The organism is Bradyrhizobium sp. B117 (assembly GCF_038969555.1).
In the GTDB taxonomy this organism is placed as follows: domain Bacteria; phylum Pseudomonadota; class Alphaproteobacteria; order Rhizobiales; family Xanthobacteraceae; genus Bradyrhizobium.
In genome coordinates, this window is sequence record NZ_CP152414.1 from 2,042,486 (window position 1) to 2,096,298 (window position 53,813).

Genomic DNA, 53,813 nt, shown 5'->3' on the forward strand with positions numbered 1-53,813 from the left:
GTGCGCCGACCGATGGTCGGGAACTCGGCCGTCACCTCGTATCCAACGACGGCCGTAGACCGGGGGATGATCTCGCGCACAAGGCGCTTGAGCTCGGGGATATCCCATTGACCGTTGCCAAGGTGAAAAAGGCTCCGCCCGACGGTGTCATCGCGAGCGACCCTGAAGGTTTCGTAGAACCCACGATTGGCTGTAAGCACGCAACCCGACTGGTCAAGAACCAGGAGGGGTTCCTCCAGGGTGTCAACGATCCCTTGCGCCTGGACGTGCTCGCTGCGCAGAAGCCGGTACAAGTCTTCAAGATCCATCTGACGGATAACCTCAGCACTTTTGTGCTTAGGTTAGGACGGGTGCGGTCGTTCACAAAGGAAATTGGGTAGCAGCCTCCGTTGTTCCTTCTTGCAGTTCCAAGCTTTGCTGATTGGTGAGGGAAGATCTATCGGCTCGAGCGCTGGCAAAGCGTCGTAACTGTCTTAGGAACGAAAGTAACAGGGGTTAATTGACGGGTTAAAGATCGGTTGCCGATGGGAAGGTACTATTTCGATGTAAGGGACAAATACGGGCGCGCCGTCGACGAGGAGGGCCTAGAGTTCTCCACTCTTGAGCAGGTAGAGCGAGAAGCCGCTCGCGCTATGGCAGATGCTGCAGCCGATAGCTTTGAGCGCCCCGTCAAACCGAGCGAGTCCTCGATCGAGGTCCGTGACGAATCCGGGCTTGTGATGCGGCTACGCTTCACGGTGCAGATCGAGCGCCTGAGGAAGCAGTAAGGTCGTCTCAGTCGGCAGGCTCTCCCGGCAGCGGCGGGCTAAAGGCATTGCCCCCGACTGACGGCGACAACTGAATGATGGGCAGCAGTGGGCCACCCGTTTGAAGCGGAATGTTCGAGCAGCAGCGTATAGGGCAGGTGTGGGGTGTCAGCAACGCCGACCCTTCTCCGCGTGTTCACGCTCCTCGGCAGCGTGAAGAGCGGCCTGTTGTTCCAAAACGCGGCTTTCGACGTAATTGCGCTCGACATCTGATAGCCGCGTGTTGAGCAAACGATAATATCGATCAATGTTCCTGCTTTGGGCTTTTGCAATCGCGTAGCTGATGGCAGTCATTTTCGACCTCCTTGCCGTGCTAGGCGGGCGAGAATTGGCGACAGGGTACCAAGATGCCGAGCATGGATGCGACGAACATTGATGCGCTCACGCGGCGGTGGCATGATAGTGCGATCGTCGCATCTCCCGGTGCCCCCATGCGATCGCAGGCCCGGCTTCCTGATTCGGTCGCCGCCGTCATCATTAGCGACCAGCTCGCCAACCGGCGGTCGGCCGCCCCCGATTTCCTGCGCGAGAAACTCGCGATCCAGGATCTCGCTGAAGTGATGTCCGACCATCCGGAAGAGATATTGCCCCGGCTGGTCAGGACCGGCATGGAAATCTGCGGCGCCCATTCCGCGGGCATCAGCATCTTCGAGCCCGAGGCCAACCAATTCCGCTGGTACGCCCTCGCAGGCAAGCTCTCGACTTTCGAGGGCGCCACGACGCCGCGCAATTTCAGTCCTTGCGGCGTGTGCCTGGACCTCGCAGCGCCGATACTGATGGAACACCCCGAGCGGGCCTACGACTGGATTGGCGACGCCCGCATCACGATCCCCGAGGTGCTGCTCGTGCCCTTAGGCGTGAAAAGCGCCGCAGCGATCGGGACGCTGTGGCTGATTTCCGATGCGGGACATTTCAACAAAGAGCACGCGCGCGTCACGGCCGAATTGGCTGCCTTCGGTGGCATGGCGCTGCGGATGATCCAAAGTGAGCAGAAGCTCGCTCTGGCCATGCAGCGGCAGGAAACGTTGATGCGCGAGATGAGCCATCGCATCAAGAATCTCTTCAGCGTCGCCGATAGCATGGTCCGGATGACGGCTCGCAACGCTGAGACCAAGGAAGAATTGGCTGAAACCCTATCGGGCCGGCTACACGCATTGTCGGAGGCCAACGGACTGATCCGACGCTCTTTCGGCGACGACGTCGCAGCCGTCGCCAACCTGGGCGATCTCGTCGCCTGCATCCTTCGTCCGCACGGGGTGGCGACCTCCAATTTCAATGGGCCGCCGGTCGCGATCGGCGAACAAGCTGCCGATCATCTGGCGCTAGTCTTCCACGAATTGGCCACCAATGCCGCCAAATACGGCTCCCTGAGCCGTGACAAGGGGGGCATCGATGTTACGTGGTCGGTCGACGCCGACCGTCTGGAGATCGATTGGACAGAGACCGGCGCGGATGCCGTGGCGGCCCCCACGTCGACGGGCTCGGCACGAAGCTGGTCGAGACAACGATCGAGCGGATCGGCGGCAGAATCCACCGCACCTGGACTCTGGGTGGCCTCTCGGTAGCCATCTCTTTGCCGCTGGGCTCTCTAGGTCGCTAAAGCGTGCCTGCCACCGGTCCGGCGCCGCTCCAATAGACTCGCCACCTGATCGGTAGGTTCGCGGACCATAGCCGTCACCCGGTCGTGCTGAGACGACCAGCCTTTCGGCCGCTGCATCGATTGAGCCGATGCGGTTGCCGGATCCCGCGCAGCGGACAGCCTCGACTGCCTCGAAATCGGCCGACATCGAAGCCCCCATAGGCCGAATCGGTGGTACACGGCGCGGGTCACAAATTTGACCAGGCTCTTTGGGAATCCTTTTTTCCCGCGGGTTTTGGCGCTCCAATCTCGCGACTATCGGGATTCGGCGCGCGGCAGCTTGTAATTCACGGTTAGCAACGTATCGTTCGCGTAGTCGAAAATCAGATTGTCGAGTTCTGCCATTTCAGCTCGCATGGCATTACAGCAGAAGATCATCCATCTATTGGAGACCGGACCCTTGCAGATGGCGTGATAGAGTTCTTTGGCATCGATGATGAGACTGCAGCGTCCCCCAGCTGCGGCTGCCTCCAATCGAGACCGAATCTCCTGCCTGAACCGATTGGTTGAGATCATCACCTAGTGTTCGACCTGTTCAAAGGCAACTGCACCCGCGGCATCTACGACAACATGAAGACCGCGGTTGAGACGATCTTCGTGGGCAAGCGCGTCTCTACAATCGCCGGTTCCCAAGCAGCATACGAGGGTCGATTCCCTTCGGCCCGCTCCATCTCATTTTCGTGCGTTATCAACCTATTGTAGCCTGGATGCTGCTCTTCTGGTGGGTTTCCTTCCTGCTATTCTACAACACTTCTACAACAAGCGCCCTCCGTCCATTTCAGTGGTTTTGGAATGAATTGGCTCTATACGGGGGCCGATTAAGCGATGCCCCCGAACTTGAATGAGCGATCCAGGGTCAGCACAGCTGCCACGTGGCGTGCAGATTAGTGAGTCGCCCTAACGAGCGCTATGGCCGCCAGTCGGGGGGAAGAAGTTTCAAGTCGCCCCCTGTGCGACAAACGTCTATCATAGGTCCCAGAAATGATTTGGGCAGCCAATGTCTGGATAGCCCGGGACCAACCGTCGGTGCGAGGATCTGGCAATGACCAAACTGAAGCGCTCCGCCGAGCAACAGGTCGCGGATGAAGCAGACCGAAAGGCGCAAAACCCCGTTGGGGCGCGGCAAACGATAGCGGACAGCCACGCCGATCCGGCTTTCCAGCAAAACCATAAACGTCTCAGGGCCGAGCGCCTGGCGCGAGAGGCCCGGCTCAAAAGCAAGAATTGACCCAACCCATACAAGCGAAGCATCAGATCGAAAAAGATGACAAAAATATTTGGTGAATACGAACCGCCCAAACCAATCAGTAAAGCGGAGCGTGAAGCACGCAATGCCTTCCGCCAAGTCGACGCGGAGAAGGCCATGTCCGAGCACGCGCTCGCCGAGAAGGCCTTTGCTCAGAATCGAGAGCGATTGAAGGCCGAGCGGCTGGCACGGGAAGCCGTAGCGAGCCCGGTGCCAAAGAAGCAACCCAAGGCGAAGAAGAAATGAATCCGCACGGACGGCTGCAGAAGTTGTCCTTGCTGGGCTCACGCTGAAGCAGGCGACTTGGTGCCGATGGCAACGAAATAACTCCAGGGAATAGTGAAACGTTGACCGATAGATGCAGGAAAGGCCCGGAACATTGCTGCCGGGCCTTTGTGCGAGTGCCTGAGCGGCGAACTTAGAAGTCCATGCCTCCCATGCCGCCACCGCCAGGCGGCATGCCGCCAGCCGCGTTCTTCTTCGGGACTTCGGCGACCATCGCTTCGGTGGTGATCAGGAGCGCCGCAACGGACGCGGCGTTCTGGATCGCCACACGCACCACCTTGGTCGGATCGATAATGCCCTTCGAGATAAGGTTCACGTACTCGCCTGTCTGAGAGTCGAACCCATAGGCGTAGGTTTTGCTCTCGAGGATCTTGCCGACGATCACCGAGCCGTCTTCGCCGGCATTGATCGCGATCTGGCGAGCGGGGTAGGACAATGCCTTGCGCACAATCTCGACCCCGGTCTTCTGGTCGTCGTTCTTCGCACGCAAGCCCTTGAGCTGCTCGGAAGCACGGAGCAGGGCGACGCCGCCGCCCGGGACGATGCCTTCCTCGACCGCAGCGCGGGTCGCATGCATCGCGTCATCAACGCGATCCTTGCGCTCCTTGACCTCAACCTCGGTCGCGCCGCCGACGCGGATCACCGCGACGCCGCCCGCGAGCTTGGCGAGACGCTCCTGCAGCTTCTCGCGGTCGTAGTCCGACGTGGTTTCGTCAATCTGCGCCTTAATTTGATTGACGCGCGCCTCGATGTCAGCCTTCTTGCCGGCGCCACTGACGATCGTTGTGTTCTCCTTGTCGATCATCACCTTCTTGGCGCGACCGAGCATCGCAAGCGTCACATTCTCCATCTTGATGCCGAGATCTTCCGAGATGGCCTGGCCACCGGTCAGGATCGCAATGTCCTGCAGCATGGCCTTGCGGCGATCGCCGAAACCCGGAGCCTTGACGGCCGCGACCTTCAGGCCGCCACGGAGACGATTGACGACCAGAGTGGCGAGCGCCTCGCCTTCCACATCCTCAGCGATGATAACCAATGGCTTGCCGCTCTGAACAACCGCTTCGAGCAGCGGGAGCAGCTCGTTGAGCTGAGACAGCTTCTTTTCGTTAATGAGGACGTAGGCATCATCCATTTCCACGCGCATCTTGTCGGCGTTGGTGATGAAGTAGGGCGAGATGTAGCCCCGGTCGAACTGCATGCCCTCGACCACCTCAAGTTCGGTCTCGAGCGACTTGGCTTCCTCGACGGTGATGACGCCCTCGTTGCCGACCTTCTTCATGGCATCGGCCAGGAACTTGCCGATCTCGGAGTCCCCATTCGAGGAGATGGTGCCGACTTGAGCGATTTCCTCGTTCGAGGTCACCTTCTTGGAGTTCTTGACGAGGTCGGCGACCACGGCTTCGATCGCGAGGTCGATGCCGCGCTTGAGGTCCATCGGGTTCATGCCGGCAGCCACCGACTTGGCACCTTCGCGGACGATCGCAGCGGCCAGGACGGTGGCGGTGGTAGTGCCGTCGCCGGCCGCGTCAGCGGACTTGGAGGCGACTTCGCGCACCATCTGCGCGCCCATGTTCTCGAACTTGTCCTCGAGCTCGATCTCCTTGGCAACGGTGACGCCGTCCTTGGTGATGCGGGGGGCGCCGAATGATTTGTCGAGCACGACGTTCCGGCCCTTGGGGCCAAGGGTCACCCTGACGGCGTTTGCGAGAATATCGACACCGCGAAGCATGCGATCGCGGGCGTCGACGCCGAATTTCACTTCTTTGGCGGACATTATGATCCCCTTGGGAACGGATGCTCATGCCCAGGCCCGAAGGTCGTCTGGGCAATGAGATCATCAGGTAGGCTTGGACCCGTCCTGCGAGAGACCGACTGCGCCGGCTGCTCAGGACGGATCGGACAACGGCAGATTACGCCGCCTTCTTCTTGGACTCGCTGACCTCGAGCACGCCCATGATGTCGCTCTCCTTCATGATCAGAAGGTCTTGGCCGTCAATCTTCACTTCGGTGCCGGACCATTTGCCGAACAGCACGCGGTCGCCGACCTTTAGGTCGATCGCGATCAGCTTGCCGGCTTCGTCGCGGCCGCCGGGGCCAACGGCGACGATTTCGCCCTGCGAGGGCTTCTCCTTTGCATTATCCGGAATGATGATGCCGCCCTTGCTCTTTGCTTCGGCGTCGATGCGCTTGACCACCACTCGGTCGTGGAGCGGACGGAATTTCATGAGTGCCCTCTGTTCTGTTTTCGGCCCCAGCAGTCTAACCTCGAGACTGCCAACCTTCTGCAACTATGTCCGCGCGAGCGACATACAAGACACTGCCGGAGCGATATTCGGCGGCGAGTGGTCTGCGTGAGAAACCGATAGCTATTTGCTGGGAAAGCGCGCACGGTGCCTTCGAAGCCGAACAACGGCTTACCTTTGTGCGTCCGCGCTATCGCTCGCGGATGCGCAACGCGATGATGCGAGCGGGTCTCATGCGTGATTTTCTGGTCGATCTCGCGGTTGTTATCATGAAGGCCCGGGCTCGTGGCAAAGGCGCGCTACGTGCCCGACCTTGCGCGAATCCTGGCGCTGACCGCGGTATGTACGATCGGAATCTGGTCGCCTCGGCACTTGTGAACCTCACGCCGCTCGTCGGGAAGAACTGAGCTGGCGCGAGCTGGTGGCCAAGCAACAGGAGCCCCTTTTTCGGGGCTCGCAACAGAAAGCAGTTTATATGCAGAATCTCTCACCGCGGCACGTCAAGTTGGAAGAATCCCTTCGGCTCGGCGTGGCTTCCGGATGGTATTCGACCAAAGTCAGTGGAACGTTTGTGTCCGGTCCTCACGAGTCGGAGGCTGATTGCCTGCGCAGGATCGCGGAAATTAATCCTCCGCCCGCGAAGCGGAAATGATCCGATCTCTGGAGCTGCCAGTAAGAGCACACAGTTGACAAATAGCCGACAATGCAGAGCAAGAGTTCGTCGCGCAACAAGCCCGTCAGGAGGGTGATCGCAAGGGCTAACAAAGCAACGATCAGGAACGCATATGGAGTGCCGGCCATGTTCGCGGATCAAGAACAAGCAGTGATGACGCGGCTTTCGTCTTTGTCAGGTGCCGCTGGTACACATTCGACGCACGACAACAACACTCCGCGAATTGGCCGCGTCCTGATCGCTCAAGGCCGCGATGCGGCAGATGTTCCGATTGTCAAAACTTTCGGACCTAACACGCTCGTCAGCTTCAAGGTCTGGACTGACGAGCTTGTGCAAGCACCGATTGAATACCAAACGGGCTGAGATTGATCTCGCTAATTGTTTAGAAGGCTGCTACACGGTTCGCATCACCGCACGCTACTTGGCTGTTATCGGTGACTGAGAGCGTTGCGCTCCCGCCTCAACCCAAGAGAAGGCGGTCAGATGTCAAATTCCGACAAATTCGACATTCGAGAGTGGCTCGTACCGCCTTTGTTGGTACCGGCCTTCCTCACTGCTGATTGCGATGACGGCCATTTTATAGCGGTATCCGTTCAATTACCTACGTCAGAACTGCAATCGGGGCGTTGAGCCTGTTCAAGCCAAACGGGAGCCCAAGATGGCAAACACGGCAATCATCAGGGACGCGTATGGGGTTCCGGCAATCTTCGTTGGTTCGAAGACTGGCCGGGACGATGCGCCCTTTGTTTTCGTGAGGGTCGGAGGTGAGGAGCGCCGGATGCGTTGGTCCGAATGGGATGCGCTTCCGGCCTGGACCGGCGAGACTCCGACTTGGGCGAGTAAAACCAAATAGCGGTGGAGTGTCTAGCATGAGGATGGTTCGAACAGGCACATGGACCGCCGCGCTTTTGCTGGCATCGGTACTGGGCATATACACGCCAGCAGCTTTTGCCGCGGAGCCGAATTGCCGTGCGATCGAAAGCACCAGCGCGCGCCTCTCCTGTTACGATGCGGCATTTCCCCCAAAAGCCAGCAAGCCCACGGAAGCCGGCATCGACTCATCGTCGGGCTACAAGGATCCATTTCTTGCGGAAGAAGCCCGAACCGCCGCGAAGCTCAAGAATATTTGCCGCGGTTGCTGAGTTTCGCTTCCGGACACGAGCGCCAATTAAGAGATCCTGTAACATGACGAACGATGCTAAAGATCGCCGAGTGGGTCGCCAACGAAAGCGAGCCCTTCACCTGGCTGGCACGGCTTTGGATGGCAAGGCAGATCGTTCCGCGAGTTCAAGAGACCAATCGGCCAGAAAGCAGCGCCTGCTTGACGGGCCAGCGGAATTCAAGGAGGTCCGAGTAGATCGTTCGAAGAAGACCCCAGACAATGCTGAATGACCGAGGTTTGTCGCCGCCGACGGTTGCTCAGCCCGAAAAGTCATGAATGGCGCATGGAACATCAGGGCATCAAATACACTGTGGTCCAGACGATAAATCCGCCCGGTTGGAAGTGGTCGTTTGAGCGAGAAGGTCGCTCACCCCGAACCGGAATTGCCTTCAATCGGGCGGAAGCTATCAGCGCGGCCGAACGATCAATCAGCCAAACGATCAGAGATCAGCAACGCCAATAGAGACGCTCGGTTTGCAGCTCTGGCTTCAAAACAAATCGGGTTGTTGCCTCTCGAGGCCGGCGTCGCAGGGCGCAAGTGCGGGTCGCAAAAGCTCGCAACCAGGCGGCGGAGAATTGCAAGAGAGTTGCTCCCGGGTTGTACCGTTACAGACCATCGATCAGCTACAGCAATCGCAAAAGTTACCGCCCAGGATACGAACAAAGCGCTCGCTATTCGGCGCATAGCGGCGCACTGTCTCATTACCATCGAGCGGCCCTCAGCATCTATCGGTGATGTGGACGCAAGCTGCGCTCCCGCTCAACCCCGCAGCGGAGCATTAGACATGCCGGCTAGACGGTCTCCAGTACAATCCCTGACATTCGAATACCGCCTCGCGCAAGAGGCGATCAATCTCCGCCTACAGGCCAACGGGATGCCTGCTGGTGTCCGCCGCACGGAGCTTCTGCGAAAAGCCCGGCAGATCGATGTTGCCGGGGAGATTAACAACTGGTTGTCCTCACCGGGACTACAGCCGCCCACCTGAATTTTAGTCTTGTTCTTGACCGACGTATTGAACTTCAGCATGCCAAGTGGAGACAAACCTTTATCGGGATTTTACTCTCACCCTCCCGGGGCTGGTAAGCCGCCGCCTGCGCTTGATTTAAGCGGGCGGCGTTTTTGCTTTGAGGTCGTAAGCCATTGGATGCGTCATCTCGCGGCCGATGGTGACATATGGCCTTTTTAGGAACGCCGCTCGAAGATCGGCTTTAAGCTTAATCACCTTTCCGAATCCCTGGGCACTATCGGTGACCGAGAGCTTGTTGCTCCCGCCCGAAGTGGTGGGATGCACATGTGCAATAAGTGCGACCAGCTAGACAACCAGATTGAACATCTTCGCGTGTTGATATCAACTGGGATGGACACCCTCAGCCTGGCAATGATCCGATGCGCCATCGAATTGCTGGAAGCCGACAAGGCTACCCTTAGGCGTCAAGGCAGCTCGCATACATAAGTGTGCCTTGTTGCAGCCCTGCCGAGGCGGATGAACTGGGCTTCCCGCTGCTCGGGCCGGACTTGCGGGCCGCGCTCAAGATAGTCCATCGCAGAGGTCGTTATCGCGCAAGGAATCTCCTTGTCACCGTCGTGCATCGAGAACCGTACGATCATCCGGTCATACTCGTGACCGATAAAGCAGCCGCTGGTCAATGTCATAGCCTGCTCCAATATGCTTTAGTCGCCTCAGCACTCCTCGCCGAGCCGGCGGAAATCGTCGAACAGCGCCGATACCAGGGCGCGGTGGCGCGTGTCCTCGGCGGGGAGGCTCGCAACGTAAAGGTTGAGCAGATAGCGCGCCTTCACCGCCGCCTCAGGCCATGAGGTCGCCGGCACGTCATCAGGCGGTTTTCGAGATCGGCCTCGCGTTCGCGCAGCTCCCTGACATTGTTCTCGACCTCGGCCAGCGCGCGGCGCAGGTCGGTGGCCTTCTGCGCGGCCATGCCGCGGTGCTTGTCGAGCTCGACCGGGATGTCGGTCATCGGCGCTTCACATCGGCGCGTTGGGCGTCCGCGAGGTCGACCGAACCAATCGAGCGCACCTCTGTCGCACCCCGCACCGCTTCGGACGGCACCGTAATCAGGGTGGCGACACGGCGCCAGACCGCAAACGACAACCCATCGATCATCTCTTCGTCGGTGACGACCTCATAGGGGCCCGCCGGCAATTCCCGCGCGATGCCGCGGATGTGGAACGGATGCCTGAATGTGACGGTTTCCCGCCGCGAACGGATGGTCATGCGCGCCTGCCTTCCTGCGATAGCCGCCCTAACCGACACCGGCGATCACGACCATGCGCTCTGAACACGGCAATAGCCAGCACTATCGAGGCCATCGGGCGCGCGGCGTTTTAGTCCTCGCTATCTCCTTGATGCAGGCGTAGGCTCATCCGCATCACCGCATGTTCCGCCACGGCATCGACCGGTGACTGAGGGTCACGTGCGCTCCCGCCGAGAAGCCAGTCATTGAAGCACGACTTCGTCGTGCTCGTGCAGGAGCATGCGATGCCGCGTTTTCGTGCCTCGGAATGGATCGTTCCGCCCGTCATCGTTCCCTTGTTCCTTCTGCTGCTCGTCGCGGCGGCTGCGCTGTTCCATGGCTAGGCCGATCCGCGTGCCCTACCTCGTCACCGGAACGAACGAATATGGCTGCGCCAATCACGGCCGGGGCAGCCCGACCCTCGCGCTGAGGCTGGCGCGAAAACTGCTGCGCGACGGTTACATGGACGTGCGCGTCTGCACGCCGCGCGGCCGCGTGCTACAATCTGACGAACTGGACGAACTCAAACCCCAAGACAAACCTCAAGAGGAGACCTACATGGCCAAGGGAGAGCAACGCGGCAATCGCGAAGCCAAGAAACCGAAGAAGGAGAAGACCAAGGTGATCGCTGCGGCGCCAAGCCGCAAGGAGGCCGCTTGGCAGCCGGATTTCGGGCCGGCAAAGAAGAAATAACGGAGGTCTCCTCGTACGGGCGGCTGCGAACCGGCAATCTCAGCCGGGGCTTCTAACATCTTCTTGCCCGAAACCGTCTGCGAGGGCAGAGCAGAGCGCGTCCGTCTACCTTTCAGTCGGATGCCTACCTGTTCTGCTACCCGCCAAGGCATCGTCGACCTCGATGCTGAGATAGCGAACGGTACACTCGATTTTTGTGTGCCCCAGAAGACGCTGTAATGCTCACAGGTTGCCGGTTCGGCGATAGATCAAGGTCGCCTTGGTCCGGCGGAGGGAATCCGTCCCGAACAGGTGGGAGTCGTGCACCTTAGCCATCGCAGTCTCGACGCAAGAGGCAACTTGGACACCTAGCGCGGCTTAGAACACAGAGCCCTTTACACGACCAGGTTAGCGGTATAGCGTTTCGCCTACAGGTTAGCAGATGCTCACCTTGAAGCTGCCCATTAAGCAGCGACCTCCGAAGTCGCCGCCAGACCTCGTAGCAGCAGCTCCCGTGCCATCGGAAGGCGCAATCATAAGAATTATTCCCCTACGGTGCGCCAGCGGCGCAAGCGCGCATTTGTGTGCGCTCAAGAAAGGCGACCTTCATGAAACTTCCTGCAATCTTGCTTGGCGAGGCACGGACGCGCGTGCTTCAAGGTATCGCTCTCGGGGCGGTGGCGACGATGGCCATTGGATTTATCTGGGGAGGTTGGGTCACTGGGGAAACCGCCAGGATCATGCGCGCCACGGCGGAGAGCGATGGCAGAATGTCCGTTCTGGTACCGCTTTGTGTCGCGCAGTTCACAGCCGCCGACGGCGCTCTGGCCAAGTTCAAGGCGGCCAGCCCCTATTCAAGGGGAAACATCGTCAGCGAATTCGTGAAAGATGTGGCGTCCACCAGCATGGATTACTCGTTCGCCAAGGCATGTGCCACAGGGATCGAAACAGAGATTGCCAAGACAGCGACAAAGACTTGACGGGCGCACCCGCAGGCTTGGTCGTGGATCGCCTCACTCGGGATCAGAGTGCGCGCTTGACGAATAGGAGTGACACCGGCTCGATTCATTTCGTCGTGGAGCAGACCAATAGGCTCTAGCTGGGCCGCGCGGCTCGCGCGGAAAGCCGGCCCGCGCACAATCTGGCAAACGGATAGGGAAGCCGGACCGGATGCAACTCGAAGACGCCAGCAAATGGCCAGTCGTGCTTGTCGTTGAGGATGACGAGCTGTTGCGCTGGAGCACGATGATAGTGCTCCAAGATTCTGGCTACAGTGTTCTTGAGGCCTCGGACGCTGGGGAGGCGCTCACGACTTTGGAACAGCGGGCAGATGTCCGCATCATATTCACTGACGTACAGATGCCGGGGGCAATCGACGGAGTTCGGCTTGCCCACTTGGTGAGCCAGCGGTGGCCTCTGCTAAAGATCATCGTCACGTCCGGCAGAATGAGGCTCCACCAGGACGACCTCCCGAAGGGAGGGGTTTATTTGATGAAGCCATATTCGGCCACGGAGCTGACGACCGCGGTATACGAAGTGAGAGCGGGAGGTTGATCCTCCCTGGACCAATTCCATTGAAGGGTTGCTTCCAGTACTGCTCTGTCTCTCCTGCGCAGCAGGGCATGCTTTGCCGGAACCCAACAGTCTCGCGGAGCAACGCTTCACCGTCTCGTAGCATTCGCACGCGCCGTCTTGCAGCCATTCCATATCGAGGATGTGGCATGCGCCCTACTTCGGCGGATGCAAATCGCCTTGAAGGCACCGGCCCGCCTTGGAATGCATAGTGTCTTCGGAAGCGGCAAGGATCGTTAGTAAGTGATTGCACAGGGCACACTGAAAGCGATGTAAGTCGACGCCGGGACGTTCTGACTCAATGCTGATAAGCATCATCGAAGATTTGCAGATCGGACAGCCGGGGCGCTGCAATGCGATGGGCGCAACGTCGGATAAACGGTCTTGAGATTTGGGCATAGGGCTCCCCCTCCGAAACAGGCGGGAGCACGATGCTCTCGGTCACCAGTAATGCCTGGGCGCGGACCGGTGATAATGAAAGTGTGCGCCTGATTGGTCTCAATCGCGAGTCAATTCGCTGCCGTGCTACCGTTTGTTTTCTCCGCGAGTGGGTGGGCGTGAACTTCGATGTCGCGGGCCTAATTGAGGCCCACCGGCGCTGACGAGCGAAAATTGCTTGCGAAGCGACAGTGTCCCGTTCAAGTCCTCTAGACTTCCTCCCGAAACAGGTGTCGAATGTCGCATCACCGTCCGACAGGTGGCTTCTATTGGTGACTGAGAGACCGATTGCGCTCTCGCCCAGCACCGGGTGTCATTCGGCTTGCAATATTGGCTCTGACGCAATTTTGGTGCAGCTCCGATTATTCTGCGCCGATCAATCTGGCTTGAAGCAGATCGATTTTCCCGCGACCGTACATCTGACGTCTGACGAGCTTGAGGCGCGTGATCTGACCTTCAGTTTGTCCGTTGGACCAAGGCGAAGTGATTGCTGCTCGAACCGCTGCTTCATCTTTCGCGACGCCGCTGGCGAACGAGGCGACGAGACTGGCGCGGGCGCGCTCGATCCATGGGATGAGGCCCGCCTCGGTCTTGCGTCGGATCATCAGATGGAATTCGGCGATGATCTCGCGTGCCTCGACAAGGGTTGGCACGCCAGCTTCGATCGCCGCGACCGTGACGGTCTCCGCTTTCGTGAGCAGGTCCCGACCGATGGTCATGAGGCGCGCGATTGTTCTGGCCGACGGAATCCGCTGAAGGTTTTTTGCGTCGGCCTTTTCGGCCCGTCGTCTGCGGGGCGCCCACTCGCTGACGACGCGGAGCGAGCCGCGGAAGCCACGCGCCGTTAAGCGGCGCCAAAGTTCGGCCCCATTGCGACAGCCAGCGGCCCACTGATCGTCCAGCCATGGCAAATGCAGATCCAAAGAGCTTTGTCGGGTCCGGAAGACATCGGTGCGTTCGCCGCGGATCACCTGCCGTACCAGCTTCCTGCTATGGCCAGTCTGGCGCACGATCTGCTTGATGGGTATGCCGCTCTTCGACAGAGCCAGGATGGCTTCATTGGCCTCCTCGCGGCGCAGATAGCCCTCATACTGGAGGCGCTCGGCGGCTGTTAGCAGCTTGGGATCAATTGTGGTCGCGCCGATGACGATGCGAATCTGGCGCATCGATTTGCGGACGGCGTCAAGGAAGGCCCGACTGGCGTTCTCCATCAGATGCCAGCGGTCGGCGACCTGCACCGCGTGGGGCAAGGCTTTGGCCGCCGCTTCGCCATATCCGCCGCCACGATCGCGGGCGACGATCGCGATCGTGGGATGCGCAGCGAGCCAGGCTTGGGCGGTCGCGGGCTCACGATCCGGCAGCAGGGTGACTACCCGGCGCCTTTCCAGGTTGCAGACGATGCTGGCGTATCGGTGATTGCGACGCCAGGCCCAATCATCGATGCCGATAACCTTGAGCTGGTCAGCCGGCGGACGGTGACGGCGTCGGACCACGCGCAGAAGTGTGTCCTTGCTCACCGGCAACATCAGCCGTTTTGCGAAGCCTGCTGCCGGCCGGCCGCCAAGCGCCAGACCAAGGTGATGGACGATAGAGTCCAGCCTCGCCGTGCGTCGCGCTGATGGAGCCAATATCCCGTCGGAGAAACGCTCAGTGAAGATCTGGCGTCCGCACAGGACGGCCTCGCAGCGGAAGCGGCGGGCGATCACCAGGAGCTCAACGACCCGCCCGGAAAGCGGCAGATCGGTCACGCGGCGCCGATACCGGCTATGGATCCGCCGCGAAACTGTCCCACATGATGGACACAAGCCAAAACTTCCGGATGGCCGGACAGTGATGACGGCCTTATCACCCTCGTAGCACGCACTCTCTACAACAAACCCACGCGGTACCAGACTGGAGCGGTGGAGTGCTTGCTGCATGGCGCTGATTCTCCCAATCAAAGCGCCAGACATCCTCCGAACTGCATCAAAAGTGAGTCAGAGCCAAATTTGAACGCCGATTGACACCAATCGACTGCTTTCTGCGCAAAGGCAGCGGCGGTGAAGATCGCCCGCTTGTCGGATTTGAGCACAGCTAACCAGCTGGCGAGATAGCAGGCATGGTCTAGTCTCGGCTCCAGCGCAATGCCAAGATCAGAGCAGAGGAACGCAGCCCCGATTTCAGCGACGAGTTCTTCGCGCGCGTACGCGTGATCTCCAAAGCGCTTACCCAAATCACGGTCGCAGCGATGCTTTGGTGACGTCCAATGCACGTTGCACATCTCGTCAGGTCTCCGCAGCGGCCTGGCGAGGGCGCTGCGCCAACTGTGGCAGCGTCGCTGGCGGGCGGCGATTCGCCTTGGCGCACTTGCAGCAGCGGAGGCGACGTCCCGCCTGGTCTTGCAGCGCGAACATTCGATCTCGAGCCACGCGTACCGTCCCCTCGGATACCGGTGTCGCGAGCGCAACCACGCTCGTTCTCGGGAGGAGCATCAACGCGTGCCCCTCGACAACGCTACTTCTTGCTGCCGGGAACGGCGGATTCGCCCACGGTATCATCCGACGACGGCTCTTCGTTCAGATCGTAATCGGAAGGATTCTCTCCTAATTCGATTACGCCCTTCGCAAGCTCCTTGCGCAATAGAGCCTTGAATTCGTCGTCGTAGCTCTCAATGCTCTTCCGGATCGCATCTTTCCAGGCGTCGCCGCGTCCCCACGCTTCCGTGTAGGCGAACGCTAGGTCGGCATTCTGGCGGTTGGCGATCATGGCTTCGAAGATTGACCGGGCCTGCAACCGATCCTTGGCGCTCTTCGCCGTCACTTCGCGGTCTGCGATTCGCCGGGATCCAACTATGAGCTTGTGGACCGCATAACGTTCCGGCGAGGGAATCAGCACGGGCACGCCGGCTCCGTGCAGAAGAACGGCGCGGATCGGTTGTCGGATCAGAAAGTCGAGGAAGCGAAGCGGAAAGGCCCCCGCTCCTCCAAGGGCCGGCATCTGAACTGGTTTGCCGGCGAGATCGTCCGACCCCCGGTTGGGCGTCAGAAACTCCACCTTGTATTGCTCTCGGGAAATGAATTGACTGGAGACCCGTCCGTCCGCCTGGCTGGGAATCTCACGGAACGTCGGATCGATGCGCCTTAGAACGTCCATGATGGGCGGTAAGGAATCGCCGACGGCCACCGAGATCTCGTGGAATTGTGCGAAGTCTGCGTCGGCCGTCTGCATGGCGACTGCGTCTAGGTGTCTTCCCAGGACGGCGGAGTAGCATTGGTAGGCGACCGTTCCGACAAGGACTCCCCTCAACCGGAAGAAACCGGCCCTCGCGAGTTCTTCCACCACTCGGCCCGTGGTGTTCGGAGGACGAGGCAACCGCGCTTCTCGCGTCAAGGTCGAGACGATCCGGCGTCGTCCCCGCATATCCGCTTTTAGGTCCTTGAAGGCCTCGACCCTCTTGGTGATTTCCAGATCATCCACGGGACCGACATAACGTCGATCTTGTCCGCCGCCGTCCGGCTTGGGCGTGTCGAAGTACCAGTACTTTTTGCCTTTCACCTCCACGGCGACGAAACGCCCATCGGAGGAGAATTCTGATGTGAAGCTCTCGTCCAAGCTTCGCTGGACCAACTCTGAGTAGAGCGTCTGAAAGACGATATCGAGCCCGTCGGCTCCCATGAGGAACTCCGTTATACTATTTTTTCGAAAGTAGTATAACTATAAAAATCATAGGGTTCCACCTCATTATACTAACTTTGCAAAAATAGTATAATTCTTATGATTCCAAACGCCTGGTAGGTGGCCGCCTCAAGATCCGTCAGGGCTCGACGCGGCCTGCTCGGAAGTGGCGTTCACGCGACTATGTTCCCGTTTCGTTCCAAAGAGTCAAGCGTCCCTCTCCCGAATTCGCATGGCGCGGCAGCCGGCGCGGGACGAATCTCCGGGATCGGCGGCTGGACTGTCGGAACTGCCGCCTGCCGTTCGTCTTGAATCCAGCACCGTCCCTCCGGAGTTCTGCGTACCATGGCCCCGCGCGCCAACCGGAAGGGCTTTCTCCGCCTCTCGCTGGTCACCTGTCCGGTCGCGCTCTATCCGGCCACCTCGGAGAGCGAGAAGATCTCGTTCAACCAGCTCAACCGGCAGACCGGTCACCGGATCAAGTACCTCAAGGTCGACGCCGACACCGGCGACGAGGTGCCGAACGAGGACATCGTCAAGGGCTACCAGCTCGAGAAGAACCAGTTCATCGAGGTGACCAAGGAGGAGCTCGAGGAGATCGCGCTGGAGTCGATGCGGACTATCGAGATCGACGAGTTCGTGGACAAGGCCGACATCGACCCGCGCTACCTGATCCGCCCCTACTACATCCGCCCGGACGGCAAGGTCGGGCACGACGCCTTCGCCGTGATCCGCGAGACCATCCGCGAGATGAACAAGGTCGCCATCGGGCGCGTGGTGCTGACGAACCGCGAGCACATCATCGCTCTCGAGCCGATGGACAAGGGCTTGGTCGGCACGCTGTTGCGCTATCCTTATGAGGTGCGCAGCGAGCGGGAATATTTCGACGAGATCCAGGACGTGAAGGTCACGAAAGACATGCTGGATCTCGCCAAGCACATCGTGAGTCAAAAGGCGGGGCGGTTCGATCCGAACAAGTTCGAGGACCACTACGAAACCGCGCTGATCGACCTCATCAACCAGAAGCGCGCCGGCAAGCCGATCACGCCGAAGGAGCGCCCAGCGGCGACCAACGTCGTCGATCTGATGGAGGCGCTGCGCCGATCGGTCGGCAAGGAAGCTGCGCCGGCAAAGGCTGGCAAGTCCGCCAAGAAGGCGAAGAAGGCCTCGCCTGGTCAGAAGGAGATGCTGATGCCGATCGAGGGCAAGAAGCCCCAGGAGGCGGCAGCGAAGAAGCCGGCGGCCAAGCCCCAGCGGAAGTCGGCTTAGCGGGCGTTCGGCGCGTCAAGGTATGATGGTGTAGGACATCCGGGCGAATCCGAGGCGATTCAGCGCAACCGTTGTTCCGAAAATCACCAAGCTCTCACTTCCCTGGCAGGGCAGTGCCACCCTTACGTGTCGTTCGACACGCCGCCCCCTAGCTTGTTGATCCGGCTGGGGGCTTTTCGATGAGCTTACTCTCGCGAATGCGTGGTGCCTTCTCGATCGGCGGCACGACCGACCCGCTCGGTCGCTCGCTGCTCGCCGATTAACCTTTAGGTGAGGCCGACACCGCGGTCATCTGCAGTACGAGCCTGACGAGATCGACCTGTCGATGCGTGCCGGTTTGCTCGAATATCGTGCGCAGATGCCAGCGAGCTGTCTCAAAGCCTATGCCGAGGGCTGTTGCAGCCTGAATGAGTGTAGCACCTTCCGCAAGCAATGCCGTCAAGGCCGCCTGCCGAGGCGAAAGGCCAAAAATATTCGTTAGCATCGTCGGATCAAGGCGCGGTTTCTCGTCGGGCTTCTTAACGAACATGATCGCACGGGAGAGCGGCGAAAGCAGCCGCTCGGAATTCTCCACCCCAAGCGGCATCACGGTCGCAATCATCGCCGGTCGACCCGAGGGCCTGGATATCTTGACTTCGAGCGTGGCATCGCAAAACCTATCCACGTCGGCCTGACTGCCACTCATTTGCAGTTCAATAGCGCTCTCGAGCAGCCGTCTTCGTGTGAACGGAGCCGCTCTTTGATCGCGCGCCCGTTTGCGAAGCCGCTGTAGAACTCTCCCATGGCCACCCCAAACATCACCGAAGCAGGATTTGATTGGGTGGCGCGGTTCGCTTAAGAGCTCGCTTGTGTCCGCGCCGCGTTCGGGAATAGGCTAAGCGCGGCGGGGGAAGCCAGATGTCGCTGCAGCACCAAATCCGGAAGCCGTGTCCTCACTGCGGGCGGACGATGAAGCGCGACGAGGCCATCAGAGGCGGGGAGCGCTACGTCTGCCCCCATTGCGACGACGATCCGCTAGGCGGCGAAAGGCGAAACTGAACAGGAAGTCCCGCTAACTGAATCAGCTTTATCTGGATCGTCCCGGCCTAGGCGCCGGGCGCTGGTTTGCTTTGGAGATTTGCGTTCGAGTCTCTTGTGCTTCCTTGGCCAATCTCAGTTTCTTGAGGCGCGCCATGTTTTCGCGAATATCAACGGCATTTTTTGCCTCTTCTTGCAAGACCACCTCGCGATGCGCGACCGCAAGGCGCTCTCGGTTCGCTTTGGCAGCGCGATGAAGTTCCCGATCGTCACTCATCCTATGGTCTCCGGCCTCGACATACGGCTTGGAACGGTTAGCGGACCTCATTAGGCGCTCGGTTGAGGGCAGGAAGGCGCCCGCTTAGGGCTTTGCAAACCCGTCCGATGGTTTCACGGGCGTATCTCAATGTCGCGCCCATTGGTGCCTCAGTCCCAGCAGCGTTCTCTAGGGCCACCGGCATCATCCGCCTTCTGTTCGGCGCGGGCGGCCTAATTCGCGCAAGGAAGGCTCCTCTTCCGGAGCAGTCGACGGGTTGATCGTCTGGGCTGTGGTGGCGACCCTGCAACGATCAGCGCCACGAACAATCTCTTCATGGCTCATAGCACGTGCCGGCTGAGAAGTCTGACTTTGTTTCGTCGTCGCCTCATGGGAGTGAACGATTCAATTCAACTCTGCGGGTACGGCGAGGGCGACGACCGCCAACGGAGGCAGCCTCAATGCTGTGGGGTCCCTATTTCGATAGATCAGGGAGGCGCAGAACAGTTGCTTGGTTGTGGAGCGAACCTCAATCGCCATTCGGGACGTTCGTGGAAGCTGCTCCGGACTTCGAATTCGAGCCAACGACTCGCATCACTCGATGACCTCGTCGCTTTGTGCAAGAAGCATCGCCCGGCACTCCGAGGCGGAGAGCCCTGCAAATTCGATCTTGCTGCTGTTCCTCGACGTTTTAGCGCTCGCTATTCCCAGGACGTAAGCGTAGAGTTGCTCATCACCGCCCATCCTGCGGCTTTCACCGGTGACTGAGGGTAACGAACGCTCCCGCCGAAAGAAAGGAAGAGGAGCGTGGATGTCTCGATCTCGTTTGGCAGCCGACTGGATCGTGTCGCCGGTGATCTTCCTGCTGTTCCTGTGCTCCTGGTATTTGCAGCGGTTGTCCCGCGTGGATAGCGCAACACGAATGCAATACCTGGTTGGCGGCCACAATGGAGCCGGCCGCGTCAATCTGAGTCGCGACACGGTGGCTGCCGCCTTGAAGAAGGCGCGGGAGCTCTTGCAGGAAGGCTATATGGACGTGCGGATCTGCACGCCGCGAGGCCAGATCCTGCTGCCTGACGAGTTCGACAAGCTCGAAGCCTGAGGGAACAGCTGTGCTGCCGCGCCAGAGCAAACGGCGGGCAGACGGTTTTCGCCTCGGCAGAAAGAAAACGTTGCGGGATGATCGGCGTGAATGTTGTGCGGAAAGGCAGCTGGACAAAGAGACGGCGACCTTAGTCGAGGAGCGCGCTGTCGACGCGTCGCTGCCGCTTTGCAACAGCAACTCGGATTTTGCGGCAACGCCGCCGTGTCTGTTCTGGTCGACTATCGAGTTTGATCGTAATGGATGGCTGCGCCTATGAAAGGCCGGACATGTTCAAGTCTAAACAATATCGTGCAGAAGCGGCCAAATACGGCGAACGGGTCAAGGGTTCGACCGATCTGGATGAAGGCCGCAAACTTCAGGAACTGCAGGACCGCCTCGTCTCGCTTGCTGATAACGAGCAGAGACTGGCGGACGACTACCACGACGCAGTTCATGTCATAGGCCCGGACCAATCTCGCGGCGCGGCCCTTGCAAGCGAAGAGGAACGCGTTCTGCGGTGTCTTGGCGCGGCTGTCATCATGCAATGGAACGCTCTGCCGACGACGTTGCAGCGGGAGATCTTCGACACTGCTTGATCGGTCGGCAAGTTGCTGGAGACGGCGGAGCTTCGTGGGCAGATCGCGCGATTTCTGCACAAGCACAAGAATGACGCGAACGGCAACGAACATTGATGAAGGCACGCCCGTCTTTATGAACGCGCAAAGGTTGTTATCGGATGCCGGAGTAGCCACCTGATGGAGGACACGATCCGATCGCGGTGACAGCGCGCGTCGCGAGCGCGACGTTTTTTTTAGCCACGCCAGATCTTACCGACCGCACCGACCAACAGCAGTCGCTTCGAGATGCGCGTCAAGGGTAAGGACAATCTATGACCATCGAACATGCCTCGGTGCAGGTTGCGCGCAAACCATGGGGGGGCGCAGACATCCGACCATGGAGCTGCATCGACGTTTCGGGCGACCCCGTCGGGGAGTTGTGGTTCGAGCGCATCGATAAAGATGCACCAGGCTCCGCCCTGCTGCTCAAGCTCCTGTTTACCAGCCAACCTCTGTCGATCCAGGTCCACCCCAACGATGAGTTCGCGCACGCCATCGATCTGCCGAACGGGAAGACCGAGGCATGGTACATCCTGTCAGCAGCGCCGGGCGCGCGGGTAGCGCTGGGACTGACGCGGCGCCTCACGCCGCAGGCGTTGCGCGCAGCGATCAGGGACGGCTCGATCGCCGGTCTCGTGCAATGGCGCCCTGTTGCGAAGGGCGACTTCATCTGCGTCCCCGGCGGCACAATCCACGCCATCGGCGCCGGTATCGTGCTCGCCGAGATTCAGCAACGCAGCGATACGACATTCCGCCTGTTCGACTTTGGCAGGCACCGCGAGCTGCACGAAGACGACGCGGTGGCCGCTTCCGACGCCGGGCCATCCCAGGCTCAATCCGCTCCGCGGCGTCTCACGGACGCACGAAGAATTCTCGTCGCGAGCCCACAATTCGTGCTCGAGCGGGTCGATTTCCAGGCCAATTCGCAGTGGGCGCTCGATGCCGACCGGGAAACCTGGATGCTTGTGATCGAGGGGAAGGCGCGCATCGGGCATACGGATGCGACCGTCGGTGACGCGATCTTCATTGAGGCCGACAGCGCCGGCATCGCGATTGGCCTGGACGGAATGAGCGGCTTGGTCGCCTATCCGGGACCGGATCCCATGGTTTCGCTGCTGCAGGACTGCACCGGACGAGCGACCAAGTCTCCCGATGCATCCACCGGTACGGGCTCCAGGAAATCGGGCAAGATCATCGAGGCACAGACATGACGTCGCTCCGCCGCATCGCCCTTATCGGCAACTCGCTGCCTCGCCGTTGCGGAATCGCAACCTTCACGACGGACCTGCAGAGAGCGATATCGGCGTCACGCCCTGATCTGGAAACCTGCATCGTGGCGATGACCGATCGCGGCCAGGCCTACGACTATCCGCCGGCGGTCGCTTTCCAGATCAAGGACGACAATGTCGAAGACTACCTGCGTGCAGCGGATTTCCTGAATGCCGGCCGATTCGATACCGTGTGCCTGCAGCACGAATTCGGCATTTTCGGCGGCGAAGCCGGCGCCCATATCCTCCCGCTGCTGGCGCGCCTGACCATGCCGGTCGTGACGACGCTTCATACCGTATTGGCCAACCCGTCAGCCAAGCAACGCGCGGTCATGGAGCGCATCGTCGATGCGTCGTCGAAGGTGGTGGTGATGGCTAACAAGGCCCGCGAGCTACTGCGCAGCGTCTACCTCGTGCCGGACGACAAGATCGAGGTGATCGCTCACGGCATTCCCGATGTCGCCTTTGCCGGGCCCGATGCGGCGAAGGCCAGGCTCGGATTTGACGGCAAGTCGGTCATTCTGACGTTCGGGCTGCTGTCCCCCAACAAAGGCGTCGAAGTCATGATCGATGCAATGCCCTCGATTTTGAAACACCGCGCGAATGCGGTGTATGTCGTGCTCGGCGCAACGCACCCCAATCTGGTTCGAGACCAGGGCGAAGCCTATCGCGAAAGTCTGATGGCGCGGGTCCGCGAGCTGGGCGTCGAGGACCACGTGGTGTTCCTCGACCGGTTCGTGGACCAGGCCACGCTGCTCGAATTCATCTCTATGTGCGACGTCTATGTCACGCCCTATCTCAATGAGGCCCAGATGACCTCTGGAACCTTGGCTTACAGTTTTGGGCTCGGGAAGGCGGTGGTGTCGACGCCCTACTGGCACGCACGCGAGCTGCTTACTGACGGATGCGGAGTTCTGGTACCATTCGGCGATGCGGCGGCGATCGGCGGTGAGATCGCCAAGCTGCTCACCGACGACGCGCGCCGGCAAGAGATGGGCCAACGCGCATACGCCATGAGCCGGATGATGACGTGGGAACGCACGGCCGAGCGTTACATGTCCGCCTTCGAGGCCGCGCGGCAGGGTCATCGGCTCAAGGTCTTTGCGCGTCCCGATTCCGGCGCGCCGGAACCACGCGGCCCCGCTGCGCCCGTCATGCAGATCGGCCATTTCATGACGATGTGCGACGACATCGGCTTGTTCCAGCACGCGGTTCAGTCGGTGCCGGATCGCTCGCACGGCTATTGCGTCGATGACAATGCCCGGGCGTTACTCTTGGCCTGCGCCCTCAACAATCCCGGCGAACAGGCGTTGCCGGAAATCCTGACGACCCGCTTTGCAGCATTCGTGCAGCATGCGTGGAATCCCGACATCAGGCGATTTCGCAACTTCATGGGCTTCAATCGAACCTGGCTCGAGGACAGAGGCTCGGAAGACAGTCACGGGCGGACGCTATGGGCATTGGGCGAGGCGGCGCGCGGAGACGCAAGCCCGTCGCGGCGCAGGTGGGCCACGGATTTGTTCGCCCAGGCTTTGTCGACGGCCGAGAGCTTCAGCTCGCCCCGCGCGTGGGCGTTCATGCTGCTAGGTCTGGACGCTTATTGCACTGTTGCTCCGGATGATCTCCATGCAAGGGAAGTCCGGCACGCGCTTGCTGACAGGTTGATGTCCTGTCTGGCGTCGGTAGAGACGCCGGACTGGGTGTGGTTCGAGGAAGGGCTCGCTTACGACAACGCGCGATTGCCGCAAGCCTTGATGCTGACAGGGATGACGACTCAAACGCCGCAATACCGCGATGCGGGATTGCGCTCATTGCGCTGGCTGATGACGCAGCAGACGAGCGTGGCAGGTCATTTCCGGCCGGTGGGCACCGGCAGCTTCGGCGAACAGCGGCAACATCCCCGCGCCTTCGATCAGCAACCCGTGGAAGCCACGGCAACGATCGCTGCCTGCCTGACGGCGTGGCGTGCGGACGGCGATGCCGAGTGGAAAACCATGGCCATGCGCGCCTTCGGCTGGTTTCTGGGCAGCAATGATCTGTCCGTGGCACTGGTCGATCCGCACACCGGGAGCTGCCGCGATGGATTGCATCCCGATCGCGCCAACGAAAACCGTGGAGGCGAGTCGGTCGTCTGCTATTTGCTTGGACTTGCGGAGATTCGTCAGCTCGCGCGCGTCAACACCAGCCTGAACAAGCCCACGGCCTTACGCGCCGTGGGTGTTTGAATTTCCCTTTCATCCAGCGACCTGAGGATACCGTGTCACAAGCTACCTTCCTGAACCGGCAGGCGCTTCATCTGCGTCCCGATCCCGCGCGAGTTATCGTGCGGCCATTCAAGCCGGCGACTGAACCGCGCGATCTCAACCCCACCGACAAGATGCGCGCAAATCATATCGTCGAGCGAGTTCTTGCACTCGATCAGGAAGCCGTTGCCGCTCAGCTCGCGGACGTGCTGGACAATTTCAAGGGGCGACATCGCAACCTGTTGGAAAGATTCGAGGCCCGCGCGGACGAAATGGAGGACGCTTTCGCGACGCATGGCGTCTTCTCAAAGAAGCAGCGCCAGCTGGTCGGCGCCTATTTCCTCAATGAGTATTCATTCGAAGCCTCTGCCTTGTTCAACCCCAGCATCGTGGCGCATCCCGATCAATCGGGGGCGCCGAAGGGCGGCGTGCGCTTTATCCTCAGTCTCCGTGCCATAGGCGAAGGGCATGTATCGTCACTGACGTTTCGAACCGGGACCATCGCGGCTGACGGCAGTCTGGCCGTTGATCCGACGGCTCGGCTCGCGTCGATTCCGAGGATTTGCCATCGCATATCGGGGCCGGACGGCGAGCGTGTCGAGCTGATTTTCAAGCCCGAAGAAGACCTGACCGAGCGCGTCATCTTTCCCGTCACAGAATCCCAATCGAACGGCATAGAGGACGCGCGCTTTGTCGAATTCAGCGACGGCGATCGAAAGACGTATTACGCGACCTATACCGCTTACAGCGGTCGAGCCATCCGCTCCGAATTAATCGAGACCAGTGATTTCACGTCGTTTCGACTGGCGCCCCTGCGAGGGGCTGCGGCTCGGAACAAGGGAATGGCACTGTTCCCGCGCAAGATCGGCGGCCAGTATGCCATGATCGCGAGGCAGGACAATGAGAACCTCTATCTAATCTATTCAGACGACCTCCACACGTGGGATGGCGGTCAAGCCATTTTGAAACCGCAGTTTCCCTGGGAGTTCGTCCAGATCGGCAATTGCGGGTCGCCGATCGAACTCGATGAGGGTTGGCTGCTGCTGACGCACGGTGTCGGCCCGGTCCGCAAGTACTCGATCGGTGCGGCGCTGCTCGACAAGCACGACCCATCCAAGGTGCTGGCACGTTCGCGCGAGCCGCTATTGCGGCCTGAACCATCCGAGCGTGAAGGATACGTCCCTAACGTCGTTTATACGTGCGGCGGGATGCGGCACAATAACCAGATCATCCTGCCATATGCCGTGTCCGACACATTCTCGAATTTCGCAATGATCGAGATTTCCGAGCTCATAAACGCGATGAAATGCTAGGGCGCGGCCAGCTGATCTCAGGAGCATACATCCAGTTCAATAGCTGCTTTTGTTCCCGAGCTACTCCTGCGCCTTGACGCCAGGCCGCACGCTTATCCTTGCGAGCTCGCGACGCTCGTCCTCTGTCAGCTGCCAATCCTCGCACTGGCTGCAAAGCTGCGCGAAAACGTCGTGTAATTGGCTTCGGGCTACCCTGACGATCTCGGTATCGTCGAATTCGCAAGACTTCAGGAAAATTGGCAAGGTAAAACTGGTCTGACGGCTTTCGAACTGAAACGTCAGGCGAATGTCCTCGCCACGTTCATTCGGCAGAATCACCTCGATGCGTGCGATCGTAATCTCGAACATATTCATGCGCATCTCCTTGTCGCCCACCTTTCCAAGTTGGTCTCGCCCGGGAGCGAAGCGTTCTGGCTGCTCTCCGGCATGCGCGAGCCGGTGCGGTCAATTGGAATTGCGGCTTGAAACTGTTGTGCTTCGTGTTGCGGTTGCTGTGGCATGGTGGGCGACGCCTTGGCGTCGTCCACGGGAAGCGGCATATCCGCAGCGTCCCGGGCTGGCCTTTCGGGCGGATTGCCGGGTTAGGCGCAGGCGCTGGCCGCAGAGGTCGAGCGGATGGGCATTGTGCGAGGCCGCCCCATGCAGTCTCCCGGAAGTGTCAGCCACTCCGGAACGCGGACCTGATCTCTGTCTTCCAGGCTCCGCGTTGCGCCGGACGCTACTGTGCGAAGGTCTCAAGGTTCCTCACCTTGCCAGGCGATCTTTGCTCATGATCAGCGTAACGACCAGCCCCTCTTCCGACCAGTCGAATGCGATGGAGCCACCGAGTTGGGCCGCCATGCTCCGCTGCACCAATTTGCTTCCAAAGCCATCGAGCCTTGCGGGAGCCTTAAGAGGCGGGCCGCCCCGCTCGGTCCAGGTCACGACGACTTCGTCGCCATGGGCATTGCACGACACGTCCAAGGTGCCGCTTGCCAGCGATAGCGAACCGTATTTCGCCGAGTTCGTTGCCAGTTCGTGCAGCACAAGAGCGAGCGTTGTACTCGACATCTCGCCGACATTCATCTTCGGCACCGAAACGCGAATGCGGACGCTCGCCTCTCTTTCGTCGTAAGGCGCGAGCAAGATGGAGACGAGGTCACCAAGAAGCGCTCCTTCGCTCTTCCTTCCCGGTATGGGGCGAATGAGATCCTGTGCACGTCCCAAGGCCATCAGCCGATTTGTTAGCTCGTGGGCCATGTCTTCTTTGGTTGCGGCCGAACGCGATGTAAATTGAGTAAGCGCGGTCGCGATAGTCAGAAGGTTCTTCACGCGATGGCTCATCTCACCGGCAAGCAACTCGTTCGCTTCTTCGGCTTGCTTGCGTTGGGTAACATCGAGGAAGATGCCAAACATGGTTCGATCGGCGATGTCCGCATCGTCGCCTTGCCCGCGCGCGGAGATCCAACGGATGTCGCCGTCGAACAAGATGCGAAAGTCAATCTCGTAAGCGCCTACTATTGCGCGAGTAGCGGCAAACGCAGACCTGACTCGTTCCAGATCAGCAGGATGGATGTTCCTGGACAAGATCTCGAATGTGATGTGTTTTTCACTCTTCGGAACGTCCCACAGGTCGTAGGCGCGTTCGTCCATCGTAATAGCGTCCGTATCCACGTTCCAGGCCCACAAGGCCACGCCGGCGGCGTCGGTCGCAGCACGCAAGTGCTTTTCATTCCAAACCGGCATCGATATCTTATCGGACGACATCCGCTTTGCTTCCATCTTGTACACCGATAACGGCTGAGGGGCGCGGTGGTGCCAGGCAGCGCATGTGAGCGGAAGAACGAGGCTTGGCGGAATCAATTTCCGTGATCGGCCCGCGCCGGCCGGCCTGCGCACTCCGACATACGCGCCGCGAGCGGATAGGAATGAGCCTTGCCTTAGTCGGCGTCCGTGATCCTGCCCTTGCCTTTGCATGACTGGCATTTCGCTGGGTAGATCTTTCGGCCCGGTTCCACCGGCTGCATCACCGGAGCGAAGCCCGTTCCGCTGCATCCAGGGCAGGTATGCTCTTTGATCTTTAGCGTCATATCGACCTTTCAGGTTCCGCGGATCTGCGGCCAACAATTTCATTACAGATCGCGCGCTTCCATGATCGATCACGCTTCAGCGGTCCGTCCTGCTTCTCGCGCTCCTGCGCCAAGCCAAACAAGAGCGGCCCGAGTTCGGCACTGGTCGAGATCTCGGGCCGCCCGAACGGCGCGGGGGCGGCCCGCGACGCCCGGCGTCATCCGATCACATCCAGCTCGCGGTCGCTGTGCAATTTTGCTCACTCTTGGACGCGCCACTTGTTGGTCCCCACCTGCTCACGCGCCCTGATGCCGGGCACGCGAGGTAAGACCGGTCTGAGGTGCCTTCGAATTGAAACGTCGGCCGACCGTCCTCGCCGTGTTCGTTCGGCGGAATCGTCTCGATGCGTGATCTGTATGCTGAATGCATTCAGCGCATCACCTTGCTTGATCGACCTTGAAGCGACTTCCCTCGGCTTGATCTCGATCTCGATCGCGCTCGGCAGCGATGCTGCCGCGATCATACCAAATGACAACCATACTGGATCGCGATCAGCATCGCAGCGATCCAGCGAGAGGGCGAATGCCAAAGACCGGCGAGGGGGCCGACGTGCCCGACCTCCAAATGGCGATGCCACGCATCTGCAGTCGATCAATCGACCGGTCGCGCGCCGGTCAGTCCTTCCGGCCCAGCTCCGACTTCTCAATCAGAACGGCGTTCAGGAGCGAGCTATGGACCTCGATTTTTCCATTGTAGCTGATGAAGCCAAGCCTGCGGAATTTATTCATGAAGAAACTAACCCGCGATCGGGTCGCGCCGATCATTTCGGCAAGTGTTTCCTGACTGATCTTGACCCCAATAGGCTGCGGGCTGGTTTCCTTGCCGAAATTCGCGAGCAGAAGCAACAGCCGCGCCAGACGTTTTTCGCTGGAGTTGAATAGTTGGTCGATCAGATCTTCTTCGATTCGGCTATTGCGCGTGAGCAGGTACGCCATGAACAATTGGGAGAACTTGGGCCTGCCTTCGAGCGCTGAAATCATTGCCAGTTTCGATATTCTAGTGATGATGCTGTCTTCCATTGCCGTAGTCGTCGCGATACGCAATGGCTGGCCGTTGAGACAACCTTCACCAAAGAATTGTCCCGGCTCCAACATCCCGACGACGGCTTCCTTGCCCTGGTCGGAAACGACCGTGAGCTTGATCTTTCCTTTTTGAATGTAGAAAACCGCGTCCGCGACATCTCCCTGCACGAACACGTTCTGACCCTTGCCAAGCTTTGAGAACGATTTTCCTGCCCCAACCTTGGCGAGGAAGGTCTTGGGATCAAACTTGTCCTTCGCAGGCTTTGCCAAGTCGGCGCTCTCGTTCCCTGAGTGTAATACTCCGTAATATTAGCAGAATGTCCACTTCGTGGAAGGCGCAGCGCGCGAAATCGGGAACGGAAATCACATCAGGGAATTCCGGCCCGAAGGGGGGGACTTCCAAGGTATGGACACCCCGAGAAATTGCACAGATCGCCCTGCGCAGGTTGGTCGGCTATCCGCGTTGCTCAACCGCTTTTTCGCGGCCGAGCGATTCGGCACAAGCCCTTGCAACGGCCGAATTTGCCTCGGTGCTTCCCGGCATCGTGGCCCAACCTCCCTTTTCAACGAACTTGCCCTGGTCCGATATATAGGTCGTCTTCTTCATTTCGGTCAGGTTCGCCGAGGCATCGGCAGCCTGTCGAAATTTTTCAACGCAGATGGGTGTGAGAGCTGCGACGACGGCCGTCGCAGCGCGGCTTGCAGCGAGGGTCCCTGCGGACCCACCGGTCACCCAGCCGCCCCAATTGAATCCAACGATCGCCAGGGCGATTGCCCCAGCCACAGCACCCCACAGAACGGAGCGCGCGGTCGCCTTTGTCTCCCGGGAGATGTCCATGATGTCGCCTTTGACTGAGAGGATCGAGATAGCTTGAGGAAGCCAAGCATGTCGATCGCTGGGCGGCTGTACCAAATTGCTCATTCGGCGTGTGGAGGCCCAACTCGGATGGGCACAGATGTGCCGCATGCCCCCGCCCGCGTTGTGTGCCTATTTGAACAGACAGCGCAGTCTACCCGCGCTCTATTCTTGAATTGCCTGACTTGAAATCATACTTCCGATCAGCCCGGCCCTCGCGGCCGGGCTTTTCGTTCCGGCTCCATCGATCTGAGATCCATTCCAGGGGTTTTGCTTCGAAAGAGTTTCTCCACGTAGGTCGAAAGAAAAGGCCCGCCGGAGCGGGCCTTTGAATGTTGCCTAGCGAAGCGCGCCACCGTATTGCTGCCGCTCCTTGCGAATCTCCTCGGCGCCGTAGGGCTTGCTGGCCGGATCGAATGATTTCCACCCGGCCTTTTGCCAGGCAGCGCTGCGGTCACGCAGGTTGATGGCCGACTCGTTCAATATTGCATCGAAGCGAGACTGGTCTGCATCGGCCACGCGTGCGGACACCAGCGTGCCGCCACGACGGACGCCCTCGGCATAGGAGTGCGCTTCCTCTTCCGAAACGCCAGCCTGCGTCAGCGCTCCGACAATTCCGCCGGTAGCTGCACCTGCGGCTGCGCCGACCGCCGTCGCGGCCAGCCAGCCGGCTGCGACAACGGGCCCGAGGCCGGGGATCGCCAGCAGGCCGAGCCCGGCAAGAAGGCCGGCCGTGCCACCCACGCCCGCACCAATGCCGGCGCCTGTCCCGGCACCCTCGGCGCGATCGTCGACCCCATCGCCGTCGCGGTCCACCTTCTTGTCGGTGTTGAACCAGCTGTCTGAATTGTTGGCGACGATGCTGATGTCCGAGTGCGGCACGCCTGCGGCTTCCAGGCGTCGAACAGCCTGCTGGGCATCATTGTGGTTGTCGTAAAGACGAGAAATTGTAACGGTCATGCTGAGCCTTCCTTACTTCGCGCTATTACTTGGCGCTATTGACGTTGCCCTGAAAATCGACGCTGACCGCAGCGACTGAGCCGCTCTTGCTCGCCTTGCCGCGCCAGACACCATTGTCGTCCTTCTTCAACTCGGTGACGTTGGTGTAGCCGGCATCCTCGATCTTCGACTTGGCTTGTCCTTCGGTGAAACTGTTACGACCGGCGACGGGAGCGTTGGAGTTGTTTTGACCGGGGCTATTGACGGCGCTGTTGTTCGGCCCCGACTGCGCGGGCGGATTTTGCGCCGAAGCCGTGGTGGCCGCCAATAATCCAATGCAAATGAGCAGAAGTGAACGTTTCATAGTTTTCTCCAGTGTTCAGGTGGGAGCCCAATCTCTCGTCGCCGTGTTAGTTCCTCGCGCCGCAGCGTAAGTGGAGTTCCGCGGCGGCTAGGTAGCGCTTCAGTTGCCGGGAACGCGGTCGCGTATCGCGCCGGAGGTTGCGACGACTCGTCAACTGACGCTTGAGGAACTTAGCCGGATGCGCGGGATTGCCTCCCACAATCCCCCCCACATCGCGGAGATGGACCATGGCGAAAATGAAGAAGCTCGAAGACCTGTTTCACGACACTCTCAAGGACGTCTATTTCGCCGAGAAGAAGATTCTCGCGACCCTGCCGAAAATGATGAAGGCTGCGCAGCATGCCGACCTCAAGGCCGCTTTCGAGAAACACCTTGGCGAGACCGAAGGTCAGATCGAGCGCCTGGAGCAGGTGTTCGCCGAAATCGACAAGAAGCCCCAGGGCAAGACCTGTGATGCCATCGTGGGTATCGCGAAGGAAGGGCAGGAGATCATGGACGAGTACGAGGGCATGCCCGCCCACGATGCCGGGTTGCTCGCCGCTGCGCAGGCCGTCGAACACTACGAGATGAGCCGCTACGGCACGCTTCGTACCTGGGCCGAGGAACTCGGTTACACCAAGTCGGTCAAGTTGCTCCAGCAGACCCTCGACCAGGAACGTGCGACTGACGCCGCGCTGACCAAGCTTGCGAAAGCCGTCATCAACCTGGACGCTGAGCAAGACGAAGCAGCGTGACTGAGCGGGGCGCGGCCCGACCGAATGCGGCGGCGTCCGTTATCTCAACATGTCGGCTGCAGGCTCGCTCCACTTCGTTCGGCACGCTTTCACTGCTGCCGAACGAAGACGTCCCTCATTTTAGGGGCGTATGACGATTCGCGCATTAGTGCGCCATCGCGATCTCACCTGACAAATGCTCGCGCCTTGCATCAATCCGCAACATCACGACAACGATCGCGCCCGCCAGCGCGCACCCCGCCAGCAGGAGAAGGCCGGCGGTAAAGTTGCCGGTCAGATCCTTCAGATAGCCCATCGCGTAGGGACCGGCGAAACCCGAAAGATTTCCGAGCGAGTTGATCGCGGCAATGCCGGCGGCGGCCGATGCGCCCGTCAGGAAACTCGCCGGCAGCGGCCAGAACATCGGGGGTACCGCGGAGACGCCGATCTGTGCAAAACAAAGCAGCGCCATGACGACGACGGCGTTTGAGACGAACCCTGCCAATCCGATTCCAATCGCGGCCATGAGCAGTGCCACCGCGACGTGACCCTTTCGTTCCATGGTCCGATCCGAATGACGACCGAGCAGCACCATGCCCACGGCGCCGAAGACAAAGGGCAGCGCCGCAAGCAATCCGGTCTGGGTATCGCTGACGCCAAACCCCTTGATGATGGTCGGCAGGAAGAACGCCACTCCGTAGCTTGCGGCATTCAGGCAGAAATACACCAACGCGCACATGAGAATGCGCGGATCCGTGAGCGCCTGCTCCAGGGACAGGTGCTCGACCTTTTCCTTGTTCAGCTTCTCGGTCGCCTGCACGTTCTCCAGCCACGCAATTTCATCCCGTTGCAGCCAACGCGCCTGGCGCGGCAAATCGGTCAGGTAGATCAGGACGCCGATGCCCACCAGAACCGATGGCAGCGCCTCGAGAATGAACAGCCACTGCCAGCCGTCCAGTCCCCAGCCGGTCAGGCCTAGCAGCATCCCGGAGATTGGCGATCCGATGATGGATGATATCGGGATCGCCAGCATGAACAGGCTGATGACCCTGGCGCGGTAAACCGCCGGGAACCACAGGGTCAAATAGAAGATGATGCCCGGAAAGAAGCCTGCCTCGCAGGCGCCGAGCAGCAGACGGAGCGAGTAGAAGACGCCCGTCGTCGGAATTCCGGTCGCCGCCGATATCGATGGGATGAACGCGAAGGCCGCCGAGACGATCCCCCACGTGATCATGATGCGGGCGATCCACACGCGCGCGCCGACCTTCTCCAGAAAGATGTTGGACGGTACTTCAAACAGAAAATAACCGACGAAGAACAGGCCTGCGCCCAATCCAAAGGCTGCTTCACTCAAGCCGAGCGCCTCGTTCATGTGCAGCTTGGCAAAGCTGACATTGACCCGGTCGAGATAAGCCACGAAGTAACACAGGATCAGGAACGGAATGAGCCGCCACATCACCTTGCCGATGACACGTTTCTCGACGTCTTGCATGGCGCAGCCTCTCGCTTGGTAGTTTGAGCTCCATGTCCCATTAAGCGGTAGCGTCGCCAGCCGACAGGACTGGCACGCCTCGTGGCGTCGATCTGGCGAACAAACGCTTCGATCATTCGCGCCGCCTCACTCCGCACGGCAAAGATAGTGTGAAACGATCGTCAGTCTGAGTCTGAGCAAAATTGCTCACAGCATCTGTTCCTGTCGGCGCAGCAACGCAGCCAGCTGGCGGTCTCATCGACCACTGCTAACCGGCTGGCTTTTCCTTCTCATGCGGCGTGCCGCGATTTTTGTCGGTCTGCTCCGCATCCTCCGGCGTTTTCCCTGCCATATTTCCGGGATTGAAGTGGTACTTGCCATCGGGGTTCTCGCCGGGCTGCTTCTCATTCGAGTTCTTCTTGTTAGTCATTGGACCAGTCACTCCTTGGGAAGAGTAACAATGTTGAACGGGACCGAGGTCTCTATGTTCCCAAAGCTGCGATTGACCGCGTGGAACGAAAGCTCGCTCGTCCCCGTTGAGCATCACCTGCAACATTTCTCATTGGCGTGAGGCGTCGTGCAGACCACTTGAGGTGTTGCACATGGCTTTTTCGCAAACACGTTCTTCCGCATTCCTGTCCGACTGTCTGGCCGCCTTCAGGCGATATCCCGCCATCGCCGCGTTTGCTGGGGCCGCTACCCTTGTGGCGGCGACGGCGATCGCGAACCGGCATCTTGCCGATAAAGCGCAGCGTGATAACCCGCCACGGGGTCGGTTCATCGACGTCGACGGGGTTCGGCTGCACTATGTGGAGCGCGGCAATGGCCGGCCGCTGGTTCTCTTCCACGGCAATGGCAGCATGATCCAGGATTTCGAGTCGAGCGGCCTGATCGATCTGGCAGCCGAGAATTACAGGGTCATCGTCTTCGACCGACCGGGATTCGGGCATAGCCTGCGGCCGCGAAACGTGGTTTGGACGCCGGAGGCACAGGCGGACCTGTTCAGGAAGGCATTTGATGGGCTGGGCGTTCAGCGAGCCATCGTGCTCGGGCATTCGTGGGGGGCGTCGGTCGCGATTGCGCTGGCGATAAGGCATCCTTCCTTCGTCGAAGCGCTGGTGCTGGCATCGGGATACTATTTTCCGAGCGCGCGAGCCGACGCAGTGGCCTCATCTCTACCCGCCACACCCGCGCTTGGCGATATCATCAGCTACACCGTCTCACCGATCCTGGGTCGATTGATGTGGCCGGCAATGTTGCGCAAGGTGTTTGGCCCGCAACCAGTCCCCGGCAAATTCGCCGGCTTTCCGAAGGAAATGGCCGTCCGGCCATCACAGCTCCGCGCCAGTGCGGCGGAATCGACGTTGATGGTTCCCGCTGCATTTGCTTCTTCGAAGACCTACGGCGAACTCGACATGCCGACGATCATACTCGCGGGCGAGGATGATCGTTTGATCGATATCGATGAGCAATCGGCCAGGCTGCATGACGAGGTCAAGCAGAGCAAGCTGCACCGCATTGCCGGAGCCGGACATATGATCCAGCAATCTGCCACGCGAGATCTGATGGCGGCTATCGACGAAGCCGCTGCCGAGACCCTGCACTAGTCCGTCGGATGCGGCGATGCGGTGGCGAGTACCGCTCGCCATGACCGCGCAGGGATACCTGGCTGCCGGCAGGACAGATTTGCGTGGAGGATGGAGGAGACCCCTTGGTTTCGCTTTCGATGTTGCCGCAGGAGCTCCCCACGTCGCCAGGGCAGGACGCCGGCGCGTCGGAATCGGGGGCCTTGCCAACGCAGGCGGTCGACAATGTCGAGATGCCGCTGCCGTCCAGTCCGCAGACGTTCTTTCTCGGTAGCCTGTTGACATTGGCCGTCCTGGCAGCCGTATACGTGGCAAGCTCGATCATATTGCCCGTGGTGCTCGCGTTCGTGTTGCAACTCATTCTGCAACCTGCCGTGGATCTTCTCGAGCGTATCGGCCTACCCCGAGCCGTCGGCGCGCTCTTGGCGATCCTGCTGGTCGTGGGAGCGCTCGTGGGCTTCGTGGCAGCCTTGTCAGTACCCGCCGCGTCGTGGGCGGAGAAGTTGCCGGACGGCTTACCGCGCCTGGAAACTCATCTGGTCGTCCTGAAGCGCCCGATCGAAGCGCTGCAAAAGGTTGTCCAGCAGGCGGAGCACGTCGCGGACTCTCCCGGGAAAAAGGAGCCCACCGTTTCGGTTCGCCGCGATCTCGGTCTGACCGGCGTGCTCTTTGCCGGAACGCGCGCCGTTCTCGACGGCCTGTTCACGACGGTTCTGGTGCTCTATTTCCTTCTGGTCGCAGGCGACATTTTTCTGCGACGCATCGTCGAGGTGCTGCCGAATTTTGCCGACAAGAGGCAGGCCGTGGACATCTTCCAGCAGATCGAAGCGGACATATCGGCCTATCTGCTCACGATCACGGCCATGAATGCTGCGGTGGGAATTGCGACGGCGGCTGCGATGTACCTCTGCGGGCTTGGAGATCCCTTGTTGTGGGGAGCCGCTGCCTTCCTGCTCAACTACGTTCCAATTCTCGGGCCGTTGTTGGGAACCATCATCTTCCTGCTCGCCGGAATGTTGAGTTTCGACAGCTTGTGGTGGGCCTTGCTGCCGGCGATTCTTTACTTCTGCATCCACCTCGCCGAGGGCGAGACCCTGACTCCCATGCTGCTTGCGCGACGCTTCACCCTGAATCCCGTGCTGATCATCCTGTCGCTGGTGTTCTGGTTCTGGATGTGGGGGGTGCCTGGCGCGATCCTGGCCGTTCCAATGTTGGCCATCCTGAAGATCGTCAGCGATCGCGTCCGTCCGCTAAAGGCTTTGGGGCACGTCCTCGAAGGATAATCGCAGCGTCTTGGTGATGGATTGAGGACGTACCGCCGGCGGGGCACGGCCAGTGCTGGCAGGCTACGAAAGAGGCATAGAGAAGGTGAAGCGGGTTCCAGCGGAGTTCGATGCGACGGTCAAAGCGCCCCCATGGGCCTTTGCGATCTGAGAGGCGATGTAGAGCCCCAATCCAAGCCCCTGCTTGCTCGCACGAGCTTTGCCGCGGAAGAACGGTTCGAACAACTTCTCCATCACCGTTTCCGGAATCGCCTCACCCGCATTGGCTACCCAGAGTTCGAACGATCCCTTTCGCGTCTCGGCGTGAACGACGATGGGTTTGTCGGTTGCCCCGTGCGTCACCGCGTTGCCGAGAAGGTTGGAGAGGAGCTGGCCGATGCGGATGCGATCGCAGTTCACCGGCTCGTGGATGGCAAATTCGGTCTCGATGACCCGGCCGGGTGAGGCCAGTCTCAGTTCGTCGACCACCTGGGCAAGGGCAGGTTCGAGCGGCGCTCTTGCATCGCGTTCCAGGGTAATGCCGCCGCCCAGCCGACCGCGCGCGAAGTCGAGAACGTTGTCGATCATCGAGGCCATTCGCATGACCGTGGTCTGCATCATGGCGATGATCTGGTGTTCCTTTTCGCTATGGACGGTTCGGTCGAGAATTCTCGCGCCGGCGCTAATGGAGGCGAGAGGATTGCGAAGATCGTGACCGAGCACGGCGATGAACTGTTCGCGCAACTCGGAGGTTTCGTGCTCGAGCCGCAGCAGTTCTTGCGTCGCCTTCTCGGCGCCAATCGCCAATTCTCGGGCGGCCAGAAGCTCGTGCTCGTAGCGCCGCCGATCCGTCGCCTTGATCAGGGCTAGACGGATGAGCAGCAGCCTTCCTTCCGGATCGCGGCGCTCGTTCGCGTTGGCGATCATCTGCAGCGGCGTACCGGCGGCGGTCAACACGTCGATGGCGAATTCGTCGAAGGATCCCTGCATTCGGAGCAGCGGCGCGATATGGGTTTCGTAATAGATGCGGCCCGGCATGGTCAGGAAATCGCTGAAGCGCTTCCCGATCATCTGTGGCGCCGTATGTCCGCTCCATTCCAGGAAGGTGAGGTTGACGTACTCGATCCGGCCGTTCGGCTGCAGGGTGACGTAACCGCAGGGCGCATTGTCGATCATGTCCTTGAACTGGGGATCGGAGGCGCGCACTAGACAAAAGGTCGCATCGCCGCGATGACCTCTTCCGGCGCGCTCAGATTTGGGCAATGCCCGGTCGCGTCCAGGACGATCATCCGGCTGTTGGGAATATTGCGGGCGACAAACTCGCCGACCTCCGGAGGGGCGATAATATCCTCGCTGCACTGGAGAACGAGGGTCGGAAGGGAGACCTCCGCGAGGTCTTCGCGGTTGTCGGAGGTGAAGGTCACCCGGGCGAACGCTTTGGCGATTTCGGGATCCGCGCTGCAGAAGCTATTGGTTAGCTCCTGACCCAGTTCCGGTCGATCGGGATTGCCCATGATCATCGGCGCCATCTGCATCGACCAACCCATGTGGTTCGAGTCGAGAAACCTGAGCAATTCCTCGATCTGCTGGGCGCTGAACCCACCAACGTATCCGTCGTCGTCGATGTAACGGGGTGACGGACCGATAAGCACGAGCTTGCCGAACATCCCGGGGGCTTGTCGGGCGGCCAGCACGCCGATCATGCTGCTGACGGAATGTCCCACGAAGACGGAATCCTTCAATCCGAGCTCCGTGCCGATTTCGACCACGTCTTTGGCGTAGCCGGACAGGGTCGAATATTTGGCGCTGTCGTAGGCCGAAAGGTCGGAGCCGCCGGCGCCGACGTGGTCGAACACAACGGTCATGAAATCCTTTTCGAACGCGGGAGCCACAAAGCGCCACATGTTCTGGTCGCACCCGAAGCCGTGTGCGAAGATCATCGTCCGGTGGCCGGCGCCGCGAACGCGAACGTTATTTCGTTTGATTGTGCCTGCCATCAGGACTCCCTGAATCGCCCTTTATCGTGCAGTTCCTCCAACGTCGCCGGGCCGCGGTCCGGTTTGCGAGGCCTGAATGCAGTGGAGATGTCCGGTCCTGCGAGCCGATCCGGATCAGCCGGCGCGCTCGAGCATCTCGACTTTCGCTTGCTTGATTTCTTCATCCGACGCCTCCTCGATGCCCGCAATGCGGTTGCTTGCGGCCTTGGTCGCCAGGATCAATTCGTCGAGTTTCAACTGCAAGGCCAGCGTGTCGCGGTTCTGCGTTGCCTGGATCAGAAAGACCATCAGGAACGTCACGATTGTCGTCCCCGTGTTGATGACGAGCTGCCAGGTATCGCTGAAGCCGAATAAGGGACCTGTGATCGCCCACACGAGTACGACGGCAACTGCCAGCAGAAAGGTCGTCGGTCGGCCGGAAATGCGCGAGGTCGCAACTGCCAGCCGGGCGAACCAATTGCCGCTTGGTTGAGCATTCGCGGACGTAGAGCCTATGGGCAGATTTGCGCGCATTGAATGATTTCCTTGGCGAAGCGGAAGCCACACCGCAGATGTCTGCAAGTCAGCTATTGGCGATCGACGGACCGCAAGGAGCGCCGTCAGCTGATGGAAGGAGGCCGTCTTTCTTTTCCCATTTGTCTGACCGCTTCGACGATGCGGTCGGGTTGGTAGGGCTTGTGCAAGGTGAGACTGCCAGGCACCGGACGGGCCTCGACGGGCGAGAAGCCGGTCGCGTAGATCACCTGCAGCTGGGGATCATGCTCCCGACAACGTTCGGCGATCTGCCACCCGTCAACTCCGCCGGGCAGCCTGATGTCGGTGACCAGAACGTCCGCGATCTGCCTCTTGCACAATGCCAGCGCTTGCTCACCATTGGAGGCGTGAAAGACCTCGTAGCCTTCCTCGCGCAGAGCGTCGACCACCAATTCGCGGACAAGTGGATCGTCCTCGACCATAAGTATTCGCACCGGTGGCTCCTCAATACTCTTGACGACTGTTGCAAGTCTGGAACGGCCCAGGCTTGAGAGGGTTCCGCGGCGACGCTGCCAACGTCGCAGCATTCTCGGAATCAGAGACTCAGGCCATCCTGTGAAATGCCGGTGGCAACGTCTCTCGAACCAGTTGACTCAGATCCAGCGCCTCCCCGCTGTCCGCAATGTCGGAGAATAGAACCTCGACGAAGGGATGCTGTCGGTTGAATACCGCGCCTCGCTGGTATTTCGCGCTCACGATCCGCTGAAGTGCGGCAAGGTTCAGTCTGCCAAGCGCATTGTATTGATCGCGAAACAGGCTTTGTCGCCCACCACCATGCTCGATGGAGTCCGCCCAGACGTCCATCACCTTCCGCCCAATAAACGCTTCCACGCAATCATTTCCATCCTGAGCGAGAAGCCTTAGTCCATCCATGACGTGTGGTCCGTCATCGACTCGAAACTGTGTAAGCGACATGGGAGTCCTCCTGTTATCGGCGTCCATCTAGATCGGCGGGCAGTCGTGGACTGCTCCTCCCTCGTTGTCCCATCGCGACAGCGCCAGGGCACTTGATCTTGCATCGGCAGGCGAGTCTTCTGTCACCGGTAATTTGCCGCGACCGGCATCATCCTTGTGGTTGTGAAGAAACCGGGCGATTTGGCTGCGGAGCGCCGATGTCGCCAGTAACTTGCCGACCGACCCCGCAGTGTCGAAGATCGGCCGTTGCAGCGTCGTCGGCAGGGCGTTCCATCGTATGATGATGGCCGCGCCCAGACACCGCAAAACACGTTCTTCTTGGGCCGCAAGGGCTGCACCATACGAGCGGTTCTCATCCGGATCGGGCGGGTGCTCGGCCAGTTCGCCGTGCTTGGCTTCTCTCGCCCGAGATTGCTGAGATTTAAACATGCCGGGCCCCTTTCGTTGAAAGTCGCGGCCCTTCCGAACAAACCCCGATGGGGTGATCAGACTCAAATAGATATGGGGATCAAAGGTCCGGACAACGAGCCCAGGGTCCAAATAAACTTGCACGATAGTTGGCATCGTTTGGCGTCCAGCGTGGTGCAAAGAGCATTGCCGCGGACTGCGATGATCCCGTCGAACTCCCTGTCGTGAGCAATATTGACCAGCGTGCGGCGCTGCCGGGTCCATACTGCTGCGATCGCACCGGCCGTGGGCGCCGATCGGTGAGAGAGAGTTCGATAGTGCCGCTACCTTTATTCCGCAGGGGGCGAGCGTGCTCGGGTCAGAGGCCAGGACCCCTAACACCTCGCGCGACGCGGCGACCGGTGCTGGCTTTCGAGTGCCACAGTGAGGACGATGAAATGAAAACGCTGCCGTGGAACGATCTGGATCGTCACGATTGGGCTACCCGGGCATCCGAGGCTCTGGCGCAAGCAAGGCAGTTGCCGCCTGGAGCGATGCGATTCGAAGCCATCAGAAAAGCCGAGCAACTTGGCTTTGCCGCTGAGATGAGGAAATGGCTGATACCGAAGAAGCCCAACGGCGCCCCGAAAGTGACTGGCTGACGGCGATCTCGGTTTCGAAACGGTGAAGTGCTGATTTTGGGCGAGAAGCCCAGGCCCAGAGAGCAGACCAGAAGGGCTTTCCTAAAGGAACGGCCCCAGGGCGTGGGGGCGCGCTGGGGCCGTCATTTCATCGGATGCGTGGGGGCACTTGCATCCGGTCGCCCGTTACCAAGCAACGCCGCCGACATTCGTTCCAGGAAAGCCGCAAGTCGCGTTGCTAGGAAGTGATCTCGTCGGTCCACACCTTAAAGCTCACCAGGGTGTTGGGCCCGAAGGTCTGCGTAATCGGAACGTCAGCAGCGTCACGTCCCTGGGCAATCAGGATGCGTCCAATCCGTGGCACGTTGTTGCGCGGATCGAACGCGTACCAACGTCCGCCAATGTAGGCCTCGAACCATCCGGCGAAGTCTCCTGGGGCATAGGGGGGCGGCATGGCGATGTCGCCCAAATAGCCGGTGCAGTACCTTGCCGGAATGTTCATGCAGCGGCAGAACGTAATGGCCAGATGCGCAAAGTCGCGACAAACGCCCTTGCCCTCGTGGTACACTTCCCGGGAGGTCTTGGTGGCGCGCGCGTGCTCGTAGCCGAATTGAATGTGATTGTGGACGAAATCGCAGATCGCCTGAACGCGCGCCCATCCGGGCGGCTGCTTCTCGAAGAGCTTCCACGCGGTGTCGGATAGCTGGTCGGTTTCGCAATAGCGACTGCCGAGAAGATACACGATCGTCTCTGCCGGCAAGTCCTCGACCGCGTGTTGGAAAGCCGAGGGCACGGTGGCGTCCGGCAAGCCCGTGTCGCGAATGATGCCATCAGCCGCCAGCCGCAGTCGACCGGCTGGAGCAACGATACGGCTGCACCAGTTACCGAAGCCATCGCGGTATGGGTTGATCGCCACCGGAGGATCAGTGGTCAGATAGTCAGGCACGATAACGTCGGAAGCCCGGGTAAAATGAACGCCCAGGACCATGATCATGGGTGTGGGCTGCGGAAACTCGTAGATCATCTCATAGCCGACCCGAATCTTCACGCGGCGTCCTCCAAAGTCGAGAAGGCTGCTCGACTGCTTCGATCTTGTGTGTGCTCACCCTACACTCGCGACACAGCGCGGCGCGAACCCCAACGCCCTGGTGGTACTTGTGTTCCAGCCACGTCATCACAGCAGCTACAATAGAGCCGACGCCGTTTTGACGTTGACCTCCACATTCATCCCAAGCTCGTCCTCGCGACTTCCCCAATAGGTGCCGAACAGGGGAATGGCCTGGCTCGGGATTCTGGCCACCGCGACGCGAATTAAGTCCCGGTTTCCGACGATGCCGTTGGTCGGATCGAACTCGACCCAGCCCGAACCGGGGACGTAAATCTGGCACCAGGCATGAGTGGCTCCCCCACCCAGCCAGGTAGGTCCATCGCGATCCGGTACGTAGATGTAGCCCGTGATAAAGCGCGCGGCGAAGCCCAGACTGCGTGCGGCTTCAATCATCAAAACGGCAAAGTCCCTGCAGGTGCCTTTCCTCAGTTCAAGTGTGGTGGAGGGAATTTGAGTTCCTGGCGCCGTGCGGCGGTCATATGCGAAGCCATCCGAGATTGCTTCATTGAGGGTCATCAGGAGCTGGCCCGTCGGACGTTTCGTCCCCCGCGTGAGAAAGGTGTCCAGCCACCGGCCAACATGATCTTCCGGGTCGGAGAACCATCTCTGAACATAAGGTGCCAGGTCAGGCGCCTCTTCGTCATGATACGTGAATGGATGGTCCGTCGCGTAATCCTCAATCCTGAAGTCCGGGGCGTTCTCCGGAGTGTGGTCAACCTTGATTTCACAGTCGAATCGCAAGTAATCGCTCGCGCGGTCAAATTCGATGTGCGCGACGCAATTCCCAAAGACATCATGAAGCCATCTCACCTCTGAGGGCTTCGGCGTCACATCGAGCGAGAAGTCAATCAGTCGTTGATCGAAGCTGTCCCGCGGACGCGCCATTAGCTGATGCCGGCCGAGCCTTACCTCGCGCTCGTACCGGTACGTTGTACTATGCCGGACGATGAAGATCGCCATGATGTCGCCGGTCGACGAGGGTTAAGGGCTCACGATTCGCTCGGTTGATGGCGACGATCGCATTCCGACGGGAAATGTATCTGAATTTGCCGACAACTGACGAGATCTTCGGAAGGGCGTGGCGCAAGCGATGCCAGGGCAGGTTCGCATGTCTGGTTGACCCATACAACAAGGGCGGCTCTCGAGCCGCCCTCGTAACTGCCTGTCATACGCCTGGCGTGGTCGCCTAGCCTTCGATGATGTAGACGATCTCGTGGGTGCGCGGGCGAAGAACGATGTACCTTCCGTGCACGAGGATGAAATCGTATCCACGCCATTCCGGATAGATCTCGACGATACGTGCCGGCATCGGATAGTAGCGGACGCCCGCCGGGACGGCCGTTCCGATCGAGAGGTTGAAGTTCACGTTTGCAACTTCCTCGACCTTCTCTTGCTTCATCGCCGAACTGATCTGGGTGCGCTTCTCGGCGGGAGGCGTCGCTGTCGCTGCGGTTGCGGCGTTGCCGGTCGTCTTGTTGTCCGAGGTCGAGGGCTTGGTCTCGGCAGTCGGTGTCTTCAAGTCCTTCGAGGTCGCGGCCGAATCAGACGATTTCGTCTTGCTTTCGGCTTTCATCTCGCTCGCCGCCTTGCCGCCCGAAGGCGACGTCGTTTCGGCGGCCGGATTCTTCAGGTCCTTCGTGGCGGCCGGCGTCGTTGACTCCGAGGCCTTCGACTTGCCATCGGCCTTCATGTCACCTGTCGTTTTCGCATCCGGCTTGCCCTGCGCATGTTGGGGCGCCATCTCCTTTGACCCAGCACCTGGGGTAGCCTTCTCGACTCCCTTTGCCGCCGGTGCATTCATCGGCGCCGCATTATCACCTTTCGGCGAAGCGGCCGTCGGAGAGTCCTTCGCCGCTCCTTGATTGGCGCCTTGAGCTGTCGCAAACCCGGTCGTGGCCAATAGGGCCGCAACGGCCGCAGAAACCATTAATGACTTTCTCATCTGATTTTCCAATTCAAATTGAATCTATGCCGACGGACGCCGGCCATAGGTGCAACGGCTCCGACCTCCTAGAGTTCCGCTTTCCCCGATTGAGCCATCACGCGAGCTGCGCAGGCCGTCATCGGCGGCGGGCGATGGCAACTCCCAACAGGAAGGCGACCAGCAGAGAGCCAAGAGGGGCTTCGCGCGCGATATTGCTCAGGACGCTCAGCGGCATTCCTGGCTTTCGTCCAGCCTCTATCGCGCCCGCAACCCGATTGGCGGTCCCCTTCACGGCGTCGGAGACTTCCGCGATAGGAGATTTCGGCTCTGAAGCAGGATCCAGGCTTTCGTGGGGGAAGGGGGCGAGCGGGATGTCGTCACTCATGATTCAATCTCCAATCCAGCAATTGCTCGGCTGTACCCGTCCCAAACGCTATCGCGCGCGCCGCGGCGGGCGCGCCAGCCATTGCGCCAACACAAATCCGATCGCGCCGGCGATCAGCATCGAACCGAGCGGATTATCCTGCACCTTCCTGGCGATCGCTTGTGTGCCGTCGCGGAAGGTCTCGCCGCTGTTCTCATAGGCGTCCTTGGCGTAGTCGGCGGCGGCATCCGTAACGTCGCGCGCTGCGTCCTTGGCTTGGCCGTACAGGTTCTGCGCGGTGCCTTTCGCCTCGCGGAGACGGCCCGCTGCCTGGCTCTTTGCATCTCCGGCGATATCGCCGACGGTGCCCTCGAGTTTACCGGCGAACTCCTTCGCCGAACCGGCAATGCGATCGCTCTCCATAGCAGATACTCCTTGGGGTGAAAGTCTCGGCGAGCTAACTGGCAGGACCCCGCGACGTTCCTGCGCGCAGAGAGCGCGGCCTGCAAATGTGGTTGCGATCTGAGCTCCCAGCAGTCCATGCCTGCCGCTCGACCGCCCCGAAGAGACGGATCAAGATCGCCAGGAAAGCCGCTTTCGCTTCTGCGCAGCCTTGAATTCCAGGACATGTCGTTGAACAGCAAGCTTGGCATTGAAGCTCCAGCCGCGCACGAGTTGCCATGCTGACAGGGACGCGACCCAGTCCTGGCCTTGGCAAAACCTACCGTGGCACCAGGCGAAAGCAGGAATTGACATCAGCTTGTCGCGGTTGACGCAGAAGAGCCGCTCGATGAGCAGGAGTTTGAGAAGCTCGCCGACGATGAGGAGCGCAAACCCGCGACCGATGTGCCCGGTCGCCGTCAGGTAAGCCGCAAGAGGCTTGACAGGTTCAAGCAAGATGACCGGCACGAGGAACAGTGCCAGAGCCGGATACGGGCGAAGCGACTCGATCCACGCTCGCACGCGCTCGAAAACCCAGCAGTTCGCCAACCGGCGAAAGACAGGTTTGAAGAGGGTGAAAAAGACCGCGTCCACCAGGAAGTAGATGGCTGCGATCAGAAACACAAAGGGTTTGAACATGCGGCTCAAGCGGGTTCTCCAATGAACCAAGCGCGAACCCATCGTTAAGTTCACGAATTCAAGCGGCGAATTCCAGGACCCGCAACGGAACCATTGCTCTGCGTCCGCGTATGGCGCGCGACCAGACCTATTTTGGCGTCTCGGAACGAAATGAGCCGTCGCTCCTTCTCGTCCCACAAGGCCTTCGGCACACATCGCAAGCTCTGGACGAGGGTGATTCGGCCCACATTTGCGAGTTCCGGATGATCCCGGAGCACGTCCGGCAGCCGATAGCAGGGAATTCGACTGCATAGATGATGGACGCCGATGTTTGCGGTGAACCAGCGCAAGATCCACGGCAAGTGATAGTGCGAACTGCCATAGAGCGCAGCTTCGTGAAAGCTCCAGGCTTCATCGCATGACCATGAGGTGTTCTCGAACTGGTGCTGGACATAGAACAGCCAGACGCCGATCGACGCAGCCAGAACCATGATCGGCAGATGCACCAGCAGGAATGGCCCAGGGCCTGCCAGCCGGATCATGCCTGCGATCAGAACTGCGATGGCGACGTTCGTGCCCATTGTGCTCAGCCAGGGCCGCCAGCCGTTACGCATCATCCCAATCGGCAATCGATGCCGCAAGATGAACAGATATGTCGGGCCCACGCCAAACATGACGATCGGATGCCGGTACAGGCGATACAGAATCTTGCGCCATCGAGACCGTGCGGCAAACTCACTCACGGTCAATGTGTCGATGTCACCCGAGCCTCTATGATCGAGATTGCCCGAACTCGCGTGATGCCGCGCATGGTTGCGCCGCCAATAATCGTAGGGAGTTAAAGTAACAACGCCGATGGCTCGGCCGATCCAATCGTTCGCAAGCCGGCTGCGGAAGAAAGACCCATGGCCGCAGTCATGCTGGATCATGAAGAGACGAACGAGCAGGCCTGCCGCGGGCACGGCCAGCAGCAGGCCAATCCCATGGCCACGGGCAACGCCGACGAGCATCAGAGCCCAGATGACAGAAAAGGGCACTGCCGTGATCACCAGCTCGAAAATGCCGCGCGCGTCATCGGGTTGGCGATACCGGGCGAGCAGCGCTGCGAGCGCGCGGGTTTCCGGTGGATGTTGAACCATGTCTAGCTGCTTTCGGAGTGACCCGCCAAAGCCAAGGCCGCGACGTCATCGACGACCGGAATGATCACGACGAGCCCGGGTCCGGCACGAGGTAACCCATGGCACCGAGCACCGCGCCGATAAGCGACGCGGGCTATCCCAGTACATGCGGCGATCAGACCAAATGCTAATCCGCGTCCGTATGTCTTGCTGAGCAATATTGCTCAGTCCAGGAGCCAGCGCTTCAGAAAGGACGCGGGTTGAACGAGGCACAGGTCTACGGATGCCGCGAATGCGGGCCTGACTCCTTGACCGATCTTGCAATCACTTCTCGGAAAATGTGAGCAATATTGATCAGCGGCCGGTCAGGTGGTGCGCGATCTTGGTGCTTTGCCGTCCGATTCGCTTCACGACTACAGGTGACGACCCCGCAAAGGAGCATCACATGCCCGAAATCTTCGCACGACCCGAGCCCTCGCTTATTCCGATCGCAAGACCGCGCTGTCCGAAGTGCCAAGGCCGCATGACGCTGACCCGGATCGAATCGGACCACGGCAATCCTGACCTGCGAACTTTCGAATGCCCCAATTGCGAGCTCGTCTGCCGGTTGACGGCAGATGAACAAGTAATATCGCTCAAGACCTAGGGGCCCGAAGCCCGAAAAGGGAGTCCATCACGCGATACGTCGCGCACGAGCTATGTGGCCGGGGTGCTCAGTGCGGCTATCGGCGCTTCGAACGTGTACGAAAACCCCGTCGACGCATAGGTTAGTTGCACGTCACCCCGCAACTGCTTGCCCAGGGTTTCGATCAGCCGTGTTCCGAAGCTGCGCTTTGCGGGCGGCTGGACGATCGGGCCATTCTTTTCGGTCCAGGTGAGGTGCAAGCGTTGTGTCGCTTGGTCCACCGTCCAGATGATGTCGACGCGTCCCTCCGGGACCGACAGGGCGCCAAACTTGGTGGTATTCGTGCAAAGCTCGTTGAGCGTCATCGCGACGGCGATGACGGCACCCGACGCCATCCGGATATCGGGTCCCGTGATCGAGAATTTCGATTCGTCGGGATTGTCGAAGGCTTCGACGGCGCTGCGAACGACCGTGCCAAGATCGGCGCTGGACCATTTTGCCTGCAGAAGGAGATCGTGCGCCCGGCCGAGTGCCAAGAGCCGGCCCTCGATGGCGCGCTGCGCGTGCTCAACCCCCTGCAGGTTGCGCAGGCTCTGGGAGACGATTGCGGCGACGGTCGCGAGCGTGTTCTTGATGCGGTGATGCAGCTCTTCGAGGATCAGCTTCTGCAGCTTGTCGGATGCCTCGCGTTCTTTGGCATCGATACCGGCCTTGGCAAGCAGGCTCCTCGTATTGATCTCAGCCTGCGCCAGGAGTAACCGCAGGCTGACATTCTCTGCCGCCAGAAAGTCCTGGTGGAATTCTGCGCCGCCGGGGCGCCTGTCTGTGCGGAGATCGACTTCAAGCATTTGCAACTGTATCACCTTGGGCGGGGTACCGCACTTGATTTCGGCCGGGCGTTGGCATTGAAAGGTCTGGCGGCATCCGGCGCCAAGAACCACGAGATTCAGGCGTGGCCTATCATGCTGCGCATCTGGGCTATGACTTGCCAGGCTTGGAGTGGCTTGCCGAAAAATCTGCTACAGGGGGGAAGATCGATGCTCGATGGGTTCAATTGTCCCGACACCAGGATGATCTTGATCGCCGGCCAACGCTTATGCACGGTATGCGCAAGACTCAGGCCGTCCATGCTGCCGGGCAATTGAATGTCGGTGCATATGAGCGCGATGTCGGACCTGGATTCGAGGATTGCGACGGCTTCGTCGGTATCCAGAGCTTCAACCGGCGTGTAACCGGCGTCTTCCACCATGTCGACCGCGCGCATGCGGAGCATCATCTCGTCCTCTACGACGAGAACGACGGCCGGACTGCGTGAAAGATCGGGCACCATCGGATGGGCATCCACGGGAAAACGGGTGTGACTGAAACAAGCGATTGATCTGAGACAAGCATCTCGGTGCCCCTACGATCCATGCCCAGGTGCTGTTTTCCTAAATATCCGAGTTTGGGCCTGAACGGTGGAGCGCGGGAAGAAGATAGCTCTCAACCGTCATTTTGCTGGCACGCCGACCCTGCCGCTGAAATGCTCGAGCATTTCAGCGGCGTTCTCCAGGATCGTAGCCATTTTCATCGCATCCGCACGCTCGTCTCCCGGCGGCATCTTGCGGGCTCTATCCAGGGCGTCTGCCGCCCGGATGTTCAGCTTGCAAGCTAACGAGGATTGGACTCGCTTGACTGGCCGGAATGAGCGGTTGGCTTGAGCTGACGGCGCGGGCCCACCGAGGGAAACTACCACTGAATAAGCATCGCAGCAGCGATCAGCAGCACAAAGAAGATCGGCAGCAGTACCGGAGGCACCAGCCACTCGCGAACGCTGAATTTGGAGATATCTGACATAGTAACCGCCTCTAGGTCGCGGCGGGAGCACGATGCTCTCAGTCACCGATAACAGCCGAGGGGCGGGCGGTGATGCCTAGGATATAGTGCCGATCCGCAGAATAACCAGGCCAGGCGCGACTATTTGCTGTGGCGGGATCGAGCGGGGTTGTGATCCGCTTCCAGCATACCCAGTTAGAGGTTGGCGCAACCGGATCGCTCCAACGTCCCTCCCTTCGCGCTTCGCGCCAAGCTTTGGCTACCGGATACCTTGTCAGCGTATCGACCGGTTGCACGCGAGTGCGTCGGAGACAGGATCGGCTATCGCCATCGAATATGCCGCGACGCAAATCGCGTGCAGCCGGCACGGAGGTCTCGTGCTCCGACAACTGATCGGCCCCGACAACATGATCGAGTTTCCGAACCATAGCCGGTCATATGACCGCACGCGGCGTGCCGTACGATTTTGGGGACACGACAGCGCTATTGAGGCATCGTTTTTCATCAACGAAAATGCGCTGAAGCGAATTCAACCAGATATCGGTTACGACGAGTCGGGTTTTCTGCGCGCGTTCGATTCCAATCGCGACTTGATATGCGCCGCCGCTGCCAAGGTGTACGTCCGCGGCAGCAGGGGCTCTTACGACCTGGTCGCCGCTAATTTTTGAACCGATCCTGCGTCTGCAGGCTCGGCCTGATCAGCGAAACTGCTCGACGAATGGCGAAACGTCGGCCCCGGCCATCTGAAAAATCTCGGCTGGGCTGACACCAGGGTAGCGGCAAAGTTGAACCGAGACTGCACCCGAGCACCTCTCTCAGGAGAATGTCATGGACCCAAATTTTACGCTTACCTTCCTGTCGTGTGGAGGAATTTTTCTTCTCGCGTTTGTCGCGATCGGGGCGTTCTGGTTTGCGGAACGGTTGCGAGGGACGAACGCTCCTCGCATCGGAAAGTCGGGCTAGATCACATCGGACGCCGAGTGAGCATGCGATCTATGCCATTTGAAGATGAGCCCCAATGAAAATGGCCGCGGACTACTCCGCGGCCATTTTTATAAGGTATCTCGTCTATCAGTATCGGTCGGTCCCGATTCCGACGCTCACGCCGGGAGCTCTGAAACCGATGCCGCCGCGGTCTTCATAGCCGCGTCGCTCGATGTAACGCTCGCGAGGAGCATATCCGTAAGCATCGCGCCCGTCGCGGACGATAACATGGCGTTCGCCGCGTTCACGCCAGCAGCGACCATCTTCATTGCAGACCATGCGAACGTTTTGAATGTTGCTCTCCGGTACGACTGATACATTGGCGGAAAGCGGGGCGGCTGAAGCGGCGGTCACAATGAGCGTACTTGCGGCGGCTGCCAGAGTGATTGCGAAGGTTTTCATAATAGCATTTCTCCAAAAGTGATTGTGTCAGTGAGCCAATAGGCTCGCGACAGGATTGTTCCAGGAGCCCGGCTAAGAATGTTGTCAAACGCAGGATGCAGGCCGCGAAGCAGGGATTCCAAGTTGAAGGCGGCTTGATACCCACAGCCGAGAAAACCCGTCCGACGTCGGACGCGGAAGGGGCGCAGGCCCCCTCGGTTAGATCGCGACTTAAACTGAATGTCGGTATCGGTGGTTGCGTCTCCGGGATTTGAGCCCGGCTCGCGATCATATAGACGGCAATGGATGGCGCACACGAAGCCAAGCTTCTCGATTGCCGATTGATTTCAATGACATACGAGTTCGCAGTTTTATTCTGAATGGCGCGCCATTCAGAATAGTCCAACGAACTCTGACTCAGTACGTCTTCAGCATTGTGAGCTCGCCGGCATCGGCTCGGTTTTTGGCGGCGAGCAAGATCTCCCTCATCTGCTTGATCACCTGCGGTTCTAGGGCTTCGATCTTCGCCGCGATCTGCGGATCAAGAATGCCTTTGCGGCCATACCGCCCTCGAACGTCGCTGGCGTGCCCGAGAATGCGATCGCGCGTGCGCTGTGCGATCGCTTCATTGTCCAGCCAGTCGGCCATCAGATGCCGCGTGGAATAGAGGGTAAGGTCCGCGCGATCGAGTTTCAGTTTCGTCTTCACGTACTGCCATGCCTTGCTCAGCGGCTGCGACCAGCGGATCGTGCCGTCCTTCCGAGTATAAGCATCCCATTCGGGGAAGAGTCGGTCTTCCTTCTGGTCCATCAGTTCCTGCATCCGATCGAGCAGTCCCAGTTCGATGAGGAGCGGATGGATCGGAATGACGCGCCCAGCGGCGTTCGTTTTTAGATTGCGCAAATCCTTGACTGCGACGCGCCCGTTGCGGGCATCGAACGGGCGCAAGTCAAAATAGTAAAATTCACCATCTGTGCGGATGTCTGCGCATTTGAGCTGGCCGACCTCGCCCGGTCTCATGCCGGTGAGGATGCAGATCAAGAAGCCCCAGTAGATGTGGGATTGCACGAAGTACCCGCCCGGCTGCCAGACGTGGACGCGGTTCTTGCAGCCGGTGAAGAGCGGCAACTGCAACAGGATCAGCAACTCGTCATCATCGAAGGCGTCGCGCGGCAGCGGCGCCAGGTTTTCCGGGTCGATGCACACGAACTTGGGACGCGGTCCGCGATAATGCTTTTCAGCGATGGCGAAGTCGACGAACTTATAGAGCCCGGCCCAATACCTGCTCTTGATGGTCGTGGTGGTCACGCGCTCGAGCTTCGACCACTTGGTCGATTCCGCATATTTGTAGCGCTGGAACAGCGTCTCGGAGAATTTTCGCGGGATGTTGTCGCGATTGGGGATGTCCGGCAGCGCCTCGTCGAGCAGCTTCCACTTGGGTTCGGTCAACTCGTCCATCCGAGGATCGCCCAGAAGATCGACGGCGAACTGGACGACCGGCGCCGCTTCGCCGCGGCCCTTTGCCGTGTGCTTGCGCTTGCGGTCTAACGGCTTGAGAAACTCCGCCAGCACATCGGACATCCGGCAGGAATTGTTTTCGGCAGCCTGATTGTTGCATGCGGGGTCCGCGGCTGGCGAGATCGACCCGACGTTCGGTGCCGGAAGCACCTGAAGCCGTTGAGCGACGGCATCCTGGACGAGGCGATCGATCATCGCGATAGGATCAAACGGCTGTACCACCGGCGGGGTGGTGGGCGTCGTCCAGCCTTCCTTGACCGCCTCGGCCGCCTCGTGCCGGCCGTCTTCATAGGCGCGCCGAACGTTCAGGCGGGCGATCTCGCTCTCGGCCGCCTTGTTCTGGTTAACGAAGTCGACCCAGGTGCTCGGCATGCGAGGAAAACGCTGCTGGTAGGCATAGCCGCGCTCCTGCGCGCGGGCCAGGTAGCGCCTGACTTCGTGCTCGAAGGCGCAGCGCTCGGCCAGCAGCCGCTCGTCGGCCGGCACGCCACGGTCGACATAGACGTGCAGCCGGGCGTCGAGGACGGTCCCCAACGCCTCCAGGTCCGGAGCCGCGATCAGCTCCTGCACCCATCCGAGATTGTCCATCAACCGCCGCCTCGCCTCATCGAAGTTTCCGGTCCTGAGGCTGACACGGAGGAGGGGCAATCCGAAGAGCTGAGCTGCCTGTTTCCCCAACCGAATCTGCAGGAAATAGCGACCGTCGCCGCGCCGGGCGAGGTAGGAGGGACGTGCCACGCGTAGGCCTTTCGGGGGAGCGGGGCGGGTGAGACATCCGGGTGGGATGTAACACCGTCAAATCCGCTACCACATTCCGGCCAAGCTACTGGAAAATCTTAAGATTTCGCTTCGGTTTTGGACCTGGCAGCGCGTCCCTCCCCCGCTACCAATTTGATTTCATTTGTAATTCATCAGATTTTTGGCGCTTATTTTCTCGCGTCGACCGCTTGAAAATCCTCCTCGTACAAGATTCGTACAAGTTGCAATTGGCTGACCGCAGATTTCTTACAGCGGGTTTGGCTTACCTTAACCGCAGCATAGTGGATGATGCCGATTGACGCCCCAGCCTTGGGGTGGGCCGAGATCACGTTCGGCTGCAGGGGAAAAGACTCTTGGAAACGCGACCGGATCAAGTGAAGCCTGTAGACTGATGTCATTCAGCGATGCCTGATCTTGTAATGTCCAGTCACCATCCGTCTGCGATGATCAAAGAGCTTCGTCAGCTACTGGCATCGGCAATCGCCGATGCCAAAGCTTACGATGTGCCCGCTTTGTGTCGTCGCTTGAACCTGGGCGATGGGGACGAACAGGAAGCCTTCGCGAGCAAATACAAGTACGCCCACCGCCGTCTAGTCGAGTTGTCCGAGCAGGTTGTAGCGAGTGCTCGTCAGCTCCTAGCCGAAGAACAACACTCGATCTCGGCGAACAACTGGCTAGGATCGATGAATTGTCTAGCTCGGCGGTGACTACGCTCACGCGGCGACGGCTAGTCGCCCTATTCGCGGATATTCCGATTTCGCGCGAAATCGATGATGTCGAACTGGTAGCTGGCCTTTGGCCGATCGGCTCTCGCCGTGCACCGCCCGCGAGCGATGAACTGTCGTTCGAGGATTTTCTTCGCCGGCAGGCCTTTTTGAACGATCGTCTCAGACCGCAGGATTTGGAGACGCTCGGGCTTCTTACCTGCTCCCGTGCCCAACTGTTCAAATTCCTTGCGGCCGTCACGTCGCCAGAAGCGCGAACCGGACCAGAGCAGCATGAACTCGCTCAGAAAATCGACGCTCTGTTGCGACACGATGGATATACGCTTGGGCTGGCTGGGCGAATCTCGGGCAGTCCATTCTATGCGGTGCGTCTGGTCCCGGTCGGGTCTCCCGCTGACGAAAGAATTTCCGCAGCTTTGGCTGCTTTCGACCCGACGCAGGTGCCCGCGCGCTGGACCGCAGCTTTGGAGCGGCGCGGCTTGGAGCCTGCTGGCGCGATCACGCTGGCTCGCACGTTGCTTGAGGACGTGTGCAAATGGATGCTGGACCAGGCACAGGAGACTTGGCAGGAAGCCAATGATTTACCGGTCCTATATCGCAAGCTCGCCAAGGTCTTGAAGCTTGCACCGGACGACCACACTGAACAGGTATTCAAGCAGAGCCATCGTCGATCAAGTGCTTGATCGCATCGCCGTTGCGACGATGCTGAGCCTAAATACCTTAAAGTTGCGAGTCGACCCTGAGCGCCTCGTTTAATGTCGCCACCTTTTTCCGTCGGGCAACACACCCGCACCCCCGTCAACCCCTCCCCATAAAAATATTCCACTTTACCGAAATTCGGAAATAGCGTACATCTCGCCCATCCCGGCACATCCTTGAGGGGCGATCGTGAGGTCGTCACGTTTTGCGAGCTGGGGTTGCGGTGGA

60 protein-coding genes and 5 pseudogenes (1 of these 65 cut by a window edge) are annotated in these 53,813 nt (G+C 59.9%); 25 read left to right on the top strand and 40 right to left on the bottom strand.

All coding sequences use genetic code 11. The features are described from left to right. Positions 1-308, bottom strand: the 5' end (the start) of a protein-coding gene (locus tag AAFG16_RS09945; protein ID WP_312016667.1) for an HWE histidine kinase domain-containing protein. 412 nt of this gene lie to the left of the window's left edge; 308 of the gene's 720 nt are visible here — the first part of the coding sequence; it begins with the start codon at positions 306-308; its stop codon lies off the left edge, out of view. A gap of 216 nt (positions 309-524) precedes the next feature. Between AAFG16_RS09945 and AAFG16_RS09950 the strand changes: the two genes are divergently transcribed. Beyond that, complete coding sequence (locus tag AAFG16_RS09950; RefSeq protein WP_220003169.1) at positions 525-767, top strand: hypothetical protein; 243 nt, start codon at positions 525-527, stop codon at positions 765-767. 147 nt (positions 768-914) lie between these two features. Here AAFG16_RS09950 and AAFG16_RS09955 read toward each other — a convergent pair whose 3' ends face one another. Further along, positions 915-1,100, bottom strand: a complete 186-nt coding sequence (locus AAFG16_RS09955) for a hypothetical protein (RefSeq protein ID WP_220003168.1) — start codon at positions 1,098-1,100, stop codon at positions 915-917. Positions 1,101-1,162: 62 nt separating this feature from the next. On the opposite strand from AAFG16_RS09955, the gene AAFG16_RS09960 reads away from it, so the two are divergent. Beyond that, a complete protein-coding gene (locus AAFG16_RS09960; RefSeq protein WP_342739015.1) occupies positions 1,163-2,371 on the top strand; it encodes a sensor histidine kinase in 1,209 nt (402 codons plus the stop codon). A 329-nt stretch (positions 2,372-2,700) separates the two neighbouring features. Here the strand turns inward: AAFG16_RS09960 and AAFG16_RS09965 are convergent, their stop codons facing one another. Further along, on the bottom strand, positions 2,701-2,919 hold the full coding sequence (locus tag AAFG16_RS09965; protein ID WP_220003167.1) for a hypothetical protein: 219 nt from the start codon (positions 2,917-2,919) through the stop codon (positions 2,701-2,703). Positions 2,920-3,487: 568 nt separating this feature from the next. Between AAFG16_RS09965 and AAFG16_RS09970 the strand changes: the two genes are divergently transcribed. Together AAFG16_RS09970 and AAFG16_RS09975 are read left to right on the top strand one after the other, a co-directional pair. Next, positions 3,488-3,673 carry a hypothetical protein gene (locus tag AAFG16_RS09970; RefSeq protein WP_128963670.1) on the top strand — a complete coding sequence of 62 codons (186 nt, stop codon included), beginning with the start codon at positions 3,488-3,490 and terminating at the stop codon, positions 3,671-3,673. Between the two features lie 36 nt (positions 3,674-3,709). After that, positions 3,710-3,937 carry a hypothetical protein gene (locus AAFG16_RS09975; protein WP_220003166.1) on the top strand — a complete coding sequence of 76 codons (228 nt, stop codon included), beginning with the start codon at positions 3,710-3,712 and terminating at the stop codon, positions 3,935-3,937. A 172-nt stretch (positions 3,938-4,109) separates the two neighbouring features. Here the strand turns inward: AAFG16_RS09975 and groL are convergent, their stop codons facing one another. Together groL and AAFG16_RS09985 are read right to left on the bottom strand one after the other, a co-directional pair. Continuing rightward, entirely contained in the window at positions 4,110-5,750 is a 1,641-nt protein-coding gene (groL, locus tag AAFG16_RS09980; RefSeq protein WP_220003165.1) for a chaperonin GroEL, read from the bottom strand. 136 nt (positions 5,751-5,886) lie between these two features. Continuing rightward, positions 5,887-6,201: a co-chaperone GroES gene (locus AAFG16_RS09985; protein ID WP_220003164.1), complete on the bottom strand. Its 315-nt coding sequence runs from the start codon at positions 6,199-6,201 to the stop codon at positions 5,887-5,889. A gap of 251 nt (positions 6,202-6,452) precedes the next feature. Between AAFG16_RS09985 and AAFG16_RS09990 the strand changes: the two genes are divergently transcribed. Further along, positions 6,453-6,626 carry a hypothetical protein gene (locus AAFG16_RS09990; RefSeq protein ID WP_342739016.1) on the top strand — a complete coding sequence of 58 codons (174 nt, stop codon included), beginning with the start codon at positions 6,453-6,455 and terminating at the stop codon, positions 6,624-6,626. A gap of 175 nt (positions 6,627-6,801) precedes the next feature. Here the strand turns inward: AAFG16_RS09990 and AAFG16_RS09995 are convergent, their stop codons facing one another. Next, the gene (locus AAFG16_RS09995; RefSeq protein WP_220003163.1) at positions 6,802-7,020 is read right to left on the bottom strand and encodes a hypothetical protein; all 219 of its coding nucleotides are present in this window, start codon (positions 7,018-7,020) and stop codon (positions 6,802-6,804) included. A 54-nt stretch (positions 7,021-7,074) separates the two neighbouring features. Between AAFG16_RS09995 and AAFG16_RS10000 the strand changes: the two are divergent. Together AAFG16_RS10000 and AAFG16_RS10005 are read left to right on the top strand one after the other, a co-directional pair. After that, positions 7,075-7,255 (top strand): annotated as a pseudogene (locus AAFG16_RS10000) (hypothetical protein); the annotation flags it as partial. A gap of 506 nt (positions 7,256-7,761) precedes the next feature. Beyond that, positions 7,762-8,034 (top strand): type VI secretion protein, encoded by a 273-nt coding sequence (locus AAFG16_RS10005; RefSeq protein WP_228749551.1) that lies wholly within the window; start codon positions 7,762-7,764, stop codon positions 8,032-8,034. Between the two features lie 1,497 nt (positions 8,035-9,531). Here the strand turns inward: AAFG16_RS10005 and AAFG16_RS10010 are convergent. The 3 genes and pseudogenes from AAFG16_RS10010 to AAFG16_RS10020 all read right to left on the bottom strand — a co-directional run. Further along, positions 9,532-9,708, bottom strand: a pseudogene (locus AAFG16_RS10010) (DUF1488 family protein); the annotation flags it as partial. A 27-nt stretch (positions 9,709-9,735) separates the two neighbouring features. Beyond that, positions 9,736-10,031, bottom strand: a pseudogene (locus AAFG16_RS10015) (hypothetical protein). Then, positions 10,028-10,288 (bottom strand): hypothetical protein, encoded by a 261-nt coding sequence (locus AAFG16_RS10020; protein ID WP_342739017.1) that lies wholly within the window; start codon positions 10,286-10,288, stop codon positions 10,028-10,030. The pseudogene AAFG16_RS10015 and the gene AAFG16_RS10020 overlap by 4 nt, the downstream one beginning before the upstream one ends. Positions 10,289-10,513: 225 nt before the next feature. Here AAFG16_RS10020 and AAFG16_RS10025 point away from each other — a divergent pair, with 225 nt between their 5' ends. After that, positions 10,514-10,651 carry a hypothetical protein gene (locus AAFG16_RS10025; protein ID WP_220003333.1) on the top strand — a complete coding sequence of 46 codons (138 nt, stop codon included), beginning with the start codon at positions 10,514-10,516 and terminating at the stop codon, positions 10,649-10,651. Between the two features lie 10 nt (positions 10,652-10,661). Next, positions 10,662-11,000: a hypothetical protein gene (locus AAFG16_RS10030; protein ID WP_220003332.1), complete on the top strand. Its 339-nt coding sequence runs from the start codon at positions 10,662-10,664 to the stop codon at positions 10,998-11,000. 144 nt (positions 11,001-11,144) lie between these two features. Here the strand turns inward: AAFG16_RS10030 and AAFG16_RS10035 are convergent. After that, positions 11,145-11,288: pseudogene (locus AAFG16_RS10035) on the bottom strand (integrase); the annotation flags it as partial. A gap of 299 nt (positions 11,289-11,587) precedes the next feature. Between AAFG16_RS10035 and AAFG16_RS10040 the strand changes: the two are divergent. Both AAFG16_RS10040 and AAFG16_RS10045 read left to right on the top strand, forming a co-directional pair. After that, positions 11,588-11,959 (top strand): hypothetical protein, encoded by a 372-nt coding sequence (locus tag AAFG16_RS10040; protein WP_220003160.1) that lies wholly within the window; start codon positions 11,588-11,590, stop codon positions 11,957-11,959. A 190-nt stretch (positions 11,960-12,149) separates the two neighbouring features. Next, positions 12,150-12,533: a response regulator gene (locus AAFG16_RS10045; RefSeq protein WP_220003159.1), complete on the top strand. Its 384-nt coding sequence runs from the start codon at positions 12,150-12,152 to the stop codon at positions 12,531-12,533. A gap of 818 nt (positions 12,534-13,351) precedes the next feature. Here the strand turns inward: AAFG16_RS10045 and AAFG16_RS10050 are convergent. The 3 genes and pseudogenes from AAFG16_RS10050 to AAFG16_RS10060 all read right to left on the bottom strand — a co-directional run bounded on the left by AAFG16_RS10050 (position 13,352) and on the right by AAFG16_RS10060 (position 16,643). Then, positions 13,352-14,908, bottom strand: a complete 1,557-nt coding sequence (locus AAFG16_RS10050; RefSeq protein WP_342739018.1) for an ISL3 family transposase — start codon at positions 14,906-14,908, stop codon at positions 13,352-13,354. 17 nt (positions 14,909-14,925) lie between these two features. Then, a pseudogene (locus AAFG16_RS10055) lies at positions 14,926-15,240 on the bottom strand (zincin-like metallopeptidase domain-containing protein); the annotation flags it as partial. Between the two features lie 242 nt (positions 15,241-15,482). Further along, on the bottom strand, positions 15,483-16,643 hold the full coding sequence (locus AAFG16_RS10060) for a GSU2403 family nucleotidyltransferase fold protein (RefSeq protein ID WP_342739019.1): 1,161 nt from the start codon (positions 16,641-16,643) through the stop codon (positions 15,483-15,485). Between the two features lie 345 nt (positions 16,644-16,988). Between AAFG16_RS10060 and AAFG16_RS10065 the strand changes: the two genes are divergently transcribed. Next, on the top strand, positions 16,989-17,912 hold the full coding sequence (locus AAFG16_RS10065) for a Ku protein (RefSeq protein WP_342739020.1): 924 nt from the start codon (positions 16,989-16,991) through the stop codon (positions 17,910-17,912). A 259-nt stretch (positions 17,913-18,171) separates the two neighbouring features. Here AAFG16_RS10065 and AAFG16_RS10070 read toward each other — a convergent pair whose 3' ends face one another. Next, entirely contained in the window at positions 18,172-18,597 is a 426-nt protein-coding gene (locus AAFG16_RS10070; RefSeq protein WP_220003156.1) for a hypothetical protein, read from the bottom strand. 381 nt (positions 18,598-18,978) lie between these two features. Beyond that, a complete protein-coding gene (locus AAFG16_RS10075) occupies positions 18,979-19,206 on the bottom strand; it encodes a transcriptional regulator (RefSeq protein WP_220003155.1) in 228 nt (75 codons plus the stop codon). Between the two features lie 790 nt (positions 19,207-19,996). Between AAFG16_RS10075 and AAFG16_RS10080 the strand changes: the two genes are divergently transcribed. The 6 genes from AAFG16_RS10080 (at position 19,997) to AAFG16_RS10105 (ending at position 25,710) form a co-directional block, all read left to right on the top strand. Continuing rightward, positions 19,997-20,287, top strand: coding sequence for a hypothetical protein (locus AAFG16_RS10080; RefSeq protein WP_228749549.1), 291 nt, complete (start codon positions 19,997-19,999; stop codon positions 20,285-20,287). A 10-nt stretch (positions 20,288-20,297) separates the two neighbouring features. After that, a complete protein-coding gene (locus AAFG16_RS10085) occupies positions 20,298-20,546 on the top strand; it encodes a hypothetical protein (RefSeq protein ID WP_162136847.1) in 249 nt (82 codons plus the stop codon). A 10-nt stretch (positions 20,547-20,556) separates the two neighbouring features. Beyond that, complete coding sequence (locus AAFG16_RS10090) at positions 20,557-20,865, top strand: hypothetical protein (RefSeq protein WP_228749548.1); 309 nt, start codon at positions 20,557-20,559, stop codon at positions 20,863-20,865. A gap of 293 nt (positions 20,866-21,158) precedes the next feature. Next, positions 21,159-22,097, top strand: coding sequence for a class I mannose-6-phosphate isomerase (locus AAFG16_RS10095; protein ID WP_342739021.1), 939 nt, complete (start codon positions 21,159-21,161; stop codon positions 22,095-22,097). Next, positions 22,094-24,379: a glycosyltransferase family 4 protein gene (locus AAFG16_RS10100; protein WP_342739022.1), complete on the top strand. Its 2,286-nt coding sequence runs from the start codon at positions 22,094-22,096 to the stop codon at positions 24,377-24,379. Before AAFG16_RS10095 ends, AAFG16_RS10100 begins: the two co-directional genes overlap by 4 nt. 32 nt (positions 24,380-24,411) lie before the next feature. Next, positions 24,412-25,710: a glycoside hydrolase family 130 protein gene (locus AAFG16_RS10105; protein ID WP_342739023.1), complete on the top strand. Its 1,299-nt coding sequence runs from the start codon at positions 24,412-24,414 to the stop codon at positions 25,708-25,710. Between the two features lie 60 nt (positions 25,711-25,770). Here AAFG16_RS10105 and AAFG16_RS10110 read toward each other — a convergent pair whose 3' ends face one another. The 6 genes from AAFG16_RS10110 to AAFG16_RS10135 all read right to left on the bottom strand — a co-directional run bounded on the left by AAFG16_RS10110 (position 25,771) and on the right by AAFG16_RS10135 (position 31,000). Then, a complete protein-coding gene (locus AAFG16_RS10110) occupies positions 25,771-26,064 on the bottom strand; it encodes a hypothetical protein (protein WP_225895068.1) in 294 nt (97 codons plus the stop codon). Between the two features lie 390 nt (positions 26,065-26,454). Further along, a complete protein-coding gene (locus AAFG16_RS10115) occupies positions 26,455-27,456 on the bottom strand; it encodes a sensor histidine kinase (protein ID WP_038959690.1) in 1,002 nt (333 codons plus the stop codon). A 977-nt stretch (positions 27,457-28,433) separates the two neighbouring features. After that, positions 28,434-29,111 (bottom strand): Crp/Fnr family transcriptional regulator, encoded by a 678-nt coding sequence (locus tag AAFG16_RS10120; RefSeq protein ID WP_342739024.1) that lies wholly within the window; start codon positions 29,109-29,111, stop codon positions 28,434-28,436. A gap of 184 nt (positions 29,112-29,295) precedes the next feature. Next, positions 29,296-29,679 carry a hypothetical protein gene (locus tag AAFG16_RS10125; protein WP_342739025.1) on the bottom strand — a complete coding sequence of 128 codons (384 nt, stop codon included), beginning with the start codon at positions 29,677-29,679 and terminating at the stop codon, positions 29,296-29,298. A gap of 357 nt (positions 29,680-30,036) precedes the next feature. Further along, positions 30,037-30,657: a general stress protein gene (locus AAFG16_RS10130; RefSeq protein WP_248888994.1), complete on the bottom strand. Its 621-nt coding sequence runs from the start codon at positions 30,655-30,657 to the stop codon at positions 30,037-30,039. A 25-nt stretch (positions 30,658-30,682) separates the two neighbouring features. Beyond that, positions 30,683-31,000 carry a hypothetical protein gene (locus AAFG16_RS10135; RefSeq protein WP_014493211.1) on the bottom strand — a complete coding sequence of 106 codons (318 nt, stop codon included), beginning with the start codon at positions 30,998-31,000 and terminating at the stop codon, positions 30,683-30,685. A 227-nt stretch (positions 31,001-31,227) separates the two neighbouring features. Here AAFG16_RS10135 and AAFG16_RS10140 point away from each other — a divergent pair, with 227 nt between their 5' ends. Beyond that, positions 31,228-31,734 carry a ferritin-like domain-containing protein gene (locus AAFG16_RS10140; protein ID WP_039153471.1) on the top strand — a complete coding sequence of 169 codons (507 nt, stop codon included), beginning with the start codon at positions 31,228-31,230 and terminating at the stop codon, positions 31,732-31,734. A gap of 145 nt (positions 31,735-31,879) precedes the next feature. Here AAFG16_RS10140 and AAFG16_RS10145 read toward each other — a convergent pair whose 3' ends face one another. Together AAFG16_RS10145 and AAFG16_RS10150 are read right to left on the bottom strand one after the other, a co-directional pair. Next, positions 31,880-33,169 (bottom strand): MFS transporter, encoded by a 1,290-nt coding sequence (locus AAFG16_RS10145; RefSeq protein ID WP_342739026.1) that lies wholly within the window; start codon positions 33,167-33,169, stop codon positions 31,880-31,882. Positions 33,170-33,452: 283 nt separating this feature from the next. Then, entirely contained in the window at positions 33,453-33,614 is a 162-nt protein-coding gene (locus AAFG16_RS10150) for a hypothetical protein (protein WP_342739027.1), read from the bottom strand. A 172-nt stretch (positions 33,615-33,786) separates the two neighbouring features. On the opposite strand from AAFG16_RS10150, the gene AAFG16_RS10155 reads away from it, so the two are divergent. Continuing rightward, positions 33,787-34,791 (top strand): alpha/beta hydrolase, encoded by a 1,005-nt coding sequence (locus AAFG16_RS10155; protein ID WP_038959683.1) that lies wholly within the window; start codon positions 33,787-33,789, stop codon positions 34,789-34,791. Between the two features lie 83 nt (positions 34,792-34,874). Beyond that, positions 34,875-36,053, top strand: a complete 1,179-nt coding sequence (locus tag AAFG16_RS10160; protein ID WP_342739028.1) for an AI-2E family transporter — start codon at positions 34,875-34,877, stop codon at positions 36,051-36,053. A 63-nt stretch (positions 36,054-36,116) separates the two neighbouring features. Here the strand turns inward: AAFG16_RS10160 and AAFG16_RS10165 are convergent, their stop codons facing one another. The 6 genes from AAFG16_RS10165 to AAFG16_RS10190 all read right to left on the bottom strand — a co-directional run bounded on the left by AAFG16_RS10165 (position 36,117) and on the right by AAFG16_RS10190 (position 40,042). After that, positions 36,117-37,238: a PAS domain-containing sensor histidine kinase gene (locus AAFG16_RS10165; RefSeq protein ID WP_220003319.1), complete on the bottom strand. Its 1,122-nt coding sequence runs from the start codon at positions 37,236-37,238 to the stop codon at positions 36,117-36,119. Then, positions 37,238-38,029, bottom strand: a complete 792-nt coding sequence (locus AAFG16_RS10170) for an alpha/beta hydrolase (RefSeq protein ID WP_038959680.1) — start codon at positions 38,027-38,029, stop codon at positions 37,238-37,240. The genes AAFG16_RS10165 and AAFG16_RS10170 overlap by 1 nt, the downstream gene beginning before the upstream one ends. 114 nt (positions 38,030-38,143) lie before the next feature. After that, positions 38,144-38,542, bottom strand: a complete 399-nt coding sequence (locus AAFG16_RS10175) for a low affinity iron permease family protein (protein ID WP_039153463.1) — start codon at positions 38,540-38,542, stop codon at positions 38,144-38,146. A gap of 86 nt (positions 38,543-38,628) precedes the next feature. Next, entirely contained in the window at positions 38,629-38,985 is a 357-nt protein-coding gene (locus AAFG16_RS10180; protein WP_035632832.1) for a response regulator, read from the bottom strand. A 121-nt stretch (positions 38,986-39,106) separates the two neighbouring features. Continuing rightward, complete coding sequence (locus AAFG16_RS10185) at positions 39,107-39,478, bottom strand: hypothetical protein (RefSeq protein WP_038959677.1); 372 nt, start codon at positions 39,476-39,478, stop codon at positions 39,107-39,109. Between the two features lie 27 nt (positions 39,479-39,505). After that, positions 39,506-40,042, bottom strand: a complete 537-nt coding sequence (locus AAFG16_RS10190; RefSeq protein WP_342739029.1) for a hypothetical protein — start codon at positions 40,040-40,042, stop codon at positions 39,506-39,508. A gap of 281 nt (positions 40,043-40,323) precedes the next feature. Between AAFG16_RS10190 and AAFG16_RS10195 the strand changes: the two genes are divergently transcribed. After that, on the top strand, positions 40,324-40,527 hold the full coding sequence (locus AAFG16_RS10195; protein ID WP_228749543.1) for a hypothetical protein: 204 nt from the start codon (positions 40,324-40,326) through the stop codon (positions 40,525-40,527). Between the two features lie 217 nt (positions 40,528-40,744). Here AAFG16_RS10195 and AAFG16_RS10200 read toward each other — a convergent pair whose 3' ends face one another. From AAFG16_RS10200 to AAFG16_RS10230, 7 genes are all read right to left on the bottom strand, one after another. Then, a complete protein-coding gene (locus AAFG16_RS10200; RefSeq protein ID WP_220003149.1) occupies positions 40,745-41,554 on the bottom strand; it encodes a transglutaminase family protein in 810 nt (269 codons plus the stop codon). Between the two features lie 135 nt (positions 41,555-41,689). Continuing rightward, positions 41,690-42,574, bottom strand: a complete 885-nt coding sequence (locus AAFG16_RS10205; protein ID WP_038959674.1) for a transglutaminase family protein — start codon at positions 42,572-42,574, stop codon at positions 41,690-41,692. A gap of 226 nt (positions 42,575-42,800) precedes the next feature. Further along, positions 42,801-43,355 carry a DUF1236 domain-containing protein gene (locus tag AAFG16_RS10210; RefSeq protein ID WP_220003317.1) on the bottom strand — a complete coding sequence of 185 codons (555 nt, stop codon included), beginning with the start codon at positions 43,353-43,355 and terminating at the stop codon, positions 42,801-42,803. A 319-nt stretch (positions 43,356-43,674) separates the two neighbouring features. Continuing rightward, positions 43,675-43,923 (bottom strand): hypothetical protein, encoded by a 249-nt coding sequence (locus AAFG16_RS10215; protein WP_220003148.1) that lies wholly within the window; start codon positions 43,921-43,923, stop codon positions 43,675-43,677. Positions 43,924-43,971: 48 nt separating this feature from the next. Continuing rightward, positions 43,972-44,325 (bottom strand): CsbD family protein, encoded by a 354-nt coding sequence (locus AAFG16_RS10220; protein WP_016845151.1) that lies wholly within the window; start codon positions 44,323-44,325, stop codon positions 43,972-43,974. A 150-nt stretch (positions 44,326-44,475) separates the two neighbouring features. Further along, on the bottom strand, positions 44,476-44,982 hold the full coding sequence (locus AAFG16_RS10225) for a hypothetical protein (RefSeq protein ID WP_220003316.1): 507 nt from the start codon (positions 44,980-44,982) through the stop codon (positions 44,476-44,478). A gap of 50 nt (positions 44,983-45,032) precedes the next feature. Then, on the bottom strand, positions 45,033-46,100 hold the full coding sequence (locus AAFG16_RS10230; protein ID WP_342739031.1) for a fatty acid desaturase: 1,068 nt from the start codon (positions 46,098-46,100) through the stop codon (positions 45,033-45,035). A 424-nt stretch (positions 46,101-46,524) separates the two neighbouring features. Here AAFG16_RS10230 and AAFG16_RS10235 point away from each other — a divergent pair, with 424 nt between their 5' ends. Continuing rightward, a complete protein-coding gene (locus AAFG16_RS10235; RefSeq protein ID WP_259222155.1) occupies positions 46,525-46,725 on the top strand; it encodes a hypothetical protein in 201 nt (66 codons plus the stop codon). Between the two features lie 50 nt (positions 46,726-46,775). Here AAFG16_RS10235 and AAFG16_RS10240 read toward each other — a convergent pair whose 3' ends face one another. Continuing rightward, positions 46,776-47,552 carry a sensor histidine kinase gene (locus tag AAFG16_RS10240; RefSeq protein WP_342739032.1) on the bottom strand — a complete coding sequence of 259 codons (777 nt, stop codon included), beginning with the start codon at positions 47,550-47,552 and terminating at the stop codon, positions 46,776-46,778. A 98-nt stretch (positions 47,553-47,650) separates the two neighbouring features. Continuing rightward, positions 47,651-48,034 carry a response regulator gene (locus AAFG16_RS10245; protein ID WP_041955390.1) on the bottom strand — a complete coding sequence of 128 codons (384 nt, stop codon included), beginning with the start codon at positions 48,032-48,034 and terminating at the stop codon, positions 47,651-47,653. Between the two features lie 862 nt (positions 48,035-48,896). Between AAFG16_RS10245 and AAFG16_RS10250 the strand changes: the two genes are divergently transcribed. Beyond that, complete coding sequence (locus AAFG16_RS10250; RefSeq protein WP_244981007.1) at positions 48,897-49,187, top strand: DUF1488 domain-containing protein; 291 nt, start codon at positions 48,897-48,899, stop codon at positions 49,185-49,187. 403 nt (positions 49,188-49,590) lie between these two features. Here the strand turns inward: AAFG16_RS10250 and AAFG16_RS10255 are convergent, their stop codons facing one another. After that, positions 49,591-49,905, bottom strand: a complete 315-nt coding sequence (locus tag AAFG16_RS10255; RefSeq protein ID WP_220003145.1) for a hypothetical protein — start codon at positions 49,903-49,905, stop codon at positions 49,591-49,593. 396 nt (positions 49,906-50,301) lie between these two features. Next, a complete protein-coding gene (locus AAFG16_RS10260) occupies positions 50,302-51,990 on the bottom strand; it encodes a site-specific integrase (protein WP_342739033.1) in 1,689 nt (562 codons plus the stop codon). An 859-nt stretch (positions 51,991-52,849) separates the two neighbouring features. Between AAFG16_RS10260 and AAFG16_RS10265 the strand changes: the two genes are divergently transcribed. Next, entirely contained in the window at positions 52,850-53,569 is a 720-nt protein-coding gene (locus tag AAFG16_RS10265; protein ID WP_342739034.1) for a hypothetical protein, read from the top strand. Positions 53,570-53,813: the final 244 nt, after the last annotated feature.

Bases quoted from the DNA above. Each gene is read 5' to 3' on its own strand.
- AAFG16_RS10175 (WP_039153463.1), bottom strand. From the start codon at position 38,542: ATGCGCGCAAATCTGCCCATAGGCTCTACGTCCGCGAATGCTCAACCA.
- AAFG16_RS10240 (WP_342739032.1), bottom strand. From the start codon at position 47,552: ATGCTTGAAGTCGATCTCCGCACAGACAGGCGCCCCGGCGGCGCAGAA.
- AAFG16_RS10130 (WP_248888994.1), bottom strand. From the start codon at position 30,657: ATGACCGTTACAATTTCTCGTCTTTACGACAACCACAATGATGCCCAG.
- AAFG16_RS10065 (WP_342739020.1), top strand. From the start codon at position 16,989: ATGGCCCCGCGCGCCAACCGGAAGGGCTTTCTCCGCCTCTCGCTGGTC.
- AAFG16_RS09970 (WP_128963670.1), top strand. From the start codon at position 3,488: ATGACCAAACTGAAGCGCTCCGCCGAGCAACAGGTCGCGGATGAAGCA.
- AAFG16_RS10140 (WP_039153471.1), top strand. From the start codon at position 31,228: ATGGCGAAAATGAAGAAGCTCGAAGACCTGTTTCACGACACTCTCAAG.
- AAFG16_RS10170 (WP_038959680.1), bottom strand. From the start codon at position 38,029: ATGGCAGGCACAATCAAACGAAATAACGTTCGCGTTCGCGGCGCCGGC.
- AAFG16_RS09995 (WP_220003163.1), bottom strand. From the start codon at position 7,020: ATGGCCGGCACTCCATATGCGTTCCTGATCGTTGCTTTGTTAGCCCTT.
- AAFG16_RS10075 (WP_220003155.1), bottom strand. From the start codon at position 19,206: ATGAGTGACGATCGGGAACTTCATCGCGCTGCCAAAGCGAACCGAGAG.
- AAFG16_RS10070 (WP_220003156.1), bottom strand. From the start codon at position 18,597: ATGAGTGGCAGTCAGGCCGACGTGGATAGGTTTTGCGATGCCACGCTC.
- AAFG16_RS10195 (WP_228749543.1), top strand. From the start codon at position 40,324: ATGAAAACGCTGCCGTGGAACGATCTGGATCGTCACGATTGGGCTACC.
- AAFG16_RS10225 (WP_220003316.1), bottom strand. From the start codon at position 44,982: ATGTTCAAACCCTTTGTGTTTCTGATCGCAGCCATCTACTTCCTGGTG.
- AAFG16_RS10205 (WP_038959674.1), bottom strand. From the start codon at position 42,574: ATGGCGATCTTCATCGTCCGGCATAGTACAACGTACCGGTACGAGCGC.
- AAFG16_RS10190 (WP_342739029.1), bottom strand. From the start codon at position 40,042: ATGCCAACTATCGTGCAAGTTTATTTGGACCCTGGGCTCGTTGTCCGG.
- AAFG16_RS10020 (WP_342739017.1), bottom strand. From the start codon at position 10,288: ATGACCATCCGTTCGCGGCGGGAAACCGTCACATTCAGGCATCCGTTC.
- AAFG16_RS09960 (WP_342739015.1), top strand. From the start codon at position 1,163: ATGGATGCGACGAACATTGATGCGCTCACGCGGCGGTGGCATGATAGT.
- AAFG16_RS10185 (WP_038959677.1), bottom strand. From the start codon at position 39,478: ATGTCGCTTACACAGTTTCGAGTCGATGACGGACCACACGTCATGGAT.
- AAFG16_RS09950 (WP_220003169.1), top strand. From the start codon at position 525: ATGGGAAGGTACTATTTCGATGTAAGGGACAAATACGGGCGCGCCGTC.
- AAFG16_RS10110 (WP_225895068.1), bottom strand. From the start codon at position 26,064: ATGAATATGTTCGAGATTACGATCGCACGCATCGAGGTGATTCTGCCG.
- AAFG16_RS10115 (WP_038959690.1), bottom strand. From the start codon at position 27,456: ATGTCGTCCGATAAGATATCGATGCCGGTTTGGAATGAAAAGCACTTG.
- AAFG16_RS10150 (WP_342739027.1), bottom strand. From the start codon at position 33,614: ATGACTAACAAGAAGAACTCGAATGAGAAGCAGCCCGGCGAGAACCCC.
- AAFG16_RS10095 (WP_342739021.1), top strand. From the start codon at position 21,159: ATGACCATCGAACATGCCTCGGTGCAGGTTGCGCGCAAACCATGGGGG.
- AAFG16_RS10255 (WP_220003145.1), bottom strand. From the start codon at position 49,905: ATGAAAACCTTCGCAATCACTCTGGCAGCCGCCGCAAGTACGCTCATT.
- AAFG16_RS10135 (WP_014493211.1), bottom strand. From the start codon at position 31,000: ATGAAACGTTCACTTCTGCTCATTTGCATTGGATTATTGGCGGCCACC.
- AAFG16_RS10045 (WP_220003159.1), top strand. From the start codon at position 12,150: ATGCAACTCGAAGACGCCAGCAAATGGCCAGTCGTGCTTGTCGTTGAG.
- AAFG16_RS10235 (WP_259222155.1), top strand. From the start codon at position 46,525: ATGCCCGAAATCTTCGCACGACCCGAGCCCTCGCTTATTCCGATCGCA.
- groL (WP_220003165.1), bottom strand. From the start codon at position 5,750: ATGTCCGCCAAAGAAGTGAAATTCGGCGTCGACGCCCGCGATCGCATG.
- AAFG16_RS10090 (WP_228749548.1), top strand. From the start codon at position 20,557: ATGTTCAAGTCTAAACAATATCGTGCAGAAGCGGCCAAATACGGCGAA.
- AAFG16_RS10215 (WP_220003148.1), bottom strand. From the start codon at position 43,923: ATGAGTGACGACATCCCGCTCGCCCCCTTCCCCCACGAAAGCCTGGAT.
- AAFG16_RS09990 (WP_342739016.1), top strand. From the start codon at position 6,453: ATGCGTGATTTTCTGGTCGATCTCGCGGTTGTTATCATGAAGGCCCGG.
- AAFG16_RS09985 (WP_220003164.1), bottom strand. From the start codon at position 6,201: ATGAAATTCCGTCCGCTCCACGACCGAGTGGTGGTCAAGCGCATCGAC.
- AAFG16_RS10230 (WP_342739031.1), bottom strand. From the start codon at position 46,100: ATGGTTCAACATCCACCGGAAACCCGCGCGCTCGCAGCGCTGCTCGCC.
- AAFG16_RS10050 (WP_342739018.1), bottom strand. From the start codon at position 14,908: ATGCAGCAAGCACTCCACCGCTCCAGTCTGGTACCGCGTGGGTTTGTT.
- AAFG16_RS09955 (WP_220003168.1), bottom strand. From the start codon at position 1,100: ATGACTGCCATCAGCTACGCGATTGCAAAAGCCCAAAGCAGGAACATT.
- AAFG16_RS09975 (WP_220003166.1), top strand. From the start codon at position 3,710: ATGACAAAAATATTTGGTGAATACGAACCGCCCAAACCAATCAGTAAA.
- AAFG16_RS10040 (WP_220003160.1), top strand. From the start codon at position 11,588: ATGAAACTTCCTGCAATCTTGCTTGGCGAGGCACGGACGCGCGTGCTT.
- AAFG16_RS10005 (WP_228749551.1), top strand. From the start codon at position 7,762: ATGAGGATGGTTCGAACAGGCACATGGACCGCCGCGCTTTTGCTGGCA.
- AAFG16_RS10245 (WP_041955390.1), bottom strand. From the start codon at position 48,034: ATGGTGCCCGATCTTTCACGCAGTCCGGCCGTCGTTCTCGTCGTAGAG.
- AAFG16_RS10060 (WP_342739019.1), bottom strand. From the start codon at position 16,643: ATGGGAGCCGACGGGCTCGATATCGTCTTTCAGACGCTCTACTCAGAG.
- AAFG16_RS10100 (WP_342739022.1), top strand. From the start codon at position 22,094: ATGACGTCGCTCCGCCGCATCGCCCTTATCGGCAACTCGCTGCCTCGC.
- AAFG16_RS10125 (WP_342739025.1), bottom strand. From the start codon at position 29,679: ATGGACATCTCCCGGGAGACAAAGGCGACCGCGCGCTCCGTTCTGTGG.
- AAFG16_RS10220 (WP_016845151.1), bottom strand. From the start codon at position 44,325: ATGGAGAGCGATCGCATTGCCGGTTCGGCGAAGGAGTTCGCCGGTAAA.
- AAFG16_RS10210 (WP_220003317.1), bottom strand. From the start codon at position 43,355: ATGGCGCCCCAACATGCGCAGGGCAAGCCGGATGCGAAAACGACAGGT.
- AAFG16_RS10080 (WP_228749549.1), top strand. From the start codon at position 19,997: ATGTCTCGATCTCGTTTGGCAGCCGACTGGATCGTGTCGCCGGTGATC.
- AAFG16_RS10180 (WP_035632832.1), bottom strand. From the start codon at position 38,985: ATGGTCGAGGACGATCCACTTGTCCGCGAATTGGTGGTCGACGCTCTG.
- AAFG16_RS10145 (WP_342739026.1), bottom strand. From the start codon at position 33,169: ATGTGGCGGCTCATTCCGTTCCTGATCCTGTGTTACTTCGTGGCTTAT.
- AAFG16_RS10260 (WP_342739033.1), bottom strand. From the start codon at position 51,990: ATGGACAATCTCGGATGGGTGCAGGAGCTGATCGCGGCTCCGGACCTG.
- AAFG16_RS10155 (WP_038959683.1), top strand. From the start codon at position 33,787: ATGGCTTTTTCGCAAACACGTTCTTCCGCATTCCTGTCCGACTGTCTG.